Source organism: Ferranicluibacter rubi, assembly GCF_011603255.1.
In the GTDB taxonomy this organism is placed as follows: Bacteria; Pseudomonadota; Alphaproteobacteria; order Rhizobiales; family Rhizobiaceae; genus Ferranicluibacter; species Ferranicluibacter rubi.
Map to the genome: position 1 here is coordinate 397,162 of NZ_JAANCM010000003.1, position 57,671 is coordinate 454,832.

A 57,671-nucleotide genomic window follows, 5' to 3' on the forward strand; every position below is an offset into this window, starting at 1 on the left:
GAAGCCGCCACGCAGATTGCCGCCGGCATTGTTGATCAGCACGCCGATCGTCGTGTCGTCGCGGAGACGCGCCTCGACGATTTCGAGGTCGGACACGAGGGTAAGGTCGGCCTGAAGGATATCGATGGCGACGCCGGTTTCCTGGATCAGCCGCGCCGCGACGGCATCGAGCCGGGTCTTGTTGCGAGCGACAAGAACGAGGTCATGGCCGCGTCGGGCAAAACGCTCGGCATAGACTTCGCCGATACCGGTGGATGCGCCGGTGATGAGAACTGCTGGGAGTTTGGACAAGATGCACTCTCGCTTTGCGAATAGGTTCTAATGATGACGGTGGTCATCTGCGGATTATTTATGATGATCATCATGAAACTGTCAACGGCTTTATTCGGAAGAATGCCGGTTTGGTGTCCGTGCCGACCAGGTGCTTGGCGGGACATGCGGTTGGAAGCACCGCAGGCCGGCCATTGCCTTCGCAGGTTGCAAGCTTTACAATGATGACAACAATCATGATTGCTGCCGGCACGGCGATGTGCGGCAAGGGCTTGGGAGACGATCGACATGAAGGTCAGTCGGGAACAGATGGCGGAAAACCGCCTGCGGATTCTGGATGCGGCCAGCAGGCTGTTCCGGGAAAAGGGTTTCGAAGCGGTCACCGTCTCCGAGGTGATGAAGGCCGCCGGCCTCACCCATGGCGGGTTCTACGGCCATTTCACGTCGAAAGACGATCTGGTGGCCCAGGCCTTGGCCAGCACCTTCCGCGCGCAGGCGGATGATACGCAGGATATCTCGACCTATCTCGATCAGTATCTCACCCCGCGTCATCGCGACAATCCGGGCGCCGGCTGCCCGATCGCCGGCTTGAGCGCCGAAAGCCGTCATCAGGGCACCGCGGCGCGAGCCGCGATCACGGAGGGCCTGCAGACGCAGATCGCGCGCATGAGCCGGGCGGAGGATGGCGACACGAGTCCTGAAATGCGACGAGCCGTCATCGGCAGCTGGGCCGCGATGGTCGGCGCGATCATCCTCTCTCGCGCCATCGTCGACCCTGAGCTTTCCGACGAGGTGCTGCGGGAAACGCGTGCCTGGATCAAGGCAGAGGGCGGGGTTGCCGAGGCCGAGGCGTCCTGACGGGACTGCTTTGCCGATAACGCTTCAGGCGAGCGACGCCTGCCGCGTCTCCGCATCGATCAGACGGGCTGCGAAAGCCGCGCAGACCAGGAGGGCTGCAAAGAGCCCGACCGCCACACCGACCCCGAAGGTCACGACGAAGGTCATCAGCGTCGGAGCGATGAGACCACCGAGCCGCGCGACCGCGCCTGCGGCACCCATGCCGGTCGCACGAGAGGCCGTGGGGTAGAGTTCCGGGGTGAAGGCATAGAGCGCACCCCATGTTCCAAGCAGCGCGAAGCTCATCACGAGCAGCGACGCCCCGATCAGGAGATTGTCCGGGGACAGGACGAAGAGCAGGCAGCCGAGTGCGGAGAGAAGGCAGAAGCCGATGAGCGTCGGCCGCCGTCCCCACCGCTCCACGCCGAAGGCGGCGAGCGCATAGCCGGGGATCTGCGCCAGCGCTACGAACACCAGGAAGCCATAGCCGCGCACGAAGCCGAAGCCCTCGCTCGCAAGGCGCGCCGGCATCCAGGTAAAGATGCCGTAATAGGAAACGGAGACCAGAAACCAGACGGCGAGGATCAGCAGGCTGCGGCGGCGCAGGGGTGGCGAGAAGACGCCTTCGGACGCCGTTTTCGGTGCCGCGACCAGCTGTTCGCCGGCCGTGAGAGCAGGCTTGCCATGCATCACCAGCATGCGGTTGACGATGGCTTTCGCTTCTTCGGTCCGGCCTGCACGCAGAAGATAGTAGGGCGATTCCGGCACGAAGATGCGCAGGCCGACGCCGATGATGGCGGGCAGCGCCGTGACTGCAAAGATGTAGCGCCAGGCATCCGCCACGCCGGCGACGCTTGCCGCCCAAGCGGCGAGCGCGATCGCCAGCGTGCCCACGGCCCAGAACCCTTCCAGCATGACGAGCCAGCGACCGCGGTTTCGCGCCGGCAGGAACTCCGCCATCATGGCGTAATCGACCGGCAGCGTGCCCCCGACGGCGATGCCGGTGAGGAACCGCAAGGCGAGCAGGCTCGTGAAGTCCGGCGCGAAAATCGAGAGCGTCCCGAAGACGGCGTCACAGGCGACGGTGAGCAGAAGCACGCGCCGACGCCCCCAACGATCCGCGAGCCGCCCGAAGACGACGGCGCCGATGAGCATTCCGAGGAAGAACAAGGTGCCGGTCTGCAGCGCCTGCGGCACGGTCAGTTCGAAGGTTGCCGCGATGGATGCGGCGGTGAAGCCCACGGCCAGCACCTGCATGGCGTCGGCCGTCCACACGAGACCGAACACGCCGAGCAGCCTGCGCTGGAACCGACCCGTGCCGGCACGATCCAGCGCTTCGTCCATCGTCATCGACGCCATCTCGCCATCCCCATCCTCGTCGCGCACATCACCGTCCCGGCCTCAATCCGACAGACCTGCGCCTTCATGCGGGAATCTATAGACGAGCCTGCCGGGGAGTATAGTGCGGCTGCGGTGGCACGACCGTCCGCGCGCGCATTTTCCACCGCCGTTCTGCCATCAGCGCTCGGGAACGGGCGAGGCGTCACCGGATGCGACGACCTTGTTCCGGCCGGCCTGCTTGGCGCGATAGAGATTGCGATCGGCGATCTGCAGGATCTCCGGTGCGTCGTCGCCTTCGCCAGACACGGCGATGCCGATGCTGATCGTCACCGCGAGCCCGGCCGCGACCGCAGACCAGTCGTGGCGAGCGACCTTCAGGCGGATGCGTTCGCCCGCTCTCTTCGCCTGCGCGGACGTCACGCCGACCATCAGCACGACGAACTCCTCGCCGCCGAAGCGGACGGCAAGGTCCGATCCGCGCGCCGAGGCCTTGATCAATGCGCCGAGCGCGATCAGCACGCGATCGCCGATGATGTGCGAGTGGGTATCGTTGATCGTCTTGAAGTGATCGACGTCGAGGATGGCCAATGCGTAGACGTCGCACGACGCATCGACCGTATCCAGCATGGCCTCCAGGCGGCGACGGTTGCCGAGGCCCGTCAGGGGATCGGTGTTCGCCGCCGCCGTCAGAATGGTCGTCTGTTGCTGCAGCGCCTCGAATGACCGGGCGATCTCGGCCGTGCGTCCTGCCTCCGTGTCGAGCAACATCCTCAGCTTCTTGGTCTCGTAGCGGATATCGGCGAGGCGCGCATTGCGCTGCGTCCGCTCGGCCGTGAACTGCTGGTGGAGGCTGTGATAGCGCTTGTGGAAGTCGAGCGCCTGCTCGAAAGCGCCGAGATGTTCATGCGCCTTGGAAAGGTAGAGGCAGGCAAACATCAAGGTTTCGACATTGCCGTTCACGGTTGCGAGCGCATATGCATGCTGCAGGGGCACCAGCGCCTCCTCGTAGCGCTTCAGCGAAACGAGCGTCCGCCCGAGAATATCGAGATAGTGCCCCTCGCCTCGCGCGTCGTCCTCGCTCGTGATAGCGCGAAAATGCGCCAGGAACTGTTCCGCGCCGATGAAGTCTTCGGCCGCATTGAAGTATTCTGCAAGGTTGCCGAGACAAAGACGCTCCGCCCAGCCGTCACCGAGGGACTGGGCAAGGCTGTAAGCGCTTCGGGTCGCGTCGATCGCCGGGCCGATGGCGGCATCGAAAGACGCCCGGTCTCCCATTTCCAAAGCGAGATAGGCGGCCTCCGCATGAGAGCCGCCGAGATTGATCAGCCACCAGCACTCAAAACTCGCGTCGCCGGCCTCCCGCGCCAGTGCGACCGCCCGGCCGCAATAGTCGATGGCCAGGGGCGGTTGCCGGGACATCCAGAAGATGACGCCGGTGACATTGATGGCGAGTGAGCGCGACCGCAGGTCGCCGCTGTGGTCGGCAATATCGAGGGCCTCCGCCGCCAGTGTGACCGCTTCCTCCATCTGTCCGAGTTCAAGGTGAAGCCAAGCGTGAATACTCAGGGCCTGGGCCTCAAGCGCGGGCTGCTCCAGGTCTCGCCAACCAGCCGCCGCCTGGGAGGCGTAGTGAAGGCCCATCTCGGGCTTGCCGATCTGGAAGCAGTACCATGCGATGTCCTGCGCGCTGCGCGCCGTCAACGGCAGATCGTTACGGAGCAAAGATGCCTCATGAACGGACAGCGAAATCTCAAGGGCAAGGCTCGACCGGCCCGAGCATCCAAGCCGCCACGCATCGTCCAATGCCTGGAGATCGGCATTGGCGTCCAGACTTTTACTTTGGGAAGGAATCACATGCGCGATCCAGATTTCAGCTTTAAGAGCTCTGCAGAGGATGCGTAAATCCTGTTACACAATTATAAAATTATCAATAATGAAAAAGTATAAAGTGAGCGCCATCGATAGCATAGTAAACTATAATATAATTCGTGCAGCGCAGCAAAACGCCCGAACATTCGATAGTTCGACCTCATTCAATGGATTTCTTCGTGACGTAGCGCTTGATTATGCTTTCGTGATGGCGCCGATATCACGCAGTATAGCCGCCTGTCGAATTCTTCCGCCGCAGCGCACCCTTGCAACGCTCGGAGCACGTCTTGACGTTCTCCCAATCGCGCGCCCACTTCTTTCGCCAAGCGAACGGCCTGCCGCAAGCGGCACAGGTCTTTTGCGGAAGGTCGGATTTTGTATAGCGCGGTTCCTTCATGGGCTGGAACCTGTGGCACGAACGCGCGCCGTCAAGCGGCATGTCGAGCGCCCCCACACCGTCCCGACGACGGCGGGACTTGCCAACATGCGATGACATCTCGATAAATGCGAGATGGCCTTCACGCTCCGTCAGCTTCAGTTCTTCGTTGCCGTTGCCGAACAGGGGTCCGTCACCCGGGCGGCACAGAACCTGTCGATCTCGCAATCCTCGATCACCGAGGCGATCAAGGAGCTCGAAAGCGATCTCGGCGTCGCGCTCTTCGACCGGCATCCGCGCGGCCTGCATATCACCCATAACGGCCATCAGTTCCTGCGCCATGCGACAAAGATCCTAGCAGGCGTTCAGGATGCCCGCCGCTCGTTCGCCCATGCTCCGGAAACCGGAACCGGCAAGCTCAATCTCGGCGTGACGTCGCTGGTGGCGGGCTATGTCCTGTCGGACCTTCTGGCGCGCTATCGACGCGCCTTCCCTTCCGTCGATGTCAGCGCCATCGAGGACAATGGCTCCTATCTCGAACACCTTCTCGTCGGCGGAGAACTCGATGTCGCCGTCATGGTCATCTCCAACCTGCGCGATCGCATGGCGCTGCAGGCGGAGATCATCGAGACGTCGCCCTACAGGCTCTGGCTGCCCCTCGGCCACCGGCTCGTCTCGGCCGATATCATCTCCATCTCGGACGTCGCACAGGAACCTCTGATCATGCTGACCGTGGACGAGATCGAGGAAAATACCGGCAAGCTGCTCACAGCCCTCGGCGCCCGTCCGCATGTAGCCTTCCGGACCCGCTCGGTGGAAGCCGTGCGCAGCCTCGTTGCGACCGGGGCCGGCATCGCCCTTCTCCCCGATCTCGTCTACCGGCCCTGGTCGCTGGAAGGCGACCGGATCGAGAGCCGCGACGTCTCCGGCGCCCTGCCCGTGGTGCAGGTCGGCATGGTGTGGCGAAAGGGATCGAGCCTGCCCCAGTCCGCGCGCGATTTCATCGGCGTGGTGGAAACCCTGCGCAGCAGCCGCGGACGCAGCTAGATATCGGTAAAACCGATACCGGCTATCTGTTTAATGAATTTGCGAATGCGGCGGAAGCGCGGCACCTTTCGTTTCGGGAACAGACGAGCCGAACAACGGCCGAACCGGGAGACCACAGATGATCAAGATTCTGAAGTCCTGCACCACCCTTGCCCTCTCGCTTGCGTTCGCCACGTCCGCCATTGCGCAGGAGCCTTTGAAGGCGCTCGGCACGGGTGAAGGCGAGCTGTCGATCGTAGCCTGGGCCGGCTATATCGAGCGGGGCGAGACCGACAAGGCCTATGACTGGGTCACCGACTTCGAGAAATCGAGCGGCTGCAAGGTCTCCGTAAAGACCGCCGCGACATCCGACGAGATGGTCGCGCTGATGAACGAAGGCGGCTTCGACCTCGTCACCGCATCGGGCGATGCCTCGCTCCGGCTCGTGGCCGGCAAGCGCGTGCAGCCGATCAACACCGACCTCATTCCCAGCTGGAAGACGCTGGACACGCGCATGCAGGATGCCCCCTGGCACACGGTCAAGGGCACCCATTACGGCACGCCCTATGTCTGGGGTCCTAACGTGCTGATGTACAACACCGAAGCCTTCAAGGGCGAGGCGCCGAAGAGCTGGAAGGTCGTCTTCGAGGAGATGACCCTGCCGGACGGCAAGTCCAACAAGGGCCGCGTCCAGGCCTATGACGGTCCGATCCATGTGGCGGATGCCGCCAACTACCTGATGGCGCACAAGCCGGAACTCGGCATCAAGGACCCCTACGAGCTCAACGAGGAACAGTACAAGGCGGCTCTCGACATCCTGCGCGTCCAGCGCACGCTCGTCGGCCGCTACTGGCACGATGCCATGATCCAGATCGACGACTTCAAGAACGAAGGCGTCGTGGCTTCGGGCTCCTGGCCGTTTCAGGTCAACCTGCTGACGGCAGAGAAGCAGCCGATCGCCGCCGTGTTCCCGGAGGAAGGCACGACCGGCTGGGCCGACACGACGATGCTCTCGTCCGAGAGCGCTCACCCGAACTGCGCCTATATGTGGATGGAGCATTCGCTCTCGCCCAAGGTGCAGGGCGACGTGTCCGCCTGGTTCGGCGCCAACCCCTCCGTCGGTGCGGCCTGCAAGGGCAATGCGCTGCTGACCGACGAAGGCTGCAAGACCAATGGATACGAGAACTTCGAGAAGGTGAAGTTCTGGAAGACGCCGGTCGCCAAATGCGCCAGCCAGAGCGAGTGCGTGCCCTATCACCGCTGGGTGTCGGACTATATCGGCGTCATCGGCGGGCGGTAGGTCGCGGCGTTTTCAAACGCTGCTTCTATAAGCGCGAGCGGGTTCCTCTGCCCCTCACCCTAGCCCTCTCCTGCCAATCGGGGAGAGGGGATGTGGCCTGCCCGGTGCTTTGATGTGTGGCGAATGCCATGCCACGAGTCCCTTCTCCACGCAGGCGGGGAGAAGGTGGCGGCAGCCGGGATGAGGGGCGCCTCTGGTTGCAATCATGATATCCATGACACCCTCAGCCCCAACAGGACATCCCATGACCGCCATCCTCTTCGAAAACGTTTCGCGCCATTTCGGCAGCGTGCGCGCCGTCGATGGCGTCGATCTCGCGGTTGCGGAAGGCGAGTTCTTTGCCATGCTCGGGCCCTCCGGCTCCGGCAAGACGACCTGCCTGCGGCTCGTTGCGGGCTTCGAACAACCGACATCCGGCCATATCGAAATCTTCGGTGAGACCGCGGAAGGCGTGCCGCCCTACCGGCGCAACGTCAACACGGTCTTTCAGGACTACGCGCTGTTTCCGCATCTCTCCATCCTCGACAATGTGGCCTACGGGCTGATGGTGAAGGGGATGGGTAAGACGGAGCGGCGGCGGGCGGCGGAAGAGGCGCTAGCGATGGTCGCACTGCCGGGCTACGGCGTGCGCAAACCCGGTCAGCTCTCCGGCGGCCAGCGCCAGCGCGTGGCCCTTGCCCGCGCGCTCGTCAACCGGCCGCGCGTACTGCTGCTCGATGAACCCCTGGGTGCACTGGACCTGAAACTGCGCGAGCAGATGCAGGAGGAGCTGAAGACCCTGCAGAAGACGCTCGGCCTCACCTTCATCTTCGTCACCCACGACCAGAGCGAAGCCCTGTCCATGGCCGACCGGGTCGCTGTGTTTCATGAGGGCAAGGTGCGGCAGGTGGGGACGCCGGAAGAGATCTACCGCCGTCCGAAGACGCGTTTCGTTGCCGATTTCGTCGGCTCCTCCAATGTTCTCTCCCGTGCGCAATGCCGGCAGCTCGGTTTCGATGCCCCTGCCGCCAGCCTGCGCCCGGAGTCGCTCCTCTTGGGAACGCCAACCGATGGCCAACTCGGCCTCACCGGCGTACCGATCGCCACAAGCTTTCTGGGGCCCATCAACCGGCTGACGCTCGATTGCGGCGGCGAGCGCATCGTCGCCTCGCTTCCGGCCGGAACGCCCATACCCGCCGCCGGCGAACCGGTGACGCTCGCCTTCAACCGGCAGGACCTCCACGTGATGGAGGAAGCCTGATGGCGATGGCCTCGCAGGTCCACCAGACGAACGCGGTGATGACGTCGAATAGGCATAGCGCCGCTCGCCTGTCGGATGTTTTCTGGCGGCATCCGAAGCTGTTTCTCGCTTTGCTTCTCTCCCTTCCGCTCCTCTGGCTCGGCGTGGTCTATCTCGGATCGCTCGCGATCTTCCTCGCCCAGAGCCTCTTTGCCATCGACGATTTCTCTGGCCTCGTGACCTATGAGCCGACGCTTGCCACCTATCGGCAGCTGTTTTCGGATGCGAACTTCGACATCATCCTGCGCACGGTGCTGATGGCGGCAAGCGTAACGCTGGCGTCGATCGTCATCGCCTTTCCCATCGCCTACTACGCCGCGCGCTATGCCCAAGGCGTCTGGAAAGCGGTGTTCTATCTTGGCGTCATGCTCCCCCTCTGGTCGAGCTATCTCGTCAAGATCTATGCCTGGAAGCTGATCCTCGCAAAGGAGGGCATTCTCACCTGGCTGTTCACCAAGCTGCATCTGCTCTGGCTTCTCGATGCCTGGCTCGCGATCCCGGTTATCGGCGGCAACTCGCTCTCGGTCAGCTATACCGGCACCTTCCTCGTCTTCGTCTATGTGTGGCTGCCCTTCATGATCCTGCCGATCCAGGCAGCGCTCGAACGCGTGTCCGGGAGCCTCGTTGAAGCCTCAGCCGATCTCGGCGCCCATCCGCGCCAGACCTTTCGCCATGTCCTGCTGCCGCTCGCGTTGCCGGGCATCGTCGCCGGCTCGATCTTCACCTTCTCGCTGACGCTCGGCGACTACATCATCCCGCAGATCATCGGCTCCTCGCGCCTCTTCATCGGGCAGGCGGTCTATGCGCAGCAAGGCACCGCCGGCAACGTACCACTCGCCGCCGCCTTCACGCTGGTGCCCATCGTCATCATGGGCGTCTACCTCTGGGCCGCCCGCCGCATGGGAGCTTTCGATGCGCTCTGATCGCCTCGACCGGGCGCCGCTGCCCCTGAAGATCTCCGCCTGCCTCGGCCTGCTCTTCCTGCATCTGCCGATCCTGCTGATCTTCCTCTATGCCTTCACCACCGAGGAGAAGAGCTATCGCTTTCCGCCGCCAGGACTGACGCTGCAATGGTTCGCCGTCACCTGGAACCGGCCGGATGTCTGGGCAGCACTGATGCTATCGGTGAAGGTGGCGAGCCTTGCGACCGCCATCGCCCTCGTGCTCGGCACGCTCTGTGCCGCCGCCGTCTCCCGCTCGGCCTTCTTCGGGCGCGAGGCGGTGTCGCTGCTCGTCATCCTGCCCATTGCGCTTCCCGGCATCATCACCGGCATTGCGCTCAGGTCCGCCTTCTCGATGGCGGATATCCCGTTCTCGTTCTTCACCATCGTGCTCGGCCATGCCACGTTCTGCATCGTCGTCGTCTACAACAATGCGGTTGCCCGCTTCCGCCGCCTGTCCGGCTCGCTTGTGGAGGCGTCGATGGATCTGGGGGCCGATGGCTTTCAGACCTTTCGCTACGTCATTCTGCCCAATATCGCGACGGCGCTTCTGGCCGGCGGCATGCTCGCCTTTGCGCTGTCCTTCGACGAGGTGATCGTCACGACATTTACCGCCGGCCAGCAATCGACGCTGCCGATCTGGATGTTGGAGGAGCTGATCCGCCCGCGGCAGCGGCCGGTGACCAATGTGGTTGCCATGGTCGTCGTGCTGGTGACGCTTCTGCCGATCCTTGCGGCCTACTTCCTCACCCGCGACGGCGACCGTATCGCCGGCGCCGGCAAATGACCCGAACCTGAACAGGAGATCGACCATGGACACGGACCTTTTGATCGGCGCGCGCTTCGAGCCGGGCACCGAGGCGGAAGAGCAGATCCTCAACCCGAAAACAGGGGCGAAGATCCTCGAGCTCGCCGAGGCGTCGCACGGGCAGATCGATGCGGCGGTAGCCGCCGCTGAACGTGCCTTCACCACATGGTCGCGCACGACGCCGGCTGAGCGCTCGACCTATCTCCTGCGGATCGCCGATGCGATCGAGCGGGACGCGGACGGTTTCGCGAGCCTCGAAGCGCTGAATTGCGGGAAGCCGCTGCATGCCGTGCGCAACGACGAAATCCCGGCCATCGTCGATTGCTGGCGGTTCTTCGCCGGCGCCATCCGCATGCTGAGCGGCCCCGTGGCCGGCGAATACCTGCCCGGACACACCTCGATGATCCGGCGTGATGCGATCGGCGTCGTTGGCTCCATCGCACCCTGGAACTATCCGCTAATGATGATGGCCTGGAAGCTTGCGCCGGCGCTTGCAGGCGGCAATACGGTCGTCTTCAAGCCGTCGGAACAGACGCCGTTGACCGCGCTGAAGATGGCGCGGCTGCTGGCCGACATCCTGCCGGAAGGTGTCGTCAACATCATTCTCGGCCGTGGCGAAACCGTCGGCAATGCGCTGATCAACCATTCGAAAATCGCGATGGTCTCGATCACCGGCGATATCGCCACCGGCAAGAAAGTGCTGACCGCGGCGGCCAAGACCGTGAAGCGGACCCATCTGGAACTCGGCGGCAAGGCGCCTGTCATCGTCTACGACGATGCGGACCTGGAAGCGGTTGTCGCCGGTATCCGCACCTTCGGCTTCTACAATGCGGGCCAGGACTGCACGGCAGCCTGCCGCATCTACGCGCAGGACGGCATCTACGAGAAACTGGTTGCCGACCTCACCTCGGCCGTCTCCAGCATTACCTTCGGCTCGGAAAACGATGCGGACAACGAGATCGGTCCGCTGATCTCTGCCCGCCAGCGCGACCGCGTGTCGAGCTTCGTCGAGCGCACCAGCGAGGCGCGGCACATGGAAGTCACGACCGGCGGCGGGCGCGGACCAGGCGATGGCTTCTTCTTCCAGCCGACCGTCATCGCCGGCGCGCTGCAGGACGACGAGATCGTCCGCCGCGAGGTATTCGGTCCGGTCGTCTCGGTCACGCGCTTCAAGGAATCCGAACAGGCGGTGACCTGGGCGAACGACAGCGATTACGGCCTCGCCTCCTCCGTCTGGTCGAAAGACATCTCGCGCGCGATGCAGGCAGCCGGTCGGCTTCAATACGGCTGCACCTGGATCAACACCCACTTCGCGCTCGTCAACGAGATGCCACATGGTGGCCTCAAGCAGTCGGGCTACGGCAAGGACCTCTCGGTCTATGCGCTCGAGGATTACACCGCCGTGCGCCATATCATGATCGCGCACGGCTGAGCGTTGGGCCGGGTCGCAAGGCCCGGCCCGTCATGACCTGATCAAGACCATCACCGACCTTGATCACCTCCCCTTTTGATAGGGGCAGTATCGGCGTTGGCTGAGAAGCCGACAGTCTCGCAACGTCCTTGCAGGACGAGCGACGCGACGAACACGGCGGCTTACGTCGCCATGCTGGTTTCCAGCGGATGCTGCCACGGCGGCCCGCAAGGAAATCGCAAGATCCAATGCAACCCCTCTCTCGAATAGCTCGCCACCGCGATGCCGCGCTAACGATGCGCTCCTCCCCGCATGTGTCCGCGTGTTGGGGAATGCGATGGCGTCCGCGGATCGTTCGGCGATACACCGCGTCCTTCGACCAAAAAGAGCTCCCATGATCTGCGCCGTAAGGGCGCCTGGCTCAGCGGCTTAGAAACCGGGTTTCGAGCCTGCAAATCTGCTGTTTTTAACCATGCATATTTACCGAACCCTAACATTCATTTTCCCGTATTGCGAGCTTAAATGATATTTAAGCAACCATTGAATGTGTAATCACCCCAAGAATTCCGCGAAATAATGGTAAACAGACGATTAAGGTTCAATTTACTTACTAAAGCCGACACAGTTAAGATATTGAGTAAATTTTTAAATATTGACCCAATTTCATTCATAAATTACTTACTAATTCGTAAATCAGAGGATGTTATTGTCATGCGTATATTATCTCTCTTCATATGGATCACGTCCGCAGCAGCAATATTTGCATTTGTGCTGCAGCCAGTTGGTGCCGACGTACAATTGCTCGTCTCCGCTCTTACAATTGCCTTTCTATTCGTGATTACACGCTTCAATAGAACAGGTCCGCTGCGCTACATTGCGCTCGCAACTGCAAGCATCATCGTCCTGCGTTACGCATACTGGCGCACGACAAGCACGCTTCCGCCGATCGACGACCTGATGTCGTTTATCCCCGGCATTCTGCTTTACGTCGCCGAAATGTTCTGCATTTTCATGTTCTTCATTAGTGTATTCGTCGTCGCCGATCCGATCGAACGTCCTCGTGCCCGCCAGCTGGCAGATGACGAACTCCCGACCGTCGACGTCTTCGTGCCTTCCTACAACGAAAGCGCCGAGATCCTCTCGCTGACGCTCGCTGCAGCGGCAGGCATGGATTACCCTTCCGACAAGTTCACCGTCTACCTTCTCGACGACGGCGGCACCGACCAGAAGCGCAACAGCAGCGATCCTGAAACCGCACAGGCCGCTATCGACCGTAGTCATGCGTTGCGCACGCTCTGCCTCGATCTCGGTGTCCACTACCTGACGCGAGCCCAGAACGTTCACGCCAAGGCCGGCAACCTGAATGCGGGGATGGAGCGCACCTCTGGTGACCTGATCGCCGTCTTCGATGCCGACCATGCACCTGAGCGCGCCTTCCTGCGCGAAACCGTCGGCCATTTCAGCGACGATCCCGATCTCTTCCTGGTCCAGACCCCACACTTCTTCGCAAATCCCGATCCGGTCGAGCGCAATCTCGGCACCTACAAGCATATGCCGGCCGAGAACGAGATGTTCTACACGATGATCCAGAAGGGTCTGGATCGCTGGAATGCCTCGTTCTTCTGCGGCTCTGCTGCCGTCCTCCGCCGCGAAGCGCTGGACGAGGTCGGCGGCTTCTCCGGGATCACGATCACCGAGGACTGCGAAACGGCGCTCGAACTGCACTCCCGCGGCTGGAACAGCGTCTATGTCGATAAGCCTCTGGTCACCGGTCTCCAGCCGGAAACCTTCGCCAGCTTCATCGGACAGCGCTCGCGCTGGTGCCGGGGCATGATCCAGATCCTCATCCTGAAGAACCCGCTCTTCAAGCAGGGACTGACGCTTCCCCAGCGCCTGAGCTACATGTCGAGCTGCTTCTTCTGGCTCTTCCCCTTCGTGCGCACCGCCTTCCTCGTCGCGCCCATCCTCTTCATCCTGTTCAACCTGAAGATCTTCAATGCCTCGGCCGAAGACTTCCTGGCCTATACCGTCACCTACCTCATCGCGTCCGAAATCCTGCGCAACTACCTCTACGGCAAGATGCGCTGGCCCTGGATTTCCGAGCTGTACGAATATGTCCAGTCCGTCTTTCTGGTCCGTGCCATCGTCAGCGTCATCTTCAACCCGCGCAAGCCGACCTTCAACGTGACCGACAAGGGCGTGTCGCTGAACCAGCGCCAGCTTTCCAACCTCGCCTGGCCGTTCTTCGCCATCTTCGCCGGGCTCGGCATGGTCCTCTCCTATGCGATCTACCGCTACCAGACGGAGCCGGCGCTCGGCGACCTGATCATCATCACCGGTGCCTGGAACCTGCTCAACCTGATCATCGCCGGCGCAGCACTGGGCATCGTCACCGAGCAGCCGAACGATGCCGACGGCATCAGCCTGCCCTCGGCACGCGCCGCAGAGCTTGAAGTGGGCAACCAGACCGTGCCCGTCACCATTCGGCAGATCTCCTCGGAAAAGGCGATCATCGAACTGAAGAAGACCATGACAACCCCTCTGCGGGCCGGGGAATATGGTCGCCTGCTTCTCATCGATCCCCCTGCAAGCGTCATCCTGCCCTCGATTCCCGTGTTCATCGGCAAACCGTCCGGCAGCGATCATCGCAGCTTCGTGGTCGAACTCGACGCGGAAACCTGCCACTTCCCGGCCATCGCCAGCCTCATGCTCGCCGATCTCGACCTGCCACGCAGCCTGCGGGACGGTCGCCAGAAGCGGCGGTCCTACCCCGTCGCCCTCCTGACGCTGATCCGTTGGGCCATCTTCAGCCCCTTCCTCGCCGTCACGGCCGGTCTCTCGTCCAAATCGACGTCCGAGAGAACAAGCCGTCGTCGTCGTCCGACTGCCGAAAAGCCGCAACCTGTCGTCGAAGCCGCGTGACCGGAAAGCCAGAGGAAAACATCATGTTCAAGTCATCCACCCTTGCCCTCGCGCTCCTGCCGTCCATTCTCCTGGCCGGCCTCTCCAGCACGGCGCTTGCCCAAACGCTGGGCCAGGCGGCCGGGCAGCCAGCGGCACCGGCACCCTTCCGCTTCAACACGACATCGTCGGCAACAGCACCGGCGCCGCTCGCCGATGTCGGCGGCACCCTGCGCAAGATCGCGGCGAGCCCCTACGACCTGTTCTTCGACGGCGAGTTTGCGAGCCGCAAGCTGTCCTTCTTCGCCCGGCCCGACGAGGCGTCGAGCGCGGCGCGCCTGGTCCTCACGCTTCAGACGGCCATTTCGGCGGCGCCGGAGCGCTCGAACCTCACCATCCAGATCAACGGACGGGACATCGGCGCAACCAACCTCGTTGCCGGCGACCCGCGCCGCGTCACCTTCGACATACCGGCCGGCGTCATCCAGCCAGGCTATAATGCGGTCGCCATCGCCGCCAGCCACCGCCACCGTGTCGATTGCAGCGTCGAGGCGACCTATGAGCTCTGGACCAAGATCGATCCCGCGCAGAGCGGCTTTGTCTTCCCCTCGGCCGAGGCGGGCAACCTCACCATGATCGACCTGATGCCGCTCGCCGGCACCCGGGAAGGCCGCACCAACCTGCGCGTCATCCTGCCAAAGGGCGCGCAAATGGCGGACTATGATCGCGCATTGAACGTGGTGCAGGCGCTGGCGATCACCGGCAATCTCAATCATCCCCAGGTCGAGTTCGGCGCGACGCCCGGTACGGGTGCCGGCATCGACATCTATGTCGGCGTCAGCAAGGATATCGCCGCCCTGCTCGGCGCCGGTGCGCCAGTTCTCGCTTCCGGAGAAGCAGCCATCGTTGCGGCCGGCGCGACGCCTGAGCGCAAGCGCCTGATCATTTCCGGCCTCGATACAGCCGATCTCGACGCAAAGACGCAGCAATTCGTGCAGCAGGCGACACAGGAACGGCCCGTCGGCACACCAGAAGGGCTGGCCGCGCTGACGAACATGAAAGGCCGGCTCCTCGTTCCCGGTGAGAAGGTCGCGCTGTCGGATCTTGGCTTTACGGCAAAGCCTTTCGATGGCCGGCTCGTGCAGTCGAAGGTCAATTTCACCATGCCGTCGGACTTCTACCCCGGCGCCTATTCCAGCATGAGCTTCCACCTTAATGCACTCTATGTCGGCGGCCTTTCTCCGGATGCCGTCCTCACGGTCAAGGCGAACGACAAGGTCGTCGCCAACATCCCCCTGAGTTCGCCGCGTGGCGGCGCCATCCGCGACCAGCGCCTGCCGATCCCGTTCACGGCGCTGCGCCCGGGCCAGAACACGCTGCAGATCGAAGCCCGCCTTCCTTCGAAGCTCGATGCCGCCTGCGAGTCCGTCGACAAGGCGACATCGACGGCCCGCCTCTCCATCGACGGAAATTCCTACCTCGATATTCCGAACTATGCCCGTGTCGGTCGCTATCCGGATATCGCCGCTCTGACCTCGGGCCTTCCCGCCCCGGTCGAAGGCGAGACAGGGGCCGCAACCACGCTTCTCGTGCCGAACTACAATGCCCAGAGCATGGATGCCGCAGCGACCTTCGTCGCCAAGATGGCCTACGCATCCAGCCAGGTGAAGCCGATGCAGTACACCTCGCTGCTGCCGGCCATGGACACGACAAACCTCATCGCGTTCGGCGGATATGACACGCTACCCTCCGAACTCGTCAGCCGCATGAACCTCGACTTCGTCAACATCCGCAACATGGCCGGGTCGGCAGCCTCGCCGTACGAAGTTGCCGCACTCGAAAACTTCGGGCCGCAGAGCGACATGCAGCGCCAGATGACAACGAGCGTCGTCGGCACGGCCGTGGACCTCTCGCAGACGGCCGGCAGCTTCCTTGCCGCCCCCGTCGAACGCTCGGCGGACATGCTGCAGGCCATCCGCACGAAGGCCGTCTCCGAACTCTCCAAGCTCAACATCGCGCCGCTGCGCGCCCTTCTGGGCGACGAGATCAAGCCGGAAGCCTTCTCGCCCACGGCGGAAACCACGCTGGTGATCGCCCAGAATGCCGGCGGAAATGGCGGGCTGTGGACCGTGGTCGCATCCAAGAGCGCCAGCGGCATCGTGGCGGGCACCGACGTTCTGACGGATCTCAACGTGTGGAATACGCTCGGCGGATCGGTTCAGGCGTTTTCCGAAACGGGCATCAAGCTCGACCAGCAGCTTGCGACCAACCAGACGCTTTACCGGACTCAGCCGTTCAGCCTGTCGAACATGCGTCTGGTCACGGCAAGCTGGCTGGCCAACAATGCCGCCGTCTACATCTTCGCGCTGCTGACGGCCGCCATCCTTCTCGGCCTCGGCACCTACATGGTTCTGACGACCGGACGCCGCAATCATGGCTAAGCCGCTCGCTCTGGTCACATGGAGCCTGACGGCCGCCATGACCGTCCTGCTCTCCGCCCTGCTGCCGTCGAGCGGCCTGGCGGCGGGCAAGACCGGCCGCGTGAAGGCGGCCGAGACCCTCCTCCCCACCGATTACATCGCCGGCGCCTGGTGGCTCTACAAATCCGTCTTCGTAGAAAACGGGCGCGTCATCGACCGGTCGAATGGCAACGTCTCGCACAGCGAGGGCCAGGGCTATGGCATGCTGATTGCCGTTGCGGCAGACGATCGCGAGGCTTTCGACGCGCTCTGGGCCTGGACGCGGGAAAACCTGCAGGTCCGCGGCGACGCGCTCTCGGCCTGGCGCTGGAGCCCGGACACGGCGATCCCAGTTGCCGATATGAACAACGCCTCCGACGGCGACCTTCTGATCGCCTGGGCGCTGTCGCGGGCAGCAACGCGGTGGCGCGAGCCGGCTCTGGCCGTCGAAGCGCGCCGGATTCTGAAGGATCTGACAGCCAAGGCGACGGTGAAGGATGCGAGCTATGGAACGCTGCTTCTTCCCGCCGCACAGGGTTTCAGCGGCAGCGCCGAGCAGCCCGGCATCGTCGTCAACCTCTCCTACTGGGTCTTTCCGGCCATTGAGGAACTGGGGCTGATCGAACCCTCGTTCCCGGCAGATGACCTTGTCGCGAGCGGCAAGGCACTGCTCGAAAAGGGCCGTTTCGGCAGCAGTCATCTCCCGGCCGACTGGCTATCGCTGAGGGGCGACCACCCGCAGCCGGCACCGGCCTTCGCCGCCACCTTCGGCTACGAGGCGGTCCGTGTTCCGCTCTACACGGCCTGGTCCGGCGGTGCACCGCTGTCGCTCCTGACGGGCGTGCAGCAGCGCTGGAACGAGAACGGCGCAAACGTCATGCATGTCATGGACCTGGCAACGGCCACCGCAATGACGGCCATGTCCGACCCCGGTTACCGCGCCGTCAGCGCGCTTCTGTCCTGCGGCCTCGACAAAGCCGGCCAAGCTTCCAGCATGCCGCCCTTCGAACCGACCGAATATTACCCATCCACGCTCCATCTCCTGAGCATCATCGCCATCTCCGAGAGGTATGCATCATGTCTTCCAAGTCAAAACTGAAGTTCTCGCTGCTCGCCGCAACCGCCGTTCTCCTCCTCAACCCCGGTCTCGTTTTAAAGACGCTCCAGAACGACGATTCGGAACTGCGGGCACAGGAAATGGCCTGGACGCTGCCGACGCCCGCAAACGAAGCGTCCAAAATGGATGCGAACGATCCCCTGCTGGCACCGGCGGCAGGTACGGCATCCTCCTCCGCAGCCGTGTCCGACGCAAATGCCGCCTTCGCGCTGCCGGCTGCGAGCGTCGCACCGGCCACCGACCGCGTCGCCGTCAACCCGCAGGCTGCACCGGGCGACAATCCGTTCCTTCGTCAGGCTGCATCGGCACCGATCGCACCGACCAGCCTGCCCCGGGCAATGCCGGTCGCGACTGGCGTTTCCGTCGCACTTCCCGCAGCTCAGCCGGTCGCGCTGGCTGTCGAAGCACCCGCTGTCGCCAATCCCTTCGCGCCCTCCACCACACCCGCGACTGAGGCGACCACGGTGCAGCCGGCCGCCGTCGCATCGGTGGATATCTCCGCCCTGCGCTACTACGCCTCGACACGCGACCTGAAGCGGGTGGGCGCCGAACTTCGTCGGTTGAAGGATCTTTATCCCGACTGGCAGCCGCCGAAGGACCTGTTCACGCCCGTGTCCCAGTTCGATGAGCAGCCGCTGTGGAACATCTACGCCACCGGCAACTATGCCGCGGTCCGCGCCGGCATCGCCCGTGCCCAGAGCGTCAATCCGAAATGGCAGCCGTCCGAAGACCTGATGATCAAGCTGCAACTGGGTGAAGCGCGCAGCCTCATCGATAGCGCCATTGCGCAGAGCCGTTGGAAAGATGTGATCTCGACCGCGCAGGCCATGCCTTCCCTCATGGTCTGCGGCGAGATGCAAGTGCAGTGGAACGTCGCGGAAGCCTTTGCGCACCTGCGCAACTACGCCGACGCCTTCGACGTCTACCGCTACATCCTGTCGAGCTGCGACGACCCCACCATGCGCCTATCCACGGTGCAGAAGGCGTCTCTCCTCATCCCGCCTGTCGGCTACACCTCGCTTCTGGCCCTCGGCCGCACCACGCAGGATGGCCATCCCGAGTTCGAAAACCTCGGTTTCGACGGCATCCGCCGCCAGATCGGTGCTTTCATCGAGCATGGCGACTTCTCCGAAATGCCGGCAAACGAGGAAATCACCCGCTTCGTCGATTTCATCCAGCGCAATGCCTCCGTCGAGGACGCGAACCTCATCGGCTGGTATTTCTACGCGCAGAAGGAATGGACGACCGCGAATGCCTGGTTCCTGCAGGCGACCAAGTTCAAGCGCGACCCCAAGAGCATCGAAGGCCTGATCCTGACGCTGCGGCAGATGGACAAGAACGAAGATGCCCTGAAGCTTGCGCGCCATTACATCAAGCTGTCGCCGGATGTCGCGCGCCAGTATATCGAGATCGTTTCGAGCGTTCTCACAGCCGACAAGCCGACCCTTACGCTTGAGGAGACCGAAAATGCCCTCTTCCAGGAGACCGTGACATCGCAGAAGTCCGCGCTCGGCGCGCAGGCACTCGGCTGGAAGTACCTTGCTGGCAACGACAAGGCGACGGCGAAGACCTGGTTTGCAGACTCGGTGGAGTGGCAGCCGACGGAAGGCGGCGTGGTCGGCCTCGCCGTTCTCGCAGCCCGGTCGAAGAACGGTCGCGCCTTGAACGCGCTGAAGGTGAACTATGGCAAGACCTTCACCGCCCTGCGGGATTTCAAGGTCTACAGCCCCCGCTACGTCGCCAAACGGACGCCGAAGATTCGTGAAAAGACCGTTTCGACCAAGCCGAAGACACTGGCAGACTATCTGAGATCTGCCTCCTGAAGACAGATCAGGCGGATTGCCAAAGACAGGAGAACCCCGCCGCTGCCGCTGCGGGGTTCTCGTAGCTTTCTTGCCTATTTCGTGCCCATGCATAATTTTTATACAACACAGCACGCTATCGATCAGAATGCCCGCGGGGGATTGATATCCAGCGTGAGCTGACACACCCCTTCCTATCCGAAACCGCTGGTGCGTTCTGTGAAACTGACGCTTCATGGGATCTGGCACGAAACCTGCTTCATCTCCCTCGACCGAGCACGTGCTCGGAACTGCAAACGAGGGAACAGAATGACGCCGATATCCAGATCCATCTTCCGCAGCCGCCCGATCCTCAGAAGCGTGCGGAGCGCGATGATCGCCGGATCCGCCGCACTGGCGCTGGCAGCAGCATCGGCCGGTGCAGCATGGGCCGCAGGCACCCTGCGGATCGGCATGACCGCATCGGACATTCCGCTGACGACGGGGCAGACGGACCAGGGTGGCGAAGGCCAGCGCGTGATGGGCTACACGCTCTACAACGCATTGATCGAATGGGACCTGTCGAGCGCCGAAAAGGCCGCGACCCTGATCCCAAGCCTTGCGACGTCGTGGGACATCGACCCGACCGACCAGACCAAGTGGACGTTCAAGCTGCGGGACGGCGTGAAATTCCACGACGGCAGCAGATTTGACGCCAATGCCGTCGTCTGGAACCTCGACAAGCTTCTCAAGAGCGATGCGCCGCAGTTCGACAAGCGCCAGTCGGCGCAGGGCAAGTCGCGCATCCCCGCCGTCGCCTCCTACAAGGTCATCGATCCCCTCACAGTCGAGATCGTGACCAAGACGCCGGATGCGACCCTGCCCTACCAGATCAGCTGGATCCTCATGTCCTCGCCGGCCAACTGGGAAGCACAGGGCAAGAACTGGGACGCAGTGGCGCAGAAGCCATCGGGCACCGGCCCGTGGAAGCTCGAAAACGGCTTCACACCGCGCGAACGCGCAGAACTGACGCCGAATGCAGACTATTGGGACAAGGCGCGCATCCCCAAGCTCGACAAGCTCGTGCTCATTCCGCTGCCGGAGCCGAACACCCGTGTCGCAGCGCTCCGTTCGGGTCAGGTCGACTGGATCGAGGCGCCGGCGCCCGACTCCGTCGCGTCCCTGCGGGATGCAGGCTTCAAGATCGTCACCAACTCCTATCCGCATAACTGGACCTGGCACCTCTCGCGCGTCGAGGGTTCCCCTTGGAACGATATCCGCGTCCGCAAGGCGGCAAACCTTGCCGTTGACCGCGAGGGCCTGAACGAACTTCTCGGTGGATTGTCGATTCCCGCACAAGGCTACCTGCCGCCCGGCAGCCCCTGGTTCGGCAATCCGACCTTCAAGCTGAGCTACAATGTCGAGGAAGCCAAGAAGCTGATGGCGGAAGCGGGCTACGGTCCGGACAAGCCCATCACCACCAAGGTCGTCATCTCCTCGTCCGGTTCCGGACAGATGCTGCCGCTGCAGATGAACGAGTATATCCAGCAGACGCTGGCCGAGATCGGCATCAATGTCGAATTCGAAGTGGCCGACTGGAACACGGTCATCAACATCTGGCGCGCCGGTGCCAAGGATCCGAGCGCCAAGGGCGCGACCGCAGTCAACTACAGCTACTTCATCCAGGACCCCTTCACGGCCCTTATCCGCCAGTCGCAGTGCAACCTCGCACCGCCGGCCGGCACCAACTGGGGCTATTATTGCGACCCCGAGATGGACGAACTGTTCGCCAAGGTGCGCACTACCTTCGATCCGGTCGAACAGAACAAGGTGCTGCAGCAGATCCACGAGAAATACGTCAACGAAGCCCTGTTCCTGATGGTCACGCACGACGTCAATCCACGGGCGATGACGGAAAAGGTCAAGGGCTTCGTGCAGGCACAGAACTGGTTCCAGGATTTCTCGACCATCAGCGTCGATCCCTGACATCCGTCATCTAAACACGGCTGCGCGACCGTTCGGATCGCGCAGCCGGATGTCACCAGACCCTTAGCATCACGAGAACAGCATGCTGGCTTATGCCCTGAAGAGACTGCTGCACGTCATTCCCGTTGCGATCGGCGTGAGCATCGTCTGCTTCCTCCTGATCCATATCGCGCCGGGCGATCCGCTCGCCGCCATCCTGCCCTCCGATGCCTCCGCCGAGCAGCAGATGCAGATGCGCGTCTTCTACGGGCTCGATCAGCCCCTGCCGGTACAATACGGGCTCTGGGCCTGGCGCACGCTCCACGGCGATCTCGGCGTTTCCATCGCCTCCGGTCGGCCGGTTCTGAGCGAAATTCTCGATGCCTCGGTCAACTCGATCATCCTCGCCGTCGCCGCGACGCTCATCGGCTTCACCATCGGCTCGGTGCTCGGCTTCGTGGCGGGCGTCTTCCGTGGCGGCTGGATCGACCGGCTGGCCTCCGCCGTCGCCATGCTCGGCGTCAGCGTTCCCCACTACTGGCTTGGCATGGTGCTCGTCATCGCCTTCTCGGTCACCCTCGGCTGGCTGCCGGCGATGGGTGGCGGCCCCGGCGGGTCCGACGGGCGGGCCTTCAGCTGGGACTATGTGCAGTATCTCATCCTGCCGGCCGTCACCATGTCGGTCATCCCCATGGGCATCATCGCCCGCACCATCCGCTCGCTGGTGGCCGATATCCTGTCGCAGGATTTCACCCAGGCGCTGGCCGCCAAGGGCCTTATGTCGCGCCAGATCCTGCGCCATGTCATCCGCAACGCGGCGCCCACCGCCATCTCGGTCATGGGCCTGCAGCTCGGCTATCTCCTCGGCGGCTCGATCCTCATCGAGACGGTGTTCTCCTGGCCCGGCACGGGTTTTCTCCTCAACGGCGCAATCTTCACCCGCGACCTGCCCATCCTGCAGGGCACGATCCTCGTGCTCGCCCTGTTCTTCGTCTTCCTCAACCTCATCGTGGACGTGCTGCAAAGTGCGATCGATCCGCGCATCCAGAGGAGCTGATCCATGGCCGTCATCACCGCAGACATGGTCGCGCCCAGGCCCGCGATTCTCAAGTCGCCCGGCTTCTGGAGCGGCGTCATCCGCCGGCTCTGTCGTGATCCCGTGGCGCTTGCGGCCCTTGCCGTCGTCGTCCTCCTCGTGCTGATCGCGATCTTCGCGCCTTATATCGCGCCTTACGACCCCTCCAAAGGCAGCGTCATCCGCCGCCTGAAGCCCATCGGCACGCCCGGCTTCATCCTCGGCACGGACGAACTCGGTCGCGACATGCTCTCGCGGCTGATCTACGGCGCGCGCCTCTCGCTCACCATGGGCGTCATTCCCGTTCCCATCGCCTTCGTCATCGGCTCGGCCATCGGCATCATCGCCGGTTATGCCGGCGGCATCGTCAACACGCTGATCATGCGCACGATCGATGTCTTCTACGCCTTCCCCTCGGTTCTCCTCGCCGTCGCTTTGTCCGGCGCGCTCGGTTCGGGGCTCACCAATGCGCTGGTGTCGCTCACCGTCGTCTTCATCCCGCAGATCGCGCGTGTCGCCGAAAGCGTGACGACGCAGGTGCGCAAGCTCGATTACGTCGATGCCGCCCGCGCGTCCGGCGCTCCGGCGCGCACGATCATCCGGGTGCACATTCTCGGCAATGTGCTCAGCCCGATCTTCGTCTTCGCCACCAGCTTGATCTCGGTTTCCATGATCCTCGCCTCCGGTCTTTCCTTCCTCGGGCTCGGCGTGCGCCCGCCGGATGCGGAATGGGGGCTGATGCTGAACACGCTGAGAACCGCGATCTACAACAACCCCTTCGTCGCGGCCCTGCCGGGCCTGATGATCTTCGTCACCTCCGTCTGCTTCAACCTCTTCTCGGATGGTCTGCGCACTGCCATGGACGTGAAATCATGAGCGCCGTCATATCACCCTATAATCTGGATCCGGGCGTCGGCGAGCGCGGCGGACCGGCCCAACCGCTGATCTCGGCACGCGGTCTGCTGAAGCATTTCCCGGTGAAAAGCAGCGGCTTGTTCGCGCCGAAGAAAGTTGTGCGCGCCGTCGATGGCGTCGATTTCGACATTCTGAAGGGCGAGACGCTGGGCGTCGTCGGCGAGAGCGGCTGCGGCAAATCCACGACGGCGCGGCTTCTGATGAACCTCATCGTCCGCGACAAGGGCGATCTCCTGTTCGACGGCGAGACGGTCGGCGAAACCCTGCCGCTCGCGCAGTACCGGCGACAGGTGCAGATGGTCTTTCAGGACAGCTATGCCTCGCTCAACCCGCGCCTGACGATCGAGGAATCGATCGCCTTCGCGCCGCAGGTGCATGGCGTGCCCGCTGCCAAAGCCATCGCCCGCGCGCATGACCTGCTCTTCAGGGTGGGATTGGAGCCCGGCCGCTTTGCCGGCCGCTATCCGCACGAGCTTTCCGGCGGCCAGCGCCAGCGCGTCAACATCGCGCGCGCACTGGCGCTCGAGCCACGGCTGATCATTCTCGACGAGGCCGTTTCCGCGCTCGACAAGTCGGTGGAGGCGCAGGTTCTCAACCTGCTTCTCGACCTGAAGCGGGATTTCGGGCTGACCTACCTGTTCATCTCCCACGACCTTAACGTCGTGAAGTTCATGTGCGACCGGGTCATGGTCATGTATCTCGGCAAGGTGGCGGAGATCGGCACACGCGCGGCCATCTTCGGCGAGGCCCGGCACCCCTATTCCGCAGCGCTTCTGGCCTCCATGCCGAAAATGGACCCGTCCGAGCGGACGATGGAGCCACCGCTGTCCGGCGATCCGCCGAACCCCATCGATCCGCCGAGCGGCTGTCGGTTCCACACGCGCTGTCAGTTCGTGGAAGACATCTGCAGCCGCGAGGTCCCGCCGCTCGCCAGCCTGTCCGCCGAGCAATCCGCGGCCTGTCTCATGGCCGTTCCCGGCTCCGGCCACAGCCGTGCGCCGAGCCTTGGGGAGACTTCGGCATGACCGATACGATGATCGATATCGACAATCTCTCTGTCACCTTTCATCGCGGCCGCAAGCCGGTCAAGGCCGTGAACGGCGTGACCCTGAAGGTGCGTGCGGGCGAGGTGGTTGCCCTGCTCGGGGAATCCGGTTCCGGCAAGAGCGTGACCATGCGCTCGCTGCTGCGCATGCACCCCAAGGGCACCACCATCGAGGGCACGATGTCCGTGGCGGGTCGCGACGTCACGGGGCTTTCGACGCGAGACCTCGGCAATCTGCGTGGCGCCGTCGTGTCCATGGTGTTTCAGGAGCCGCGCCTCGCGCTCGATCCGGTCTACACGCTCGGCCGGCAGATCGAGGAAACGATCATGCGCCACGAGCGGGTTTCGAGAGCGCAAGCGTCCGCACGGGCGCTGGCGCTGTTCGAAAAGGTCCGCATTCCCTCGCCGCAACGACGCTTGCAGAACTACCCGCACGAAATGTCCGGCGGCATGCTGCAGCGGGCGATGATCGCCATGGCGCTCGCCTGCAATCCGAAGGTGCTGCTGGCCGACGAGCCGACGACGGCGCTGGACGCGACCGTGCAGATCCAGATCCTGCTGCTGATCCGCGAGCTGCAGAAGGAATACGGCCTGTCGGTGATCTTCGTCACCCACGATATCGGCGTTGCCGCGGAGGTCGCAGACCGGATCGCGGTGATGTATGCCGGGCGGATCGTCGAGGAAGGCACGGCGAGCGATATCATCCGCAATCCGAAGCATCCCTACACCAAGGGCCTGCTCGGCGCGCGCGTCGAGCTTGCCGATGGCCGCGACCGGCTCATCACCATCCCCGGCGCCCCGCCGGATCTCGCCGACATGCCGCCCGGCTGCGCTTTCGCCCCGCGCTGCGCGGATGTCATGGCCCCCTGCCGGGCCGTCGTGCCGCCGCTGGTGGGCGCTGCCGGATCGTCAGAGCGTGCCGGTCAGGTCGCCTGCCTGCTCTATGCGTGAGGCGACGACAGGATAGGGGAGATCGACCCGCGAATGAAGCATATCGTCGTCATCAACCCCAACACGTCCGCCGCCACAACGGTCATGATGACGGATCTCGTTCGCGCCGCGCTCCCGCCGCATGTGAGCGCGAACGGCATGACCGCAAGCGTTGGCGTTCCGATGATCCTCGATCCGGTACAGCTGGAAGCATCGGTCGCCGGTGTTGTGGAGATGGGCCTTTCCGCTGCGAAGACCGCAGACGGCCTGATCGTCTGCGCTTTCGGCGATCCCGGTCTCGAGGCGCTGCGCTCCCGGATCGACATTCCCGTGGTCGGCATCTGCGAAGCGAGCATGCTGGAGGCCGCAGCCGGCGGTCGCAGGTTTGGCATCGCCACGGTCACACCCGATCTCGTGGGAAGCTTTGCGGAAAAGGCAGCGGCGCTCGGCCTTGCCGATCGTTTCACCGGCACGCGCCTGACGAGCGGAGATCCGATGCACTTGGCCGGCGACTCGGACCGGCTGAGCGAGGCATTGGCCCTCGCGGTTCGTCAGTCGCTGGAACACGACGGTGCGGATGTCGTCATCATCGGCGGCGGCCCGCTCGGCCGCGTGGCCGCTGAGCTGCAACGGCAGTTGTCGGTGCCGGTCATCGCCCCCATCACTTCGGCTGTCACGTTGCTGCTTGCGCGGATGGCGGAGGCGGCTCAGCGCGAGCCGCGTCGGCGCAGCTGGTCGAAGTAGACGATGATGATGATCAGCGCGCCGGTGATGATCCGTTGCCAGAACGAATTGAGGTTCAGGAGGTTCGCGCCATTGTTGATCGTCGCCAGAATGAAGGCGCCGAGCAGCGGCCCGTGGATGGAGCCGACCGCCCCGAACAGGCTCGTACCACCGATGACCGAGGATGCAATCGCCTGAAGCTCCCAGCCTTCCGCCTGCGTGGCATTGCCGATGCCGATGCGCGAGGCGAGCAGAATGCCGACGAAGGCGGCGCAGGTCGAGGAGAGGATGTAGGCGAGGTAGATCGTGCGCTCGACATTGACGCCCGAGAGGCGGGCCGCTTCCCGGTTGGACCCCACGGCGAAGAGATAGCGTCCCCAGCGGCTGAGATGCAGGAAGACGAAGGCCGGGATCGCCACGACGATCACCATCCAGAACAGACTGGGCACGCCGAGGAAATCCGCACGGGAGAAGTTGGCGAAACTCTCGTTTGTGATCGAGATGGTCGAACCATTGGTGATGAGCAGGCCGATGCCGCGCAGCGACGTCAGGGTCGCGAGCGTGATGATGAAGGCGGGCAGGCCCATGCGCACGATGCCGAAGGCATGGAAGGCGCCGATGAAAACGCCGACGAGAAGCGTAATGCCGATCGCGGGCCAGAGCGGCACGCCATGCGCCAACAGCCAGGCGATCGTGACGCTGGAAAAGCCGACCACCGCGCCGACCGAAAGGTCGATGCCGGCCGTGATGATGACGAAGGTCTGTCCGACTGCGAGAATGGCCGTCATGGCGCCCTGGCGCAGCAGGTTGCTGATATTGTTCGACGTCCAGAAACTGTTGGTCGACAGGCCCAGAAGAAGCCAGAGGAACAGGAGGAGCCCGAGAAGCGTCAGGCCGAACAGGATGTTCATGCCCTTCTTCGGCACCGGTGCCGCCTCGGTCGTGGTCTCTACGCTCATGATTGTCCTCCAGCCATCGTCATTTCCGGTCTTTAACTTGGTTAGACGCCGATCGCCTGCGTTAGCACGTCCTCGTGGGACGCCGTGCGGTAGGCGTGGCTCGCCACCAGTCGGCCCTGGCGGAATACATGCAGCGTGTCGGCAAGTTCGTAGACTTCCGGCAGGTAGGACGAGATCAGGATGATACCCGCACCCTCTTCCAGAAGCTTGGAAAACAGCCGGTAGATCTCGGCTTTCGTGCCGACATCGACGCCGACGGTGGGTTCATCGAAGATGAACAGCTTGGCCCCGTGGCTCAACCATTTGCCGATGACGATCTTCTGCTGGTTGCCGCCCGACATGGCGGACGCGAGCACCCGCCGCGTCGGCGTCTTGATCTTCAGGTCGCTGATCTGGCGGTCGGCATTGGCGATCTCGCGTTTGCGATTGATCGTCAGACCGTTCGACAGCCGGTCGAACACCGGCAGGTTGATGTTGAGCCCGATGGGCAGGTTGAGGCAGAGGCCCTGATCGCGACGGCTTTCCGGCGCGAGCGCGATCCCGAGATCCATGGCGACACGCTCGTTGCGGATATCGACAGTCTTGCCTTCGAACAGGATCTCGCCGGCCGTGACCTTCTCGCGGCCGTAAAGCCCCAGCGCAAACTCGCTTCGTCCGGCGCCGATCAGCCCATAGAGGCCGACGATTTCGCCTGCGCGCACGGTGAGCGAAATATCCTGGAAGCCCGGGCCGGAAAGGCCGCGCGTTTCCACGATCGGCTTGCCGATCGGCAGCGTTTCCTTGTGGTAGACCTGCTCGATCGAGCGGTTGATCATCATGGAGATCAGCTCGGCATCGTTCGTTTCGCCGATCAGGCGCGTGCCGACATGGGTGCCGTCGCGCAGCACCGAGACGCGGTCGGCAAGCTCGAACACCTCCTCCATGCGATGGCTGATATAGACGATGGTGACGCCCTGCCCCTGCAGGCGGCGGATCAGCCGGAAGAGCTGCGCCGATTCTTGGCGCGTCAGGTAGGCTGTCGGCTCGTCGAAGATCAGGAACTGCGTGCCGCGCATGGCGGCGCGGGCGGTGGCGACCAGCTGCTGCTGGCCGATCGTCAGATCGGAAAGCAGCGCGCTGGCCGGCAGGTTGAAGCCGAGATCGTTCAGCACCGCTTGGGCGGCGTCGGTCATGGCGCGCTTGCGCATCAGGCCGCGCCGGTTCATCTCGTCGCCGAGGAACATATTGGCCGCGACCGTCAGATGCGGGCAGAGCACGACCTCTTGGTGCACGGCATTGATACCGCGCGAAATCGCTTCATTCGGGTCGGACAGCGGCACCGACTGACCACACCAGACGATTTCGCCGGAGGTGCGCCGGATGACGCCCGTCAGCAGCTTGATCAGCGTCGATTTTCCTGCGCCGTTCTCGCCGACGATGGCGTGGATTTCGCCGGAAAGGAAGGTGATGGATGCAGGCCGCAGCGCTTCCACCGTCCCGTAGCGCTTGTGCAGGCCACGCAGTTCGAGAATGGGCGCACCCTTGGCGACGGGGCCGCCCGAAAGCGCCTCGACCTCCGCGTCATGCCGGTGGCTCACATCGTTCAATCCGGTCATTCGGCTCTCCTCCAAAGGTCGCGAACAGGCGCGGCGGCCTCGCCCGAACGAGATGCGCCGCGACCGCGTGTGTCGATGGACGGCAGGGTCTGCTCTTGAAAAGCCCCGCCGTCCTTTATCGTCAGTTGATCTTCGGATTCAGAAGCGCGTCGATCTTCGGATCGGCCATGTTGGCCTTGGTGACGAGGTTCGCGCCGGTATCGACGGTGGCCTCGACCTTCTCCTTCTTGGAGACGGCAAGCGCGGTCTTGATGCCGTCATAGCCCATGCGGTACGGGTCCTGCACCACGAGACCGGCAAGAACGCCTTCCTTCAGGAACCCGACCGTCTTCTCGTCGCTGTCGAAACCAATGACCTTCACCTTCTCGCCCAGCTTGTTCTCGGCAATGGCCTGGCCCACACCCTGTGCCATGATCAGGTTGGAGGCGAAGACGCCGACAAGGTTCGGATTGGCGGTGATCAGGTCGGTCATGATGTTGAGGCCGGTCGAGGCCTGACCATCGGCGTACTTGTCGGCAACGACCTTCAGGCCCGGATATTTGGACTTGATCTGGTCGAGGAAGCCTTCCTTGCGCTGCTCCAGCGAGCCGGCGCCGGGGGTGTTGGTGATGATGGCGATCTCGCCCTCATCCTTGCCGGTCGCTTCCTTGATGGCCGCAGCGAGGCCATCGGCCGCAATCCGACCGCCCTGAACGTTGTCGGTGGTCAGGAACGAACTGAAGGCCTTGGAATCGGCGCCGGAATCAATGCCGATGATCGGAACCGCCTTGGCGGCTTCATCGACCGGCTTGCCGAGCGCCTTGAACTCCGTCGGCGAAATGACGATGGCGGCGGGGCTGCCGGCAACCGCATTTTCCAGAATGCTGATCTGGCCGTTCACGTCGGTCTCGGCCTGTGCGCCGAGTTCCGGCACGTTGACGCCGAGGTCCTTGCCGGCCGCACGCGCACCGGCGAGAACGATCTGCCAGTAGAACGAGGTCGTATCCTTGACGATGATCGGAATGGTAACGTCCTGGGCAAAGGCGCCCATCGGCATCATCGTGGCGATGACGGCCGCGCCGGCAACGCTTGCCAGCGATCGACGCGCAAAAGCGCGACGCGACAGAATATGGTTCAGCAGTGTCATGGTGTTGTTCTCCTCCAACAACGTCTTGTTCCGTTCTCCTCCAACCGTACCGAAGACGCGGCGATACGATCTTTATCTATAAAAAACATATTGTGGTCGGACGCTAACCCAAGACCGATCAAGTTGCAACCGGCATCCTCACAGCAAACGGAGCCCTCCCCGGCTCCGTCGATCGCCCGTCAAACGCGGACGGCGTCCGTCCCCAAAGGTGGCGCGACGAGCGTATGGGCCTCGTAGGGTGCGAAGTCCTCAGGCTGCAGCCGGTGTGCTTCCAGCGCCATGTTGCGCGTCAGGCTGGAAGGCTTGGCCGTGCCGAGAAGCACGGAGGCGACCAGCGGGTTCTGCAGCGGAAACTGCATGGCCGGCGCCGCGATCGGCACGCCCTGCGACGCCGCGATCTTTTCCATGGCGCCGACCTTTTCAACAACCTCCGGCGAAGCCGGACCGTAATCGAAATGCGCGCCATCGACCGCACCCGTCGCGAGGATGCCCGAATTGAAGACGCCGCCCACGACGAGCGAGGTGTTTTTCTCAGCACAGAGAGGCAGCAGTTCCGAAACCGCCGTCCGGTCGAGCAACGTGTAGCGTCCGGCCAGCAGAATGCAGTCGAGATCGGCTTCGCGCATCACGTCGAGGCAGACGGGAACCTCGTTGACCCCGAGACCATAGGCGGCGATGGCACCGCTCGATTTCAGCGCATCCAGCGCCTTGAGGCCGCTGTCGAGCAATTGCTTGAGGTAGACCGCGTTGCGCTCGGCGCCATGGGTGTAGACGCCGATATCGTGGACGAACAGGATGTCGAGCCGGTTGAGGCCGGTGCGGGCGTAGCTGAACTCCACCGAACGCATGATGCCGTCATAGGAGTAGTCATAATCCGTCTCGAAGGGCAGCGGATCGACGAAGCCGAAATCGGGAACCTTGTCATCGGCAACGGGACGCAACAGCCGGCCGACCTTGGTGGACAGAACATAGCTGTCGGACGGCTTGTCGCGCAGGAAATCGCCGACCCGCCGCTCGGCTAGGCCAAAGCCGTACCACGGTGCGGTATCGAAAAACCGCATGCCGGAATCCCAGGCGGCTTCCAGCGTCTCCATCGCCGCATCGCGCGGGCAGGTTCGGTACATGCCGCCCAGCGGCGCGGTGCCGAAGCTGTATTCCGTGACGGAGAGGTCTGTCGTGCCGATCTTACGCGTCTTCATCGCATCATCTTCCGTCTGACTGTCTGCTCTTCGGATCGAAACCGCACCGTTTTGGTAAGCAGCATGTGCGCCCCTCAGATCTGCCGTTTGTTATTTTATCTACAATAGACAGTTTTCCGTCAACTTGTATTATGCGCGCTTAAGGACAGGGCGACGACAGGCGAGGACACGCCTGCCCACCGCACCGGGAATAAAAATGGCAAAACAGAACACGGTCTTCAAGGACGCTTTCAACCGGTGTCTGACCCTCATCGCGGCGGCAGAGGCGCTTCCTTCGGAGCTTGAACTCGGCACGTCGCTGGGCGTCAGCCGCACGACCGTGCGGGCCATCCTCGCGCGCCTGAAAGAGCTGGAGATCATCTCCTGGGACAAGCGCACCAAGGCCATGCTGCGCGCGCCGCAGCCGACCGATTTTTTTCCGGCGGAAGAGACCAGCTCGCTCGCGGAGATCATCGAGCGGAACTTCATGCGGCGGATCCTGGCCGGCGGTGCCGAGCCCGGCATGCAGATCAACGAGCTGGAGCTTGCCCGGGACATCGGCACGGGCACGACCAGCGTGCGCGAATTCCTCATCCGCTTCAGCCGTTTCGGGCTGATCGAAAAGCGGCCGAACAGCCATTGGGTGCTGAAAGGCTTTACCCGCGACTTCGCGTTGGAGCTCACTGAAATCCGCGAGATGTTCGAGCTTCGCTCCGCCGCCGGTTTTGCGGCTTTGCCTGGGGATCACCCGGCCTGGCGGGATCTCGATGAGATGGAGGCGCTGCATCGCGAGATGCTGGCGAATATCGACTCGCGGTATCGCGATTTTTCGGAATTGGACGAGCGCTTCCACCTTCTGGTGCATCGGTCGTCGAGCAATCGCTTCATCATCGACTTCTACGACATCATCACCATCGTCTTCCACTATCACTACCAGTGGAACAAGGCGAACGACCGCCAGCGCAATGCGCGGGCGGTGGAAGAGCATCTGGATTACATCGCGGCGCTGAAAACCCGCGACCCCGCGGCGGTCGAGCACGCCTGCCGGCAGCACCTGCGCTCGGCGCGCGAAACGCTGCTGCAATCGATCCAGCAGCCGGAAACCTGAGCGAAGATCAGGGCCGCACCCGCCTCAGACGACGGCGACGTTCTCGCTATCGTCGCTGCCGCCTGCGGCCAGCAGCATGCAAACGGCACCGGGCAGCTTCAGCGCCTCGGCTGCCGCAACGCGTTCGGGCGTGTAGAAACCCGCCTCGTGCAAGCAGTTGATGGTGCCGATCACGGTTCCCCCGACGACGATCGGCACATTGATCACCGACTGGCAGCCGAGGGAATCGATGAGTTCGTAATCGCCGAACACCTCTGCGATCTCCTCGATCGTATTTGCCACGAAGGTCTTCTGCTGCGTGAGGGTGATGTCGGACCAGTGCGTCTCGTTATAGGGCTTCGTGCCGGAGACGGGGTATTGCTCCGGCATGTTGGAATAGACCCGCTCGGCCACGCGGGTCGTCGTGTCGCTCGTCATGATGGTGAAGAGCTTCACCCCGACCAGCGCCTGCGTCAGCGCCTCCAGCGCCGCATACGCCGCCATCGGTTGACCCTCTCCGGCCAGCGCAGCGACGAATGCCGTGTAATCCGTGGTGGTCATGGGCTCTCTCCATCAAGATGCTGGGTCTTATGCGGCCTAGCATCCGTTATGGCCGGAGATCAACGACTGAGCGTGAAGGATATCACGCATCGCCGCGATGCCCTAAAGGCTCGCGCCGATGCCAGCCATCCTGTGACGTCCGATCGGCAGCATCATCGGGCGCCCGGACAGGGGATCTTCGATGATGCGGCTTTCCAGGCCGAAGACCTCACGGACCATGTCTTCGGTCAGCACCTCTTCCGGGGTGCCGAAGGCGTGGATCTTTCCCCCGGCCATCGCCACCAGATCATCGGCATAGCGTGCCGCGAGGTTGAGATCGTGCAGCACCATCACCACCGTCGTGCCGCGCTCGCGGTTGAGGTCGGTGAGCAGATCGAGCACCTCGATCTGGTGGTTGATGTCGAGGAAAGTCGTGGGTTCGTCCAGCAGCAGGATTTCGGTTTCCTGGGCAAGCGCCATGGCGATCCAGACGCGCTGGCGCTGGCCGCCGGAAAGCTCGTCGACGGGCCTCTCGGCAAGATCGAACGTTTTCGTTGCGGCAAGCGCGCCGTCCACGGCCTCGTCATCCTTGCGCGTCCAGCGGGAGAACAGGCTCTTGTGGGGATGGCGGCCGCGGCTGACGAGATCGGCAACGGTGATGCCCTCCGGCGCGATCGGCGCCTGCGGCAGGAGGCCGAGCGTCCGGGCAAGCTGACGCGCCGGGGTACGGTGGATCGACGTGCCGTCGAGCAAGACATGCCCCTTCGTCGGGGTGAGCAGCCTCGACAGGGTGCGCAGGAAGGTGGACTTTCCACAGGCATTGGCACCGACGATCACGGTGATCCGGCCTGAGGGGATCGTCAGGTCCAGCCCCTTCAGGATCTCCTTGCCGTCATAGCCTGCGGAAAGCTCGGTCGCGACGAGGGAATGATCGGTCACAGCGAACCTCCGGTCCGGTTGACGCGGACGATCAGGAAAATGAGGTAGGGCGCGCCAAGCGCTCCGGTGATGACGCCGACGGGGTAGCGGCTGGGAAGCAGCACCTGCCCGACATAGTCCCCAAGGAGCACGAGGATCGCCCCGACAAGGGCTGCCGGCAGGAGGAGCGATCCGTTCGACCGCACGATGCGCGCCGCGATCGGCCCTGCGAGGAAAGCGACGAAGGCGATCGGCCCGGTGACGGCGGTCGCCGCCGCGATCATGCCGACAGCGGAGACGATGACCAGCATGCGGGTTTGCGAGACGCGGACGCCGAGGGCCGACGCAGTGTCGTCGCCGAGCCTGAGCGCTTCGAGATCACGGGTGCGGCTGAGAAGGACTCCGCCGAAGACGGCGAGTGCGAGAAGAAGCGGCAGCGCCTGTTGCAGTTGGGCGCCGTTGACGCTGCCCGTCAGCCAGCGCATCGCCTCCTGCAGGCTCCAGGACGGTGCGGTGGAGAGGATGTAGGCGATGACGCTTTGCAACATGGCGGAGACGCCGATGCCGACCAAGATCAGGCGCGTGCCGCCGACGCCGTTGCGGAACGACAAGCCGTAGACCAGCACGGCAACCCCAAGCCCGGCGCCGACCGCCAGAAGCGACACCATCGGCCCCGACATCTGGAGAACGACGATGGCGAACACGGCCGCCGCACCCGCGCCCGACGTGATGCCGATAATGTCGGGGCTCGCCAGCGGATTGCGCAGCATGACCTGAAAGGCGACACCCCCAAGGCCGAAGCAGAGGCCGGAAAGAATCGAGAGCACGGCGCGCGGCAGGCGCAATTGCCCGACGGTGAAGGACGTACCGGGAATGGGCTCGCCCGAGAGCACCCGCAGGACATCCAGGGGCGCGATGACGCTCTGCCCGACCGAGAGGGTGAAGCCGAAGAGGACGACGACCAGCGCGAGCAAAAGCGCAAGCGCGATCGAATGGCGGCGCGCCTTGCGCCGGCGGTTGACGGCAAGGAGATCGATGGTCGGAGACGACATATTCACAATTCGCGCACCCGCTGCCGCCGCACGATCCAGATGAAGAACGGCGCACCGATCAGCGCGGTGATGATGCCGACATCGATCTCGCCCGGCCGGGCGACGATGCGCCCGAGAATATCGGCGCCAAGCAGCAAGGCCGCGCCGCCGAGGGCCGAAAACGGCAGCAGCCAACGGTGATCGACGCCGATCAGCGTTCGGCAGAGGTGCGGCACCACAAGACCGAGAAAACCGATGGGCCCGCAGACGGCCGTGGTCGCGCCGCACAGCAGGATCGCGCCGAGCGAGGCCACGGCGCGGGCCGTCGCCACATGCTCGCCGAGGCCTGCAGCCACATCGTCGCCAAGAGCCAGCGAATTCAGCTTGCGGGCCGACAACAGGCTGATGGCAAAGCCGACGCCCAGAAACGGCAGCACGGGAACGACGCGATCATAGGTCGCGCCACCGACGCCGCCGATCTGCCAGGCATGGATGCCGCCTGCGATATCGCCACGGGGCAGAACAATCGCGATGACCAGAGAGGCGAAGGCGACGGAGGTGGCGGCACCCGCCAGCGCCAGCTTCAGCGGCGTCGCCCCGCCCCGGCCGAGCGATCCGATCGTATAGACGAAGACCGCAGCCCCGCCCGCACCGAGGATCGCCGTCCAGATATAGGCATGCGCCGACGTTATCCCGAACCAGGCGACGCCGATGACCACGGCAAGCGACGCCCCCATATTGACGCCGAGAATGCCGGGATCGGCAAGCGGATTGCGCGTAACGCCCTGCATGATCGCGCCGGCAAGCCCGAGTGCGGCACCCGAAAGCACGGCGAGCAGCGTGCGGGGCATGCGAAGCGCGACCGCCGCCTGCCCGATCGTCTCCTGCCCGCCGCCCAGCGCCGCCATGATTTCGGCCCAGGCGACATCGCGCGTGCCGATGGTGACCGACAGGGCCGAGAGCAGCGCGAGCACGGCGACGAGCACGAGAAGCCAGAGGCCGCGGGTCCGGCTGGAGCGGGCGACGATGCCGTGGACGCGCACGGGAATTTTGATGGAGGCCGCCGTCATTTCCCTGCCTTAGCCGCCTCGCTGAGCCGGGCGACGTAGTCCTTCAGCACCCAGCGGATCGAGAGCGGCGTCGGGTTCGCGGCGTTGCCCACAGGATCGTTGCCGAGCATAACGAGCGCTCCGTTCGCAACCGCCGGCATGTGCCGTGTCAGTGGATTGGCCTTCAGCGAATCGAACAGCGCCTGATCGCCATAGGTCACGAGAATATCGACATCGTCGAACGCATCGATCTGCTCGGCGCTGACGGACCCGGAATATTTCCCCGGCTGCGAGGCCTGAAGAACGCTTTTCGGCGAGGCCAGCCCGAGATCGCCGAAGAACTTCACCCGCGTGTCATTGGTCGTGTAGAAATTGATGATGCTGAGGTCCGACGCGCTGAGATGCGTTATGAACATCGCCGATTTACCCTTCAATTCCGGATGCCCGGCGAGCGTGCCGGCGATGTCGGCCTCGATTCCGGCGATCAGCGCCTCGCCCTCCTTCGCCATGCCGAGCCCGGCGCTGTCCAGCCGGATCGTCTCGCGCCAGTCGGTGGACCAAGGCGCCTGGGGATAAGCGACGACGGGCGCGATCTGGCTCAACGTGTCGTAGTCCGCCTGGCTGATGCCGGAGTAAGCCGCAAGGATCACATCCGGACGGGTCGCCGCGACCGCTTCGAAGTCGATCCCGTCGCCTTCGTCGAAGAGCACCGGCGTCTCGCCACCCAGTTCGTCCAGGCGCGCCTTTACCCAGGGAAGGATCCCGTCATTGTCGTCGTCTCCGAAATTGGCGCGCGCCATGCCGACGGGGACGATGCCAAGCGCAAGCGGCACTTCATGGTTCGCCCAGGCGACGGCCGCCACGCGCTCCGGCTTCTTCTCGATGATCGTCGTGCCGAACGCATGCTGGATGGTGATTGGATAGGCGTCGCCCTCGGCAGCCAGCGCATGACCCTGCGCGAGCAGCCAGACAGCCATGACGATCTGCGTGGCGAAGCGGAAAAATCTCATCTCCCGATCCCTTCAACGGACATAAGTTGACCTCAACTCTCAGCTTCACCCCGTGGCGTCAACGGTAAAGCAACACCACCCCGGAAAGTGGGGATAGTTAGCCATCGGATTCTACAAAACCGGTGGATTCGACAATACTCGATAAAATGCCTCCAGTTATAGGAAGGCGGGGACGAACACGCAGTCGAGCGACCTGGACGCCGAGATATCACGCTGACGCGCGGTGCGAACCCACTCGGAAATACCGACCGGCCCTGCCGGCCGCCCTCGCGTCACGTCAATCTGGATACTGCACATGGACATCGATAGAACACGCACCCACCGGAGGCTCGCGCCGCTTTCCCGCCGGAGCGCCATCCTTCTCGGCTGCACCGCACTGGTCGCCCTGTCGCCGGCGATTGCGTCTGCCCAGGATGCGGCGAGCGGCGCGACGGCGCTCGAAACCATTGTCGTCCAGGGCGGGTCGAGCGGAACCGTGCTCAACACGGACAATGATTCGCAATCCATCGTCGCGACCGAAACGACCGCCACCGGCAAGCTGCCGACAGACATCCTGAAGGCACCGGCCTCGGTCTCCGTCATTACCTCGAAGGAGATCGAGCAGCGCGGCGCCGATACCGTCGAGCAGGTGGTGCAGTACACGGCCGGCGTGGTTACCGATTTCTACGGCTCGGACGATCGCTACGACTATTTCGACATTCGCGGCTTCACGCCCTACACCTATCGCGACGGGCTGGCGATCGGCCGGACCTTTGCCGGCACGCGCGAGGAGCCTTACGCCTATGAGCGGATCGAGGTGCTCAAAGGTGCCAGCTCCTCCGGCTTCGGCGCGGCCGAGCCGGGCGGATCGGTCAACTACGTGACCAAGACACCAAAGCGGGAGCGTTTCGGCGAGGTCTACGGCACCGGCGGCTCGTTCGCGCACAAGGAACTCGGCTTCGACTTCGGCGACAACCTGACCGGCGACGACACGCTGTCCTACCGCCTCACGGGCAAGTTCCAGCGCGCCGATGCCGAATACGACTATTCCCAGGACGACGAGAACTTCATCATGGGCGGCCTGACCTGGCGCCCGGATGCGGCCACGAACCTGACCGTCGTCTTCGATCATCTCGACAAGGACGGCGTTCCCGGCAGCGGCGGCCATCCGCTGGGGACGGATTTCGACCGGGACACGTTCTTCGGCGAGCCGGACTATTATTTCAGCGAAACGAACCGCAACAGCTATAGCGTCATGTTCGACCATGACTTCGGCAACGGCCTGAGCTTCGGTTCCAACGCACGCTACAGCAACCTGAACGACGGGTTCGGCAGCGCCTATATCGGGGGAACGCCGACGGACGGCTCGACCACAGCGAGCCGCTACTTCTTCGGCAGTGACAAGTCGTCCGAGCAGTTCATCATCGATGCGAACCTCGTCTACGAGACCCGCACCGACACCGTCGAGAGCCGGACGCTGTTCGGCACCGAGTATAACAAATTCGAGTCCGACACAGACAATTTCTACACATCGGCGCCATCGATCGACTGGGAGAACCCGATCTATTCCGGCGGCCCAGGCAGCCTCTCTCCTTATTCCAGCGTCAACAACGACCAGAAGACGGCCGCCGTCTATCTGCAGCAGGACCTGACCTTCTTCGACAAGCTGACTGTCAGCGTCGGCCTGCGCAACGACTGGCTGGATCTCAGCGAAACGGATCTCCTCGCCGGCTCCACGGCTTCGGGCAACCATAGCGAATTCACCAAGCGCATCGGTGCGAGCTACAAGATCACCGAGGAACTGGCGCCCTACATCAGCTATGCGGAATCCGCGGCACCGCCCGCCTCCGGCGCGGACCCGACGACCGGCAAGCAGTACGAGCTCGGCATCAAGTACCGGCCCGAAGCCTTCCCCGCGCTCATCACCGCATCCGTCTACGACCTGACCAAGGGCAACATCACCGTCTACGATCAGGTGACCTACCTGCCGCAGACGGTGGAAAAGGTGCGGCATCGCGGCTTCGAACTGGAGGCTAAGGCGGAAGTCACGGATCAGATCGATATCATCGCGGCCTATAGCTACATCGACTCCAAGATCGACGAACCCGGCGGCGACAATGACGGCAACCGGCTGATGCGGGTTCCCAAGCACCTCGCCTCGATCTGGGGCACTTACACGCTGGCGGGACAAGGCGCGCGCGGCGACATGACCTTCGGCGTCGGTGCACGCTACCTCGACTCTTACTATACCGACATCGGCAATACGGCGTCGTCGGAAAGTGCCGTCGTGTTCGACGTGGCCTACACCTACAAAGTCCAGGAGAACACGACGTTCCAGCTGAACGTCAACAATGTGTTCGACGAGAAGCACATCGCGAGCACGGATTCGGGCGCCGTCTACTACAATCCGGGCCGAAAGCTGATGGCGACGCTTCGCCAGACGTGGTGACCTAACAGCTCGGACGCCGCCGCCTGCCCGCCCAGCGTGAGGCGGGCGTTACAAGGCCCGAAACTGTTGCAGACGCCGCCACGCAGCCGGCGTCTCGCCCTCCACCTGCCGGAACACTTTGGTCAGGTGCGCCTGGTCGGAGAAGCCAAGTTGCGCCGCAATGCTGGCCACCGGCAGGTCGCCCTTGCCGAGCATCTGCTTGGCCTGTTCGATGCGCTTGCAGAGCTGCCATTGCAGCGGCGTCTGGCCGGTCGTTTTCTTGAAGACGCTTGAGAACCAGCTTTCCGAGAGGCCGACGGTTGCGGCCATGTCGGCAACCGACATGCGATAGCCGCCGACCTTGTCCACATGCACGAGCAGTTTGTTCATCTGCGCCTGCGTCAGGCGGCCTCCAGCCCTCTGGTCGGCTTCAGCCGGAATATCGAGCAGCCCCGCCACGATGCTGCCGACGAGGCTCTCGGCGTAGACGGCATGTTTGGTCGGAGACCGGATCTCGGTTGCAAGCAGCCGCGCGAGCGCGTCGATACCGGCGATATCGTGAAGTTCGGCCGGACGACGAAGCGCCGCCTGCGCGCAGGAACTGCCGACCGACGGCGCGAGGTAGCGAAGAATCCGGTCCTTGTGCAGATGAAGATTGAGATGGCTGAAGCGGTGCGCGCTCCGGCTCGTCGTCCACATCGGCATGCCTGCCGGCACATAGACGGCACGCGGCATAGCGCGCGCGTTGCGGGTAAAATCATCGCTGCGGTTGGAAATGCGCACGTTCGGCGAAACGTCGTTGAAGAAGAACATGATGCGCGGATCGTCCGCCAGATAATAGCCGCTCGCCCCGGCCTGGCTTTCCGCCTCCCAGAGCACCGTCACCATGCCATCCAGCTGCCGCCACTGCACCGGAGCCGAAACGGTAATCCCGTCCGTCTTCCACGACATCGTATGCCAGAAGCTCATGATGAAATGCCCGCTTGCTTGAAACCCGTTCATCGGCTTGCAGATCGACAAACCCGCGATGCCATCGAATGCCACGCTAAGCTGACGGTTTTTGTCAGATTTACCGGATCAAGACAAGGGCGTCGTCGTCGGCAGCCATCGTCTCGAATATTGACGCGTGCCGATTGACAAAAAGATTATGGTCGTAATACAAAGATATCAATGATGACGATCATCATATTTAAGGCGTCGCAAGCATCAGGACTATCCCCGCTGCCGCGCAGCTGCCACCGATCAGGAACCGAGAAGACGCACATGACCGAAGCCCGCACGTTGCACATCAGCAAAATCTCGTGGAAAGACGCGCCGACGAAAAGCGTCGATATCGCAGGCACCACCTTCGTCTACCGGCAGCTTGGCGGTGGCGCGGATGTTCCCTTGGTCATGCTCAATCACTGGGGCGCAACGTTGGACAATTTCGACCCTCGCATCGTCGATGGCCTCGCCGCAACGCGCACCGTGATTGCCTATAACTATCGCGGTGTCGGGGCCTCCGGTGGCAAGGCGCCGCTGACGATTGGCGAAATGGCGGAGGATGCCATTGCCTTCATCCGCGCGCTGGGTCTCGGTACCGTCGATATTCTCGGCTTTTCGCTCGGCGGGTTCGTCGCACAGGACGTCGCCCTGAAGGCGCCGCATCTCGTCCGCAAGCTCATCCTCACCGGCACCGGCCCCGCGGGCGGAGAGGGTATCAGCAAGGTGGGCGCCGTCTCGCGGATCCCAATCCTGAAGGGGATGCTGACCTTTCGCGATCCGAAGTACTATCTCTTCTTCACCTCGACCGCGAACGGCCGCAGAGCGGCGAGCGCTTTTCTCGACCGGCTGAAGGAGCGCAAGGCGGATCGGGACAAGCCGATTGCCTTAGGCGCGTTCCTTCGCCAGCTGAAGGCGATCAAGGCATGGGGCCTGCAGAGGCCACAGGATCTCTCTGCAATCCGCCAGCCCGTGCTCGTCGCCAATGGCGATCAGGATAAGATGGTGCCCACGGTCAACTCGAAAGATCTCGCCAGACGCATCCCCAATGCGGACCTCGTGATCTATGACGATGCCGGGCATGGCGGCATCTTCCAGTATCACGAAGCCTTCGTCGCACGGGCGCTGGCGTTCCTCGCAAAATAGGCAAGCAGCGCCCGCACCGCTCGATTGTCGGGCAGCGCTTCGGCGGAAATGCTGCCGTATTCTGCTTCTTTCATGAAAAGCTTGGACAATTCTGCTTTCGCGGATAGGTTAGTATAGCTAACCAAGGAGGCAAAATTGAACCGCAACACCATTATCGCAGCCGTCGTCGCTGTCATCGTCGTCATCGTTCTCTGGAGCGTCCTGCGCACGCCTGAGCCGGCTCCGGCACCGCCCGTCACGCCGCCGGCAGCTTCGACCCCTGCTCCCGCACCGACAACGACACCGCCGGCCACCACCACGCCGGCTCCGGCACCTGCAACACCGCCGGCAAACTAATCTTCAAGGCGGCCGCTTCACCTGCAAGCGGCCGCCGACAAACTTGCCACGCCGGTCGCGATCGAGGCATCAGAACCTTGCTGCGCCGGCGTCTGGCGATTCCGAGCCTGTCAGCTCGTGGCATCATCGTCATCCTATTCCGGCGCCAGACCGTCGACTGAAGTTCGACCTTGCCGTTTCCTTTCGCCGCGCGACGCCTACATCGATCAGCATGGACCAAAGGCACGGCCATGCACAGGCGCGGGATCAGAAGCTGAGATGACATTACCTATCAAAGACGATATCGAGAACCTCGTATCCTCCTCCATGCTGCATCAGGCGCGACAGTTTGCCGAGAATTACGGTGGACAAGGGAGGTTCTGGCAAAGGCCTTATGCCGAGCCGCGCCCACGCTCGGCCTCCGCCTTCGCCTCGGTCTGGTTCACCGCCTACCCGCCTTCCGTCATCACGCGGGAAGGAGACTCGGTGCTGAAGACGCTGGGCGACCCCCAGCTCTGGTCGGCCCTCTCTTCCATCGGCGTGCGCGGTATCCATGTCGGCCCCACGAAAAGATCGGGTGGCCTGAAGGATGGCGCCTACACGCCGACCATCGACGGCAACTTCGACCGCATCGGCTTCGACATCGACCCGGCCTTCGGCACGACGGAAGAGTTCGTGGCCATCAGCCGCATGGCTGCCGCCTTCAACGCGATCGTCATCGATGACGTCATCCCCTCCCACACCGGCAAGGGCGCGGACTTCCGGCTCGCCGAGATGAAGGTTGGCTCCTATCCCGGCCTCTACCACATGGTGGAGATCCCCGAGGAGGAATGGTCGCATCTGCCCGAGGTGGCAGAGGGGCGCGACGCCGTGAACCTGGGCACGGAAGCGGTCGATTACCTCAAGGAAAAGGGCTTCATCGTCGGCCAACTCCAGCGCGTCATCTTCTTCGAGCCGGGCGTGAAGGAAACCGACTGGAGCGCGACGGCGCCGGTGGAAGGCGTGGACGGCAAGCTGCGCCGCTGGGTCTACCTCCATTATTTCAAGGAGGGGCAGCCGAGCCTCAACTGGCTCGACCCGACCTTTGCGGCCCAGCAGATGATCATCGGCGACGCCCTGCACTCCATCGACCAGCTCGGCGCCCGCGGTCTCCGTCTGGATGCCAACGGCTTCCTCGGCGTCGAGCGCCGGCTGGACGGCCCCGCCTGGTCAGAGAGCCATCCGCTATCGCTGACGGGCAACGCCCTGCTGGCCGGGATGGTGCGCAAGGCGGGTGGCTTCTCGTTCCAGGAGCTCAACCTGACGGTGGACGATATCGCCGCGATGTCGAAGGGCGGTGCCGATCTATCCTATGACTTTATCACCCGCCCGGCCTATCACCATGCGCTCCTGACCGGGAATACCGAGTGGCTGCGCATGATGCTGCGCACCGTGCACGAGTTCGGCATCGATCCCGCATCCCTTATCCACGCCCTCCAGAACCATGACGAGCTGACGACGGAGCTTGTGCATTTCTGGACGCTGCATGCGGATGACATCTACAGTTTCAGCGGCCAGACCTGGCAGGGCCGGACGTTGCGCATGCACCTGCGCGACGTGATCCGCGAGCGGCTATCCGGCGCGAACGCCCCCTACAACCTGCCCTTCGTCACGAACGGTATCGCCTGCACCACTGCCAGCGTGATCACGGCTGCCCTCAACATCGCCGATCTCGACACGATCGACGACGATACGGTGAAGCTCATCCGCAAGATCCATCTGCTGCTCGTCATGTACAACGCGTTCCAGCCCGGCATCTTCGCTTTGTCCGGCTGGGATCTGGTCGGCGCCCTGCCGGTCAGCCCCGATGACGTGCAGCATCTGATGGGAGACGGCGATACCCGGTGGATCGAGCGCGGCGCCTACGACCTCACGGGTCAGTCGGATGCCGCGCAATCCGCCGAGGGCATTCCACGCGCCCGCGCACTCTACGGCCCGGTGACGGAGCAGCTGACGCAACCGGACTCCTTTGCCAGCCAGCTGAAGCGGCTCCTTGCCGTCCGGGAAGCCTATGGCTTTGCCGCCAGCCGGCAAGTGTTGATCCCCGATACGACGGCACTGGGACTTCTCGTGATGGTGCACGAGCTGCCCGACGGGCGCGGCACGCAGGTGACCGCGCTGAACTTTGGCGACACGGCGCTGGAAGAGGTGATCGTGCTGCCAAACGTCACGCCCGGCCCGGTGGTCGACATGATCGGCGAAACGATCGAAGGCGACCTTCAGGAAGACGGAGCGCTGACGATCAACCTCGAACCCTATGAGGGTCTGGCGCTTCGCATCGTGGGAACACTGCCCGTTCTGGCTTGACCGGGGTTGTGATTGATCCGACCGGTCTTAGAGAGCGCCGCGTCAATCGTGACGCACGGCGCTCTCGTCGCGGATGGTCCGTAACGGGAAGGCTTGACGGTCGAAGCCGACCCCGTCTTTCCCCGAGGCTTTCACGCGGTACAGGAACGTATCCGCATGCGCGATCATGCCGTCGAGTTCACTGTTGACCACAGCCCATACGCCACCGATGCTTGCGCGCACATCGACCAGGACATCCGCGTCTGTGCCAGGGTCGCGCAACGAGAACGGTGCGCGCATCGTGCCGACCATGCGGTTGGCGACGGTGACGCCCGTTTCCCTGTCGCCGGCGATGACGACGACGAACTCGTCCCCGCCCACCCGACTTACGAGATCATCGCCCCGGACGCACGACATCAACCGGTTGGCGGCTTCTTGAAGGACGGTGTCGCCGGCTGCATGGCCGTAGCGGTCGTTCACCTGCTTGAACCCATCAAGGTCGATCACCAGAACGGCATAGCCGGATGAAGAGCCCATCTGCGGGAAGCGCGCCTCAAGGCCACGCCGGTTCAACAGCCCGGTCAGGCTATCCGTCTGCGAATTGCGCTGCAGGCGCTCGATCTGGCGATGCTCCTCGGTAAAATCGATCGCCATACCCACGATCTTCAGCGGCCGGCCATCCGCGTCCCGCAACAGGCGACGATCACAACGCATCCACCGCTCTCCGGCAATGGTGTTCAACCTGTATTCGGCAACGTTCTGGTCGATCGTACCCTCGATCAAGGGCGTGAGGTCAGCGGCGGCCATATCCAGACGACTGATCTTGCCGAGATACGCCTCGAGGTCGAGCCGCGCGGCATCCGGGCCGTCGATGTAGTGCGCAAGACGATCGGATGTTTCAAAGGTTCGGGCGGGAATATCGAGCTGCCAGAACCCGCCTCTGACGGCTTCCAGTGCCAGTTCCAGCTGTGCCGCACGTTCGGCAAGCTGCCGCTCCGCATCCTTCGCCTGGGTAATGTCTTCCACCTGCGTGATGAACCGAACAACCTCTCCTTCGCCATCCCGCATGGCGGCGACGTGAATTCGAACATGAAGCGGCGCCTTATCCGGGCGAATGTAACGCTTTTCGATCGTGTAGCCGTCTCGCCGCCGCGCCAGGACTTCGTTGAAAAGGCGCACATCGGCTTCAAGATCGTCGGGATGGGTGAAATCTGCGAACGCGACGCCGTTGAGATTCTCGGGCGAGATGCCGATCATCCGGGAGAACGCCTTGTTCCCCCGCACGATACGACCCTGCGTATCCACAAGCGCCATGCCGATGGGCGCATGGCGAAAGGCGAAGTCGAACAAGGCAAGGCGGGATTCCGCATTTTCCTCCAACGCTTCCATCATGGCTCTTCGCTTCGCGGCTCGTATGGAAAACCTGCGCAGAAACGATACCGGGCGGAGAACAGAGTGCTGATCATGATCCATCAATGTCGAAACGTTCGATGACGGCATCGAGTTGCACGGGAAAAGGCACTGGCCCATCAGCTCCGCCCAAAACGGTTCCCAGCCGCTGCGCGCGCAGCCGCTCCGTCTTCTGTCGCCGCTCCTCATCTTGCCGGCGCTGCATTTCCTTAACGGCTTGCTTCGTCGCCGTAATATCACCCAAAGCACCAGCTCCGCGCGTACGCCGCTTCTTCATCATGTCGTCCATATCGACCTCCGTCGTCATGAGAAGATGGAGATTGGCCGCCGCCACAGGAATTCAAGTTATAAGAAGTCTAGACAGACGAATATTGCGCAGATTTGAAAATCAATATTCGAAGAATCGACATTTTATGAGATATTATCTCTATTCGAAAAAATGAATATTCAGATATTCCAATTTTTACTGGAATTCAAAACCCAATTTCTAGGGGTGAATACTTCACTGCGTTCTTTGCCTGTACAATCCAACGTAGCACCCGCGAGACGCGGTCTTCTGCGTCAAGGCTCGCAGACACCCTTTTAAGGTGTGATATGCCTTGTCGGCACAACGGCTCGGCGGAGAAGATCAGACGTCAACCGAAGACCATCCCAAGCCGGCAACGGGTCGGAAGCCTGGCTGCTGTCCATTCGCAAGACCTGACTGGCCGGCAGCGCCCGTCGTCAATGGCACGTCCGGTTCACGTTTCGATATAATCCGTCACGTTAAATGACTTTCCATTGCGGCCAACTCCGTTCATGGGATCATCAACGACTGTTGCGAACTGCGCGCAACGACCCACGACCTGAAGACATGACCATGAAAAAGCCGATCGCACTGGAAAGCATCGCCGAGAACACGCTGTTTCGGAAGGGCGATATCTTCGTTCTCTTCGGAGAGCTGTTTGGGCGCGGCTACGCGACGGGGCTTCTCGATCAGGTGCGCAAGGCCGGCATGCAGATCGTCGGCATCACGGTCGGTCGGCGTGACGAGAACAACGCGTTGCGACCTCTGACGCAGGAAGAGCTTTCGGCAGCCGAGGAACGTCTGGGCGGCAAGATCATCAATGTGCCGCTGATGGCGGGCTTCGATCTCGACGGCCCGGACGGCGGCCCGACGCCGACGGATCTTCTGGCCGAGATGACGCTCCAGACCTGGCAGGATGCCAAGATCGACTGGGACCACATCGAAACCTGCAAGACCATTGCGACGGACCGGTTCAAAACGGCGCTGGCGCAGGTCATGGCAACGCTCGACGGCATGATCCCCGATGGTCGCAACGTGTTCTTCGCGCATACGATGGCCGGCGGCATTCCGAAGGCGAAGGTTCTGCTCGTCGTCGCCAACAGGATCTACAAGGGCACCGGCGCCCGTCACATGTCGTCGCAGACCCTGCTCGACAGCGACATGGGCAAGCTGATTCTGCAGAATTTCGACGAAGTCTCGGCCAACACCTTCCGCCATCTCATCGACGCCAGCGCAGCCATCCGCACGCGGGTCGAGGCATCCGGCAGCGCAGTGCGCTACACGGCCTATGGCTATCACGGCACCGGAATTCTGATCGGTGACGAATATCGCTGGCAGACCTATACGAATTACACGCAGGGCTTCGCCAAGATGCGCCTGGAGGCCATCGCGTCCGAAGCCTGGGATGCAGGGGTGAAGGCGACCGTCTACAACTGCCCGGAAATTCGCACGAATTCCTCCGACGTCTTCACCGGCATCGAGCTTCCCCTGATCCCCCTTCTGCTCGCTCTCAAGAAAGAGAACGGCGGACGTTGGGCCGACGAACAGTGGGAAGCATGCGAGGCATTGCTTGCCGATGGTCGGACGGTCACGGATGTCCTGCGCCGGATCACTGAGCTTCAGGCAAGCGCCGTCATGGTGCCGTTCTACGACTTCAACGCCTGGCCGATGCCCAACAGCCAGGCTCAGGCGGATCTCACCATCGGCACGTCCAACGACATCACCGCGATGCACCGCGACGGCAAGGCCCTGATCAGCGACCTTCTGAGCACGCTGGTGGTCGAAGCAACCGGCCGGCTCATCTTCGGCGCGACATCGGCTCCTTCCGGTCCAGTGCGCTGGATCCACCACGATCTCGTCGCCCGCTGCCTGAATGCCGCGCATGGCGATACCGGGACCGTGCAGCAGACAACGCAGAGCCAGCCGGAGACGGAAAAGCTGAACAAGGTTGCTTGATCGAACCGGCAATGCCGACGTCTATCGCTCGGTTGAAGGCTGCGACGTTTCGTGTGCAGATCTGGCGATCATGGCCATGGTCTCGCTAAAAAGTGGCATCAGATATTTCGCCCCTGTCAGGGAGAGATGATCGCCGTCGCGGTAGAGGATGCCGCTTTCGGCGACGGGATGGCATCGTGTCTTGTCGCAGAGCGACACGAACGGATCGACGGTTGAGGATCCCGTTTCCCGAGCAACCTCGGAAAGCATGTCGCGAGCGAGCTTTTGGCGCTGCAGCGTGTAGGTGAGCGGCAAGCTCAGATCCCCGTTTTCCCCCGTCATTTTCGCCCGCGCCAGCGCCTCTGGCACCTTCACGCCCATTTCCGGAACGTCCTGCACGAGGATGACGCGCGTTCCCTGTTTCGTAAACGTCGCGATCGTCGCCTTGAGGCTGTCGCGGACTGGTGCCGACCAGTCGGGAAGAACGAGCGCTTCAGAGGCGTTGAAGAACACGCCCTCCTCCGGCAGTTCGGTGCGGTGGACATATTTCGGCCAGTAGCCGACCATGAAGACGTAAGGAAACCGCTGTTTTTCGATCAGGCTCATGATTGCAGCGTTGGTTTCCACGCATCGCGCGACGATATGATCCGGTCCGAAAACAGCCCCCGGAATGGGCGGGCACGAGGCCCGCCCGACAAAGAGACCCGAGATATCAGCCTTTCGTGCGGCCTCGCCGATGGCCGGCGCGATGGCAGCAGCGTGCGAATCGCCCCAGACGAGAAACTTTGGCGGGCCGGCAGACGGCGAGCCCAAGGGGCAGAGATCTCCATCCCGAATGGACTGCGGATGCAGGCCATCCCCATTGCTGTTCGCAAAGCACTTCGGCGCGAAGAACGGGCTCTGGTCATAGGTTGCCGAATAAACGGCATAGACATCCGCGGGCAGGCGCTGAGGCAGTCCATCATATCGTGTGACGACAAAGCCAAACGCGGCCGCTGCAGCCATGCTGCCCCCCATCAACGACAGGACCAGCCCGCGCGACGTGAAGACGGCGGCGTAGCGGGCAGGCTGCTCGATGAAGCGCCATGACAGGATGGCGCAGACGAAGGACAGAGCGACGACGATGAGGGTGTCGGCCAGCGTCAGACCATGCCCGGTCTCGTACCGGTAGAAGACGATGACCGGCCAGTGCCAGAGATACAGCGAGTAGGAGATGCGGCCGATGAAGACGGCGACGCCATTGGTCAGAAGACGAGCGGGGAACCAGCTTTGCGACCCTGCATGGATGACGAGAGCCGCACCAAGGACGGGAATGGCCGCGAAGGGCCCGGGAAACGGCGTGGAGTCGGAATAGAGAAAGATCGCAGCCAGAATGGCGGCAAGTCCGGCCATGCCGAGCCCCGCCGCCATTCGCGCGCTGTAGTCAGGGCGGGGAGCAAAGGCGAACAGCGCGCCGATCAGCAGTTCCCAGACGCGGAAATGCAGGAGGAAGAAGGCTTTCTCTGGCGAATGTGTGGTCGCCCACAGGCAGGCGACGAACGAGACCAGGATAAGACCGCCCGTGATGTGCAGGATGAACTTGCGGGCGAAGGTGAAGGCGAGAAACAGCGAGATTGGGAACAGAATGTAGAACTGCTCCTCCATGGACAGAGACCATGTGTGCAGCAGCGGCTTCATCTCGGCGGAAATATCGAAATAGCCGCTCTCCTGCCGGAAGAGAACATTGGCCGTGAAAAGCGCGGCCGCGCGCACGCTGTCGCCGAAGTAGCGGAACTCCTCCGGCATCAGCCGGAACCAGGCAATGACGGCCGTGACGGCCATCATCGTGAACAGGGCGGGAATGATCCGCCGGATCCGACGGATGTAGAAGGCGGAGAAGGAGAACGTGCCCGCGACGAGATCGGACAGGATGATCCTTGCCATGAAGTAGCCGGAGAGGACGAAGAACACATCCACCCCGACGAAGCCGCCGCCAAAGACAGACACATCGGCGTGGAAGAGAAGCACGGGCAGGATGGCGAGCGCCCGCAGCCCGTCGAGGTCGGGGCGATAGTCGAGATGCCTGGCACTCATTACACGTTCCGATCCGACCGACGTGGTCATGGTCTTATCCCCCGTCTCGGCGTCTGTGCGCTTCCTGCACAGAACGACGAAAAGAAACCGGCCCTGAACGAGCCCATCGTCATTTCGAGCCGCCCCATAGCCGCCCGGGCGCTTTGCTGTCGATCCCTGCTTACAAAAAACAGCATGACATCCTGATCTGTCCGAGGCGCATCCGTGTCCTATGTTGTGCGAGCATGACGGATGCCGATGGACATTCCCGCAGAGGGAAGAGCGGCAAAATGAGACTTTATCGTGGTGCCCCTGGAACGGCCCGCGACTTCATGGGTGAGGCCAAGATGGATACGGAAGAGCTGCAGGCACTGAGAGAAACCCATCGCCGCTGGCTCACCAAGCTCAAGATCCTCGACAAGCCTTGGCTGGTTCTGGGATCCGCGCCCCATCCGACGCTACCCCCTGACATCGTCGCACACTGCGCCCGCATGGACGTGAACAATGCGGGCAAGACCGCCAACATGCTTGGGCTCCCTGCAGCAGACGTCACCTTCCGCAAGCGCAAGAAGTCCTGGGAGGAACATCCCGACGTGCGCACGCGGGGACTTTTGTGGCTGCACACGCGCCCACTCTGGGTCATGCGACTGAAATTGCTGATGAAACCCAGCGTTCGCTATCACAGCCTCATGCGGGCGACGAAGGAGGAGCGCGAGGCGATCGTCGAGCACATGTGCGGCGGCCTGCCGGGAGATATCGGCGAGACCGGCCATGTCACGAACGGCGTCGCCGCGCTCTGTTACGCGCTCTTCGTGGGCGTTCCCTCGGTAACGCTGGCCGGATTCTCGCTCACGGTCATGGGCCATTCCTATAACGAGAAGGGCAGCACCCGGCGACAGATCGCCGAAGACACCTATGTGCTGTCGAAACTCCGGGAACGCCCCGATGTCTTCACGACGGAACAGGGGCTGTCCGACTCCATCGGCATTCGGCACGTCTACGGCCTTCAGGATATTCTCGAAATACCAAGAGCTGACTGTTCGCGCTCGCTGACTGGAAGGCACTGATGTCGAAACTGACGTAGGGTTGCAGCTTATGCAAGCCGCTGATATCCAATCCAGACGGCCAAAACGAACCATGCCGCCCGGTAGAACCCCAAAAGGGGACCGACGGCATGCATGGGAATACGCCGCAGGATCGCCGGCATCGACCGGACGACACGTCCTGCAGCGTGATGGAAACGCACCTGAGGAATGAGAGAGATATGACCGAAATTGCCAATGTCTTCATCGGTTTCGATACCAAGGAAGTTGCCGCATATCACGTTCTTTGCCAGAGCATTTTGGAGAAGAGCTCCATCCCCGTCGCGTTCACGCCGATCGTGCTGAGCAATGTCAGCAACATCTTCACCCGCGAGCGCAATGCGCTGCAATCCACCGAGTTCTCGTTCTCGCGCTTTCTCGTGCCTTACCTCAGCAACTTCGAGGGCTGGTCGCTCTTTGCCGATTGCGACATGCTGATGCGCACCGACATTGCCAAACTTTGGGAACTGAAGGACGACCGTTACGCAGCCATGTGCGTCAAGCACAACTATGTGCCGAAGGTCGAAACGAAGTTTCTCGGTCAGGTGCAGACGAAATATGAGAAGAAGAACTGGTCGAGCGTCATCCTGTTCAACAACGCCAAGTGCCGCAAACTGGATCTCGACTACGTCAACACGGCCACGGGCCTCGAGCTTCACCAGTTCAAGTGGCTGGAATCCGAGGAGCTGATCGGCGAACTGCCGCCGGCCTGGAACTGGCTGGTCAACGAGTACGAGCACAGCGAAGACGCCTCGCTGGTCCACTTCACCGATGGCGGCCCCTACTTCGAGGAATACAAGAACGACGACTATTCGGAAGAGTGGTTCGCCACGCGCGAGCGCATGCTTCACGTTCAGCAGCGTTGATCTTACTCGATACGGCAGGCTGCCCTTCGCGGCCTGCCGTATCAATGCACCGGCCGCCGGCCGCGATGCATGTCATTTCAGCACCCCCCTTAAAGATGGACCGCGATTGCTGTAGGGAGTGGCGCATGAGCCGCTCGATGGACGTAAGGTCGCAGCGCTGCAGGGTCCGCAAGGGGTCGAGATATGACGTCGAAAGTTTTGGAAGCCAGCGGTGGCGTGAAGCAGATCATCTGCATCAACTGGGGCACGAAGTACGGCCCACCCTTCATCAACCGGCTTTATGCCATGGTGGAGCGCAACATTACCCCGCCCTTCACCTTCACCTGTTTTACCGACAACCGTGAAGGCATCCGCCCGGAGGTCGACTGCGAGGATCTTCCCGAACTCGACGTCGTGATGCCGGTCAACTCGCGTGGAATCTGGCCGAAGGCGCGGCTGTGGAGCAAGACGCTCGGAAATCTCAAGGGCGCCGTGCTGTTCCTCGATCTCGATCTGGTGATCGTGTCGTCCCTCGACGATTTTTTCACGGTTGGGGGACCGGACGATATCGTCATGGCGAAGAACCAGACCACGCCGTTCGAGCGACTGGGACAGACCTCCCTGTTTCGCTATCCCGTCGGCAAGCTGTTGCCTATCCAGGAGAAGTTCCGCGCCAATCCGCAGAAGGTGGCCGATGAATATCGCTACGAACAGCGTTTCGTCACCAAGAACGCGCCCGGCGGCGTTAAATTCTTCCCGAGACGGTGGGTCCTGCATTTTCGCCAGGACTGCCGGCGACCGTTCCCGCTGAATTACGCCCTACCGCCGAAACTGCCGAAGTCGGCCCGTGTCGTGATCTTTCCGCGCGGCCTGCTTCCCCAGCACGCCTTCGAAGGCAAGTATGGCGAGAAGCAACCGGTGATGAAGCCGGCGGCCTATTTCAAGGCGGTTGTGACAGGCAAGATACGCCGTCACACGCTCTTCAGCGACCTGCGGCACTACATCAAGCCCGCCCTCTGGGTCGGCGACCATTGGCGGGAATAGGCATCTCGCGACCGCTTGATTGCTCAGATCTGCCGCTTCACGCTCACGACCGGGCCGCGCGAACCTGGGTTCTGCCGATCTGACAGAGCCTGGGCGACGATCGCCCCGATGCGCTTGGTCTCATTCAGCGGCTCGTAGGTATAGGGTGCCAGCTCTCCCGCGAAGGCCTTGGTCAGCTTCAAGGTCTCGCGAAGGTCGCGATGATAGGTCTCGAATTTCGAGAGCCGCTCGCCGGGAACGGGCGTGAGGTCGAGTGTGTAGACGGGCTTTCCCGTCACCAGCGCCTCGCAGGGCATGGTAATCGAATCTTTCCCGATCAGAAACGCATCCGCAGCGGCCATGAACTCAAGGTAAGGATTATCGCCCGTCCGGTCCCAGACGGCGACGTTGGCAGACCGCAGCCTCAAAGCCGCCTGCAGCGTTTCATCGCTCGATCTTCGGGAGACGGAAATCACGATCTTCCATCCCGCAGCTTCCAGACCGCGCACGGCATCCTGAATCGCCAGATGGCACCGGTCATCATAGACATAAGCGCCGTTGGAGCCGCCAAGAAAGACGGCGGCCACCCGGTCTTGGGGCGCCGCATACTTCGTCCTGCTACCGGCATGTGCCGCCAGTCTTTCGGGTGTGATCTGATGCGGAACACCGACCATCTTGTGCACATGGTCGATGCCATCAAGCTCCGGCACCCAGTCGTGCCGCGACACGAAGACGAGATCGTAGCCATCGACACGCGGGCGCTGCAGGTGCACGGCGAGCGGCCGACCGCCAAAGGCGCTCTTGATGGCGAGCACGGGCTCTTCCGCCCGAAAGCCGCAGGATACCATGAAGGCAGGCTCGCTCTCGCGCACCGAGAAGAGGCGCGGACGAAACCATTTGCGCCAGCCTCGTGGCCGCGTCACGATCTTGACGGCGGGATCGGGATCGATCTCTTTGGCGATGCCGAGGCACTGCGTCAGCGTGCCCGCCTTCTCCTCCGTGACGGCCCAAGCCTTCGGCGCGGGGTGCGAGCTTTGGGGGCTCTCAGGATGCTCGGTCATGCGTCCGCTCCGACCGGATCGCGGACGACCCGAGATCGATCTTGTTCTGTTCGATGAAGGCGACCATGCTGCGGTCCTCGACCACGTCATGCTCGATATAGCGCGCGGTCTCCGCGACCTTGCGGATGTACTTCTCCGTGGTGTCGTCGAACGACCAGCCGCGCGCCACCTTCTCGGAAAGCTCCTCTGCCGACTTCAGGTAATAGTGATTGAGCTGGAGGTACTCGGCCGAGTAGAACGCCTCCGCCTTTCGGTCCCGCACGGAAGAGACGACACCGGCATCGTTGGATGTCCGATCGCCGAACTCTTTCGTGCGGAAGCGGTGCACGCTGACGCCGGTTACGCGCGTGGGATCGACGATACACTTGAAATTGCTGGCATTCGCATCCTCCCGCTCCGGGTGGGCGACCCGCGCTGTATAGCTGAGGCAGACCGGCCCTTTCGGCCGGGCCCGGTGCCCACCATGCCCAAACATGTGCCAGGGCAGGGAAATGTTCGGAAACCCCTTGGCGTGCCGCAATGCGTCTTCCAGCGTGCCATCCCGCCGCGGAAGGAGGAATTCGTCGACATCGATGAAGGCCATCCAGTCGTAGCGCCCGCCGAAGTTAAGCAGCGCATGTGCGAAGGCGATGGCCTGACCGTTCAGCACCACCGACGTACCCTCGTCGCGCATGCGCATGATCCAGGGAACGATCGTCAGGGCCTTCGCGGACAACAGCGAGCGCAGAATGTCCATCGTACCGTCCGTCGAGCCATCATCGTAGATATGAAAGTGCCGAACGCCGATCGCCCTGTGAAAGCGGACCCACTCCTCGATATAAGGTGCCTCGTTCTTGACGCAGGCCATGATGGCGATACCGTGCCGATCGGCCTGCGACACCGGCGGCACGATGACGAGTTCCCGCGTGAAACTCCGTTTGCTCTTCCATCCGAACATATTGTAAGAACCCGATAACAACAGGACCGGGCCGGGCCCGTTCACATGGCCTTACTATCATCCCTGGCCGTGATTCAACAGCGTCCGTTCCGATGAACACGGTTTCACCGGATATCGTCTGAAAGTGGCATATCTTATGGATTTTCCCGGGGATCATGACGTACAGCCGGTGGCCGCAACGACATCGGGCCTGACATCCGAACAGGCGTGGAAAGCGTTCTTCTCCCGGTTTCCGTACATCATCCTTGTCGCCAACAGCGAACAGGTCGATGTCGCCGCGCTCCAGAAAGCCTATCCGGCAGACTCCCTCTTCGTTTTCTTCAACAAGGCTTACAAAGTTCTCCGGCAACCGTTCGCCGGCCATTGCATGCTCGTGTCACGCGCACAGCCGCGTGGCGCGAACATCGTCTACCGCGGAGAGGTCGAGCGGGTTCTCGGGCTCTTTGCGCCTTCGACGTTCTGCGGCATCACCAATATTCGCCTTGCCGATACCGAGACGCCGAACACGCAGGCCGATTACGGTGGGGCTGCCACCGGTCATCTGGATCTGACGGAACTTTGCCGGGAGATCTATCCCCCCGACAAGCTCCCGACCTCCGGCTTCGCACTCGCATACTGGCTTCTGGAACAACGCGTTCCGGTCAAGGTCGTGCTCGCGGGCTTCTCCGCCAAGAGAAGCGAGACATGGCGCGTCGTGGCGGTGCACGACTGGACGTTCGAGCAGGTGTGCCTGAAGGTCTTTGCGCAGGCCGGTAAACTCTCGCTCCATGAGGCCGACCTCACCAATCCCTATGCAAAGCTCGCTGCGCGTTTTCCGGAAATCCCGCCAAGCGATATTTCCTTCACCGTTGCCGATGTTCTCTCGCAACGCCTTGGGAATACCGATGCGCAGGTGGACAAACTCATCTCCCTGACCGGTGTGTTGAAGTCGGCCGACCTTTTCCTGCGCAATCTCCGCCCCAAGTTCCTGAAGAAGCGGTGACGCACCTGTCCGTGGCAAGCAGCATGAAGGCGCTTCGATGACGAACGTAAAAAGGTGGCTCACCCAGACGCGCCAGCGCCTCCACAGGTCGCTAAAGTTCCGGCTGAGCCGCCCCCTGCCGCCGGCCTGCACCCATGTCTTCACGGGTCCCGTCGTCGTCGTCGGGTCCGCGCCGGTCATCCACAAGCCGGATGGTTGGAACGGTGATTTCAGCGTCATCACGATCAACGGGTCACAATCCGCCATTCGCGCCTGGGGGGTGGATGTGCCCGATATCACATTCATGATGTTCAATCAGGTCGAGGGCACGACCACGAACGCCCAGGAGGTCCGCCGTGTGCTGTCGGGGCAGCGGACCCGCAGCCTCTACGTTCTCCTCTGGCGCAAGAACGCGCGGCAGCGGCTGGTGCAGGGCCTGAAGGCTTTCAACTACGGCTATGACGACCTCGTCATCGTCGATCGCTACGAGCGCATGGCACTGCTCAAGCGCATGACCGGGCGCAATAACACGGAAGTGCGGACCGAGGACAAATGCTCGAACGGGCTCAACGCCGTTCTCTTCGCCCTCCACCACGGCGCGCCGCAGGTCATCATCACGGGCATCAACCCGAATTCCACCGGGCACTCCTACAACCAGACCGGTCTCGCCCGCGCGCATGTGCAGATGGACAAGACCATCATCGAGCAGCTGCTCGCGGAAGGACGGCCCCTCTTTACTGCCGATCCGCAGGTGTCGCGCGACCTGAACATCCCGTTGTGGACGGGGGAAACCAAGGCGCCCGCTGTTTCGAAAACCTGACCGGAGGGGGTGCGACAAAAACGCCCCCATACTTGATTGACCGGCTCATCTTTATCCTTTAGCAACAGCGCATCGACCATAGACAGCCAATTGGTCGGGGCGTGGCGGGGGAGTGCATGCGGGAGGAAGACGGCTCGAGCAACCGTTTTTCGAAGGAATTCATACCCATGCGCCTCCTCAGATCAGCCGTATTGACTGCGGCCTTTGTCGCATCCGCCTGGACGGCCCTTTCCGTCGGCACGGCCGGCGCCACCGATTATCCCCTTGTCGTCAAAGACCTTTCCGGCCGCGAAATCACGATCCCGTCCGAGCCGAAGCGCATCGTCGTGCAGGACGGCCGTGATCTCTTCGCGCTGGCGCTGCTCGATCGTGCCGATCCCTTCGCGCGCGTCGTTGCTTGGAACAACATTCTCTCCCGTTCCGACCCGGCATCATGGGCGGTCTTCCAGAAGCAATGGCCGGAAAGCTCGGCAAAGCTGATCGATATGAAATTCGGCGACGAGGGCCAGGTCAACCTCGAACAGGTCGCTGCCACCAAGCCCGACCTGCTTGTGTTCCAGACCCGCGTGCGGCAGGCGCTCGACGATGCGGATCTCTTCAACCGGCTGGCAAAGCTCGGTATTCCGATCATCCTCATCGATACCGAACTTGAACCGACCGTCAACGCTCCGAAGACCGTCGACCTTCTCGGCAAGGTGCTGAACCGCGAGACGGAAGCCAAGGAATTCACCGATTTCTACGCCGAGCGCCTTGCGAAGGTGCAGGCCGGTTTTGCGGGTGCCGAAAAGCCGAAGGTCTTCGTGGAAGCCAAGGCCGGACAGAAGGGTCTCGACTCCTGCTGCTTCACGCATGGCGACGTCTACTGGGGCAAGATCGTCGCGGATGCCGGCGGCATCAACATCGGCACACAACTGGTCAAGGGCCGCACCGGAGACGTGACGACCGAAACACTGATCGCCGAGAAGCCGGATGTCTTCCTGATGACGGGCTCGCCGTTCTCGAACGAGGGTTCGGTATCGCCCGCCTTCGGCCTCAACGCCGACAAGGCGGCCATCGAGACATCGCTTCGCACACTGTCCGAGCGCAAGGGCTTCTCCTACATCAAGGCCGTCGAAGAAAACCGCGTCGTCGGCCTCTACCACCAGCTTTATGCCAGCGCCTGGAACATCTACGCCGTCGAATATCTCGCCAAGGCCTTCTATCCCGAACGCTTCGCCGATCTC

The 57,671-nt window shown here is 62.7% G+C and carries 47 protein-coding genes (2 of these 47 only partly in view); 29 read left to right on the forward strand and 18 right to left on the reverse strand.

The window, feature by feature from the left end; genetic code table 11:
• Nucleotides 1–291: the start of an SDR family NAD(P)-dependent oxidoreductase gene (locus G8E10_RS08535; protein WP_110801572.1), read on the reverse strand. The gene continues 498 nt to the left of window position 1, outside the view; the window shows 291 of its 789 coding nt (coding positions 1–291); it begins with the start codon at nucleotides 289–291; its stop codon lies off the left edge, out of view.
• Nucleotides 292–558: 267 nt separating this feature from the next.
• On the opposite strand from G8E10_RS08535, the gene G8E10_RS08540 reads away from it, so the two are divergent.
• Complete coding sequence (locus G8E10_RS08540; protein ID WP_110801571.1) at nucleotides 559–1,128, forward strand: TetR/AcrR family transcriptional regulator; 570 nt, start codon at nucleotides 559–561, stop codon at nucleotides 1,126–1,128.
• Nucleotides 1,129–1,152: 24 nt separating this feature from the next.
• Here G8E10_RS08540 and G8E10_RS08545 read toward each other — a convergent pair whose 3' ends face one another.
• The 3 genes from G8E10_RS08545 to G8E10_RS08555 form a co-directional block, all read right to left on the reverse strand.
• Nucleotides 1,153–2,466, reverse strand: a complete 1,314-nt coding sequence (locus tag G8E10_RS08545) for an MFS transporter (RefSeq protein WP_110801728.1) — start codon at nucleotides 2,464–2,466, stop codon at nucleotides 1,153–1,155.
• Nucleotides 2,467–2,625: 159 nt separating this feature from the next.
• Nucleotides 2,626–4,170, reverse strand: coding sequence for a tetratricopeptide repeat-containing diguanylate cyclase (locus G8E10_RS08550; protein WP_245420138.1), 1,545 nt, complete (start codon nucleotides 4,168–4,170; stop codon nucleotides 2,626–2,628).
• Nucleotides 4,171–4,537: 367 nt separating this feature from the next.
• Nucleotides 4,538–4,714: a DUF2256 domain-containing protein gene (locus G8E10_RS08555; protein ID WP_110801569.1), complete on the reverse strand. Its 177-nt coding sequence runs from the start codon at nucleotides 4,712–4,714 to the stop codon at nucleotides 4,538–4,540.
• A 114-nt stretch (nucleotides 4,715–4,828) separates the two neighbouring features.
• On the opposite strand from G8E10_RS08555, the gene G8E10_RS08560 reads away from it, so the two are divergent.
• From G8E10_RS08560 to G8E10_RS08635, 16 genes are all read left to right on the forward strand, one after another.
• Complete coding sequence (locus G8E10_RS08560) at nucleotides 4,829–5,740, forward strand: LysR family transcriptional regulator (RefSeq protein WP_110801568.1); 912 nt, start codon at nucleotides 4,829–4,831, stop codon at nucleotides 5,738–5,740.
• A gap of 118 nt (nucleotides 5,741–5,858) precedes the next feature.
• Nucleotides 5,859–7,019: an ABC transporter substrate-binding protein gene (locus G8E10_RS08565; RefSeq protein WP_110801567.1), complete on the forward strand. Its 1,161-nt coding sequence runs from the start codon at nucleotides 5,859–5,861 to the stop codon at nucleotides 7,017–7,019.
• A 244-nt stretch (nucleotides 7,020–7,263) separates the two neighbouring features.
• A complete protein-coding gene (locus tag G8E10_RS08570; RefSeq protein ID WP_132665007.1) occupies nucleotides 7,264–8,259 on the forward strand; it encodes an ABC transporter ATP-binding protein in 996 nt (331 codons plus the stop codon).
• Between the two features lie 5 nt (nucleotides 8,260–8,264).
• Nucleotides 8,265–9,221, forward strand: a complete 957-nt coding sequence (locus G8E10_RS08575; RefSeq protein WP_181425232.1) for an ABC transporter permease — start codon at nucleotides 8,265–8,267, stop codon at nucleotides 9,219–9,221.
• Nucleotides 9,211–10,026, forward strand: a complete 816-nt coding sequence (locus G8E10_RS08580; protein ID WP_110737129.1) for an ABC transporter permease — start codon at nucleotides 9,211–9,213, stop codon at nucleotides 10,024–10,026. The genes G8E10_RS08575 and G8E10_RS08580 overlap by 11 nt, the downstream gene beginning before the upstream one ends.
• A 25-nt stretch (nucleotides 10,027–10,051) precedes the next feature.
• Nucleotides 10,052–11,479, forward strand: a complete 1,428-nt coding sequence (locus G8E10_RS08585) for a gamma-aminobutyraldehyde dehydrogenase (protein WP_110801565.1) — start codon at nucleotides 10,052–10,054, stop codon at nucleotides 11,477–11,479.
• A 690-nt stretch (nucleotides 11,480–12,169) separates the two neighbouring features.
• Nucleotides 12,170–14,380, forward strand: coding sequence for a UDP-forming cellulose synthase catalytic subunit (bcsA, locus tag G8E10_RS08590; RefSeq protein WP_110801564.1), 2,211 nt, complete (start codon nucleotides 12,170–12,172; stop codon nucleotides 14,378–14,380).
• 23 nt (nucleotides 14,381–14,403) lie between these two features.
• Nucleotides 14,404–16,800, forward strand: a complete 2,397-nt coding sequence (locus G8E10_RS08595) for a cellulose biosynthesis cyclic di-GMP-binding regulatory protein BcsB (RefSeq protein ID WP_110801563.1) — start codon at nucleotides 14,404–14,406, stop codon at nucleotides 16,798–16,800.
• Nucleotides 16,793–17,917, forward strand: a complete 1,125-nt coding sequence (locus tag G8E10_RS08600) for a family 8 glycosyl hydrolase (RefSeq protein WP_110801562.1) — start codon at nucleotides 16,793–16,795, stop codon at nucleotides 17,915–17,917. Before G8E10_RS08595 ends, G8E10_RS08600 begins: the two co-directional genes overlap by 8 nt.
• A complete protein-coding gene (locus G8E10_RS08605) occupies nucleotides 17,896–19,758 on the forward strand; it encodes a hypothetical protein (protein WP_110801561.1) in 1,863 nt (620 codons plus the stop codon). Before G8E10_RS08600 ends, G8E10_RS08605 begins: the two co-directional genes overlap by 22 nt.
• 351 nt (nucleotides 19,759–20,109) lie before the next feature.
• Nucleotides 20,110–21,702 (forward strand): ABC transporter substrate-binding protein, encoded by a 1,593-nt coding sequence (locus G8E10_RS08610; RefSeq protein ID WP_245420148.1) that lies wholly within the window; start codon nucleotides 20,110–20,112, stop codon nucleotides 21,700–21,702.
• Between the two features lie 82 nt (nucleotides 21,703–21,784).
• On the forward strand, nucleotides 21,785–22,738 hold the full coding sequence (locus G8E10_RS08615) for an ABC transporter permease (RefSeq protein ID WP_110801559.1): 954 nt from the start codon (nucleotides 21,785–21,787) through the stop codon (nucleotides 22,736–22,738).
• Nucleotides 22,739–22,741: 3 nt separating this feature from the next.
• Nucleotides 22,742–23,632, forward strand: coding sequence for an ABC transporter permease (locus G8E10_RS08620; RefSeq protein WP_110801558.1), 891 nt, complete (start codon nucleotides 22,742–22,744; stop codon nucleotides 23,630–23,632).
• A complete protein-coding gene (locus G8E10_RS08625) occupies nucleotides 23,629–24,696 on the forward strand; it encodes an ABC transporter ATP-binding protein (RefSeq protein WP_132665005.1) in 1,068 nt (355 codons plus the stop codon). The genes G8E10_RS08620 and G8E10_RS08625 overlap by 4 nt, the downstream gene beginning before the upstream one ends.
• A complete protein-coding gene (locus tag G8E10_RS08630; RefSeq protein WP_110729372.1) occupies nucleotides 24,693–25,667 on the forward strand; it encodes an ABC transporter ATP-binding protein in 975 nt (324 codons plus the stop codon). The genes G8E10_RS08625 and G8E10_RS08630 overlap by 4 nt, the downstream gene beginning before the upstream one ends.
• Before the next feature lie 33 nt (nucleotides 25,668–25,700).
• On the forward strand, nucleotides 25,701–26,390 hold the full coding sequence (locus tag G8E10_RS08635; RefSeq protein ID WP_110801556.1) for an aspartate/glutamate racemase family protein: 690 nt from the start codon (nucleotides 25,701–25,703) through the stop codon (nucleotides 26,388–26,390).
• On the opposite strand, the gene G8E10_RS08640 is transcribed toward G8E10_RS08635, so the two are convergent.
• The 4 genes from G8E10_RS08640 to G8E10_RS08655 form a co-directional block, all read right to left on the reverse strand.
• On the reverse strand, nucleotides 26,354–27,328 hold the full coding sequence (locus tag G8E10_RS08640; protein ID WP_110729370.1) for an ABC transporter permease: 975 nt from the start codon (nucleotides 27,326–27,328) through the stop codon (nucleotides 26,354–26,356). The genes G8E10_RS08635 and G8E10_RS08640 overlap by 37 nt on opposite strands.
• Nucleotides 27,329–27,369: 41 nt before the next feature.
• Entirely contained in the window at nucleotides 27,370–28,923 is a 1,554-nt protein-coding gene (locus tag G8E10_RS08645; protein ID WP_110801555.1) for a sugar ABC transporter ATP-binding protein, read from the reverse strand.
• 121 nt (nucleotides 28,924–29,044) lie between these two features.
• A complete protein-coding gene (locus tag G8E10_RS08650; protein WP_110737295.1) occupies nucleotides 29,045–30,049 on the reverse strand; it encodes an ABC transporter substrate-binding protein in 1,005 nt (334 codons plus the stop codon).
• Between the two features lie 179 nt (nucleotides 30,050–30,228).
• Nucleotides 30,229–31,248: an aldo/keto reductase gene (locus G8E10_RS08655; RefSeq protein ID WP_110801554.1), complete on the reverse strand. Its 1,020-nt coding sequence runs from the start codon at nucleotides 31,246–31,248 to the stop codon at nucleotides 30,229–30,231.
• A 196-nt stretch (nucleotides 31,249–31,444) separates the two neighbouring features.
• On the opposite strand from G8E10_RS08655, the gene G8E10_RS08660 reads away from it, so the two are divergent.
• Complete coding sequence (locus tag G8E10_RS08660) at nucleotides 31,445–32,335, forward strand: GntR family transcriptional regulator (RefSeq protein WP_110801553.1); 891 nt, start codon at nucleotides 31,445–31,447, stop codon at nucleotides 32,333–32,335.
• Nucleotides 32,336–32,359: 24 nt separating this feature from the next.
• Here the strand turns inward: G8E10_RS08660 and G8E10_RS08665 are convergent, their stop codons facing one another.
• The 5 genes from G8E10_RS08665 to G8E10_RS08685 all read right to left on the reverse strand — a co-directional run bounded on the left by G8E10_RS08665 (nucleotide 32,360) and on the right by G8E10_RS08685 (nucleotide 36,862).
• Entirely contained in the window at nucleotides 32,360–32,875 is a 516-nt protein-coding gene (locus G8E10_RS08665) for a GAF domain-containing protein (protein WP_207901501.1), read from the reverse strand.
• 102 nt (nucleotides 32,876–32,977) lie between these two features.
• Nucleotides 32,978–33,793 (reverse strand): ABC transporter ATP-binding protein, encoded by an 816-nt coding sequence (locus G8E10_RS08670; RefSeq protein ID WP_110801552.1) that lies wholly within the window; start codon nucleotides 33,791–33,793, stop codon nucleotides 32,978–32,980.
• Nucleotides 33,790–34,824 (reverse strand): FecCD family ABC transporter permease, encoded by a 1,035-nt coding sequence (locus G8E10_RS08675; protein WP_281517467.1) that lies wholly within the window; start codon nucleotides 34,822–34,824, stop codon nucleotides 33,790–33,792. The genes G8E10_RS08670 and G8E10_RS08675 overlap by 4 nt, the downstream gene beginning before the upstream one ends.
• A 2-nt stretch (nucleotides 34,825–34,826) precedes the next feature.
• Nucleotides 34,827–35,873, reverse strand: coding sequence for a FecCD family ABC transporter permease (locus G8E10_RS08680; RefSeq protein WP_110801550.1), 1,047 nt, complete (start codon nucleotides 35,871–35,873; stop codon nucleotides 34,827–34,829).
• Nucleotides 35,870–36,862: an iron-siderophore ABC transporter substrate-binding protein gene (locus G8E10_RS08685; RefSeq protein ID WP_132712402.1), complete on the reverse strand. Its 993-nt coding sequence runs from the start codon at nucleotides 36,860–36,862 to the stop codon at nucleotides 35,870–35,872. The genes G8E10_RS08680 and G8E10_RS08685 overlap by 4 nt, the downstream gene beginning before the upstream one ends.
• Nucleotides 36,863–37,157: 295 nt before the next feature.
• On the opposite strand from G8E10_RS08685, the gene G8E10_RS08690 reads away from it, so the two are divergent.
• Nucleotides 37,158–39,290, forward strand: coding sequence for a TonB-dependent siderophore receptor (locus G8E10_RS08690; protein ID WP_165910635.1), 2,133 nt, complete (start codon nucleotides 37,158–37,160; stop codon nucleotides 39,288–39,290).
• A gap of 48 nt (nucleotides 39,291–39,338) precedes the next feature.
• Here G8E10_RS08690 and G8E10_RS08695 read toward each other — a convergent pair whose 3' ends face one another.
• Nucleotides 39,339–40,238, reverse strand: coding sequence for a helix-turn-helix domain-containing protein (locus G8E10_RS08695; RefSeq protein WP_110801724.1), 900 nt, complete (start codon nucleotides 40,236–40,238; stop codon nucleotides 39,339–39,341).
• Nucleotides 40,239–40,532: 294 nt separating this feature from the next.
• On the opposite strand from G8E10_RS08695, the gene G8E10_RS08700 reads away from it, so the two are divergent.
• The 3 genes from G8E10_RS08700 to treS all read left to right on the forward strand — a co-directional run bounded on the left by G8E10_RS08700 (nucleotide 40,533) and on the right by treS (nucleotide 44,057).
• Nucleotides 40,533–41,396 carry an alpha/beta fold hydrolase gene (locus tag G8E10_RS08700; protein WP_110801548.1) on the forward strand — a complete coding sequence of 288 codons (864 nt, stop codon included), beginning with the start codon at nucleotides 40,533–40,535 and terminating at the stop codon, nucleotides 41,394–41,396.
• 135 nt (nucleotides 41,397–41,531) lie between these two features.
• Nucleotides 41,532–41,732 carry a hypothetical protein gene (locus G8E10_RS08705; protein ID WP_092936495.1) on the forward strand — a complete coding sequence of 67 codons (201 nt, stop codon included), beginning with the start codon at nucleotides 41,532–41,534 and terminating at the stop codon, nucleotides 41,730–41,732.
• A gap of 258 nt (nucleotides 41,733–41,990) precedes the next feature.
• On the forward strand, nucleotides 41,991–44,057 hold the full coding sequence (gene treS, locus G8E10_RS08710) for a maltose alpha-D-glucosyltransferase (protein ID WP_110801547.1): 2,067 nt from the start codon (nucleotides 41,991–41,993) through the stop codon (nucleotides 44,055–44,057).
• A gap of 42 nt (nucleotides 44,058–44,099) precedes the next feature.
• On the opposite strand, the gene G8E10_RS08715 is transcribed toward treS, so the two are convergent.
• Nucleotides 44,100–45,695 (reverse strand): diguanylate cyclase, encoded by a 1,596-nt coding sequence (locus G8E10_RS08715; RefSeq protein ID WP_146236045.1) that lies wholly within the window; start codon nucleotides 45,693–45,695, stop codon nucleotides 44,100–44,102.
• Nucleotides 45,696–46,305: 610 nt separating this feature from the next.
• On the opposite strand from G8E10_RS08715, the gene G8E10_RS08720 reads away from it, so the two are divergent.
• A complete protein-coding gene (locus G8E10_RS08720; RefSeq protein WP_245420137.1) occupies nucleotides 46,306–47,688 on the forward strand; it encodes an enoyl ACP reductase FabMG family protein in 1,383 nt (460 codons plus the stop codon).
• A 21-nt stretch (nucleotides 47,689–47,709) separates the two neighbouring features.
• Here the strand turns inward: G8E10_RS08720 and G8E10_RS08725 are convergent, their stop codons facing one another.
• Entirely contained in the window at nucleotides 47,710–49,740 is a 2,031-nt protein-coding gene (locus G8E10_RS08725; RefSeq protein WP_110801545.1) for an acyltransferase family protein, read from the reverse strand.
• A gap of 311 nt (nucleotides 49,741–50,051) precedes the next feature.
• On the opposite strand from G8E10_RS08725, the gene G8E10_RS08730 reads away from it, so the two are divergent.
• From G8E10_RS08730 to G8E10_RS08740, 3 genes are all read left to right on the forward strand, one after another.
• Complete coding sequence (locus tag G8E10_RS08730) at nucleotides 50,052–50,786, forward strand: hypothetical protein (protein WP_110801544.1); 735 nt, start codon at nucleotides 50,052–50,054, stop codon at nucleotides 50,784–50,786.
• A 197-nt stretch (nucleotides 50,787–50,983) separates the two neighbouring features.
• Nucleotides 50,984–51,667: a glycosyltransferase family protein gene (locus G8E10_RS08735; RefSeq protein ID WP_092938116.1), complete on the forward strand. Its 684-nt coding sequence runs from the start codon at nucleotides 50,984–50,986 to the stop codon at nucleotides 51,665–51,667.
• 183 nt (nucleotides 51,668–51,850) lie between these two features.
• Complete coding sequence (locus G8E10_RS08740) at nucleotides 51,851–52,690, forward strand: glycosyl transferase (RefSeq protein ID WP_110801543.1); 840 nt, start codon at nucleotides 51,851–51,853, stop codon at nucleotides 52,688–52,690.
• A 23-nt stretch (nucleotides 52,691–52,713) separates the two neighbouring features.
• On the opposite strand, the gene G8E10_RS08745 is transcribed toward G8E10_RS08740, so the two are convergent.
• Nucleotides 52,714–53,730: a mitochondrial fission ELM1 family protein gene (locus tag G8E10_RS08745; protein WP_110801542.1), complete on the reverse strand. Its 1,017-nt coding sequence runs from the start codon at nucleotides 53,728–53,730 to the stop codon at nucleotides 52,714–52,716.
• Complete coding sequence (locus G8E10_RS08750) at nucleotides 53,714–54,667, reverse strand: glycosyltransferase family 92 protein (RefSeq protein WP_110801723.1); 954 nt, start codon at nucleotides 54,665–54,667, stop codon at nucleotides 53,714–53,716. The genes G8E10_RS08745 and G8E10_RS08750 overlap by 17 nt, the downstream gene beginning before the upstream one ends.
• Nucleotides 54,668–54,803: 136 nt before the next feature.
• On the opposite strand from G8E10_RS08750, the gene G8E10_RS08755 reads away from it, so the two are divergent.
• The 3 genes from G8E10_RS08755 to G8E10_RS08765 form a co-directional block, all read left to right on the forward strand.
• On the forward strand, nucleotides 54,804–55,649 hold the full coding sequence (locus G8E10_RS08755; RefSeq protein WP_110801541.1) for a 3-deoxy-manno-octulosonate cytidylyltransferase: 846 nt from the start codon (nucleotides 54,804–54,806) through the stop codon (nucleotides 55,647–55,649).
• A 37-nt stretch (nucleotides 55,650–55,686) separates the two neighbouring features.
• Nucleotides 55,687–56,448, forward strand: coding sequence for a membrane-anchored protein (locus G8E10_RS08760; RefSeq protein WP_110801540.1), 762 nt, complete (start codon nucleotides 55,687–55,689; stop codon nucleotides 56,446–56,448).
• 167 nt (nucleotides 56,449–56,615) lie between these two features.
• A protein-coding gene (locus G8E10_RS08765; protein WP_165910638.1) for an ABC transporter substrate-binding protein crosses the window boundary here: on the forward strand, nucleotides 56,616–57,671 show its 5' portion. The gene runs 99 nt beyond the window's last position; 1,056 of the gene's 1,155 nt are visible here — the first part of the coding sequence; it begins with the start codon at nucleotides 56,616–56,618; its stop codon lies beyond the right edge, outside the window.

What these genes read in the sequence shown, in the direction of transcription:
- G8E10_RS08540 (WP_110801571.1), top strand. Translation starts at nt 559, where the DNA reads ATGAAGGTCAGTCGGGAACAGATGGCGGAAAACCGCCTGCGGATTCTG.
- G8E10_RS08545 (WP_110801728.1), bottom strand. Translation starts at nt 2,466, where the DNA reads ATGGCGTCGATGACGATGGACGAAGCGCTGGATCGTGCCGGCACGGGT.
- G8E10_RS08555 (WP_110801569.1), bottom strand. Translation starts at nt 4,714, where the DNA reads ATGAAGGAACCGCGCTATACAAAATCCGACCTTCCGCAAAAGACCTGT.
- G8E10_RS08560 (WP_110801568.1), top strand. Translation starts at nt 4,829, where the DNA reads ATGGCCTTCACGCTCCGTCAGCTTCAGTTCTTCGTTGCCGTTGCCGAA.
- G8E10_RS08565 (WP_110801567.1), top strand. Translation starts at nt 5,859, where the DNA reads ATGATCAAGATTCTGAAGTCCTGCACCACCCTTGCCCTCTCGCTTGCG.
- G8E10_RS08570 (WP_132665007.1), top strand. Translation starts at nt 7,264, where the DNA reads ATGACCGCCATCCTCTTCGAAAACGTTTCGCGCCATTTCGGCAGCGTG.
- G8E10_RS08575 (WP_181425232.1), top strand. Translation starts at nt 8,265, where the DNA reads ATGGCCTCGCAGGTCCACCAGACGAACGCGGTGATGACGTCGAATAGG.
- G8E10_RS08580 (WP_110737129.1), top strand. Translation starts at nt 9,211, where the DNA reads ATGCGCTCTGATCGCCTCGACCGGGCGCCGCTGCCCCTGAAGATCTCC.
- G8E10_RS08585 (WP_110801565.1), top strand. Translation starts at nt 10,052, where the DNA reads ATGGACACGGACCTTTTGATCGGCGCGCGCTTCGAGCCGGGCACCGAG.
- bcsA (WP_110801564.1), top strand. Translation starts at nt 12,170, where the DNA reads ATGCGTATATTATCTCTCTTCATATGGATCACGTCCGCAGCAGCAATA.
- G8E10_RS08595 (WP_110801563.1), top strand. Translation starts at nt 14,404, where the DNA reads ATGTTCAAGTCATCCACCCTTGCCCTCGCGCTCCTGCCGTCCATTCTC.
- G8E10_RS08600 (WP_110801562.1), top strand. Translation starts at nt 16,793, where the DNA reads ATGGCTAAGCCGCTCGCTCTGGTCACATGGAGCCTGACGGCCGCCATG.
- G8E10_RS08605 (WP_110801561.1), top strand. Translation starts at nt 17,896, where the DNA reads ATGTCTTCCAAGTCAAAACTGAAGTTCTCGCTGCTCGCCGCAACCGCC.
- G8E10_RS08610 (WP_245420148.1), top strand. Translation starts at nt 20,110, where the DNA reads ATGATCGCCGGATCCGCCGCACTGGCGCTGGCAGCAGCATCGGCCGGT.
- G8E10_RS08615 (WP_110801559.1), top strand. Translation starts at nt 21,785, where the DNA reads ATGCTGGCTTATGCCCTGAAGAGACTGCTGCACGTCATTCCCGTTGCG.
- G8E10_RS08620 (WP_110801558.1), top strand. Translation starts at nt 22,742, where the DNA reads ATGGCCGTCATCACCGCAGACATGGTCGCGCCCAGGCCCGCGATTCTC.
- G8E10_RS08625 (WP_132665005.1), top strand. Translation starts at nt 23,629, where the DNA reads ATGAGCGCCGTCATATCACCCTATAATCTGGATCCGGGCGTCGGCGAG.
- G8E10_RS08630 (WP_110729372.1), top strand. Translation starts at nt 24,693, where the DNA reads ATGACCGATACGATGATCGATATCGACAATCTCTCTGTCACCTTTCAT.
- G8E10_RS08635 (WP_110801556.1), top strand. Translation starts at nt 25,701, where the DNA reads ATGAAGCATATCGTCGTCATCAACCCCAACACGTCCGCCGCCACAACG.
- G8E10_RS08640 (WP_110729370.1), bottom strand. Translation starts at nt 27,328, where the DNA reads ATGAGCGTAGAGACCACGACCGAGGCGGCACCGGTGCCGAAGAAGGGC.
- G8E10_RS08645 (WP_110801555.1), bottom strand. Translation starts at nt 28,923, where the DNA reads ATGACCGGATTGAACGATGTGAGCCACCGGCATGACGCGGAGGTCGAG.
- G8E10_RS08650 (WP_110737295.1), bottom strand. Translation starts at nt 30,049, where the DNA reads ATGACACTGCTGAACCATATTCTGTCGCGTCGCGCTTTTGCGCGTCGA.
- G8E10_RS08655 (WP_110801554.1), bottom strand. Translation starts at nt 31,248, where the DNA reads ATGAAGACGCGTAAGATCGGCACGACAGACCTCTCCGTCACGGAATAC.
- G8E10_RS08660 (WP_110801553.1), top strand. Translation starts at nt 31,445, where the DNA reads ATGGCAAAACAGAACACGGTCTTCAAGGACGCTTTCAACCGGTGTCTG.
- G8E10_RS08665 (WP_207901501.1), bottom strand. Translation starts at nt 32,875, where the DNA reads ATGACCACCACGGATTACACGGCATTCGTCGCTGCGCTGGCCGGAGAG.
- G8E10_RS08675 (WP_281517467.1), bottom strand. Translation starts at nt 34,824, where the DNA reads ATGTCGTCTCCGACCATCGATCTCCTTGCCGTCAACCGCCGGCGCAAG.
- G8E10_RS08680 (WP_110801550.1), bottom strand. Translation starts at nt 35,873, where the DNA reads ATGACGGCGGCCTCCATCAAAATTCCCGTGCGCGTCCACGGCATCGTC.
- G8E10_RS08685 (WP_132712402.1), bottom strand. Translation starts at nt 36,862, where the DNA reads ATGAGATTTTTCCGCTTCGCCACGCAGATCGTCATGGCTGTCTGGCTG.
- G8E10_RS08690 (WP_165910635.1), top strand. Translation starts at nt 37,158, where the DNA reads ATGGACATCGATAGAACACGCACCCACCGGAGGCTCGCGCCGCTTTCC.
- G8E10_RS08695 (WP_110801724.1), bottom strand. Translation starts at nt 40,238, where the DNA reads ATGAGCTTCTGGCATACGATGTCGTGGAAGACGGACGGGATTACCGTT.
- G8E10_RS08700 (WP_110801548.1), top strand. Translation starts at nt 40,533, where the DNA reads ATGACCGAAGCCCGCACGTTGCACATCAGCAAAATCTCGTGGAAAGAC.
- treS (WP_110801547.1), top strand. Translation starts at nt 41,991, where the DNA reads ATGACATTACCTATCAAAGACGATATCGAGAACCTCGTATCCTCCTCC.
- G8E10_RS08720 (WP_245420137.1), top strand. Translation starts at nt 46,306, where the DNA reads ATGAAAAAGCCGATCGCACTGGAAAGCATCGCCGAGAACACGCTGTTT.
- G8E10_RS08725 (WP_110801545.1), bottom strand. Translation starts at nt 49,740, where the DNA reads ATGAGTGCCAGGCATCTCGACTATCGCCCCGACCTCGACGGGCTGCGG.
- G8E10_RS08730 (WP_110801544.1), top strand. Translation starts at nt 50,052, where the DNA reads ATGGGTGAGGCCAAGATGGATACGGAAGAGCTGCAGGCACTGAGAGAA.
- G8E10_RS08735 (WP_092938116.1), top strand. Translation starts at nt 50,984, where the DNA reads ATGACCGAAATTGCCAATGTCTTCATCGGTTTCGATACCAAGGAAGTT.
- G8E10_RS08740 (WP_110801543.1), top strand. Translation starts at nt 51,851, where the DNA reads ATGACGTCGAAAGTTTTGGAAGCCAGCGGTGGCGTGAAGCAGATCATC.
- G8E10_RS08745 (WP_110801542.1), bottom strand. Translation starts at nt 53,730, where the DNA reads ATGACCGAGCATCCTGAGAGCCCCCAAAGCTCGCACCCCGCGCCGAAG.
- G8E10_RS08750 (WP_110801723.1), bottom strand. Translation starts at nt 54,667, where the DNA reads ATGTTCGGATGGAAGAGCAAACGGAGTTTCACGCGGGAACTCGTCATC.
- G8E10_RS08755 (WP_110801541.1), top strand. Translation starts at nt 54,804, where the DNA reads ATGGATTTTCCCGGGGATCATGACGTACAGCCGGTGGCCGCAACGACA.
- G8E10_RS08760 (WP_110801540.1), top strand. Translation starts at nt 55,687, where the DNA reads ATGACGAACGTAAAAAGGTGGCTCACCCAGACGCGCCAGCGCCTCCAC.